Here is a 57,016-nt window from a genome sequence, read left to right as displayed (position 1 = left end):
GGCTCAACATGCTCCAGAATTTCAACCACACATACATCTGAAGGAAGAAGGTCTGCCGCATTTTCAAGCAGCATATTGCGCGGAAAATTAACCAGCAGCCGTTGACCTTCACTTATATCATCCTGAATAAGACCGAAGCCGTCCGCGATTACCTGTGAAGTTGCCGCGTCCTCATTGCCAATTACAGCTACACCGCTGTCTGCGGAATTTCTGAAAAGAAGTTCATATCCCCAGACGGTCCTGCCTACATCAAAAACAGGCTGCCGGGCCACAAAAAAAGAATCTAGAAACAATTCAGATTCATGAGCCATACTATCCGCCACCTTTTAGAACTCTAACTACTTTTTGATAATCAAGATAATCCACCTTAACCCAGCACAGTGACCGTTTCAACGTGAAAATATATCATATCCCCTGATCAAGGCATCATAGGAGATAAAAGTAATCCTTCGTGCTCATCAAATCCCAGCATCAGGTTGGCGTTGGCAACTGCCTGTCCGGAAGCCCCGCGACAAAGGTTGTCGATAGCAGTCAAAACGATCAGCCTTCCTGTTCTGGAGTCGCAGACCAGACCCACATCGCAGAACATCGTTCCCCGGACCCAGCGGGTTTCAGGAAGCTGCCCATCAGGAAGCAGCCGGATCATCTTTTCGCTGCCGTAGGCCTTTTCATAAGCTTTGCGGATCTCCTCTGCTGTTACCCCTTTTTTAATCCTGGCATAAATTGTTGATAAAATCCCTCTGTCGATAGGCAGCAGATGGGTGTTGAAAGAGACAGTGAGATCATTTCCGGCGGCAACAGAAAGCTCCTGTTCTATTTCAGGAGTGTGGCGGTGAGTGGTCAGTCCGTAAGCCCGGAATGAATCGGCAACCTCACAGAACAAAGTGCCTACATTAGCTCCTCTGCCCGCCCCGCTAGCACCGGATTTAGCATCGATAACGATGTCGTCAGTTTCGATGAAACCTTCTCTGAGAGCCGGAGTAAGCCCGACAATGACTGAAGTGGGATAGCAACCGGGGTTTGCCACCAGAGAAGCACCCTTCACCTTTTCACGGTAGAATTCAGGCAGGCCGTAGACAGCTTCAGGAAGCAGATCCTCGCGGGTATGCTCTACTTTATACCATTCTTCATAGGTCTTTCGATCCCTGATCCTGAAATCCGCACTCAAATCAACAACTTTGATACCACGGTCGTAGAGTTCCCCGCCGATATTCATGGCGGTTTTATGAGGTACTGCCAAAAAAACCAGTTCGCAGTTCTTTTCAAGATCATCAATGTCCGGAGTAGTTATTTCCAATTCACCAAGTTCCATTCCATTAAGGAACGGATAGATCTCAGCCAGCTTTTTCCCGGCCTCAGCACGAGAAGTGACCCGGACAAGTTCCATTTTGCCGTGGTTGTTCAGAATTCTGGCAAGCTCCATCCCGGTATATCCGGTTACACCTACAAGACCTACGGGTATCGCACTCATTACATATATCCTTGAAATTTTATTGCGCCCAAGCGCATTTGAAAAGAGGTAAGAAACTCTTGCTTAAACAAAATAGCTGCTCAAAAGACCGCAGGATCCCTAAACCGGTTATCACCCGGATGAATAAAAACCCCGGCCCAACCCACTGTAGGTATCAGGTGTAACGGCAATCACAATTCATAAAAAGACTATTGAATTTCAATGCCGCCCCGGATAAAGTTGCAGTGCGGAGGATTAATCTTTACGGGTTTTCTGCACGTATTTCATACGCAGGTTGTAAAGAAGTTCGCAGAGAAGCTTCTCTTCATCAGCGGTCATACCGTTTCTGATTTTGTCTTCAATTAACGCGAGTACATCAATAGACTGTTTGGCAAGAACAGGTGAATAATCAATCTTTCCGGTCGAAGGGTCCGCGACTTCACCAAGATGAACCATGGCGGAAGAACTCAACGACATTATGAATGTCGAAAAATTAACCTCGGGAATAGGCATTTCTTTGGCGTAATCGCTGCCGCAACCGCATTTCTTAGCATCTGACATAGCATAACTCCTTGGTGCGTGTAATCTTGCGGATTCTAAAAACAATCACTACAAGATTCAAGCACTTTCCTTCCTTGATCCGGTAGTTATCCGCAACCGGAAAATAACGAAGGTCAAATTCTGTTTTTAACTTTCAAGATCCGTTCATAAGATGTCCGGACTCTTTTATGTGAAATTTTACCTTCCCGGACCAGTTCTTTCAAAGTGTTGATAACCCTTATTCCGGGATTCAGTTCATAAGACAGATTATTTCCAACCAGCAGGATGTCCGCGCCGGCTTCCACCGCCAGCAGGACCGCCTCTTTAAAATCGTATTGAGAACTTATAGCCCCCATGGCCATATCATCGGTTATGACGATCGAATCAAAACCCATCCGCTCCCGCAGAAGCCCGTTTATAATTTTTCGTGAGAGGGTCGCCGGATATCTCTCATCAAGCTTCCCATTAAAAATATGTGCGGTCATGACCATGTCAACCCGGCCATCCCTGATTAATTTCTCAAAGGGATAAAGCTCCTGATCATCCCAGGTTGACGTGACATCAGTGAACCCTTTGTGACTGTCTCCTTCGGAACTGCCGTGTCCGGGGAAATGCTTGAGACATGAAATAACCCCCTCCGAATGCAGCCCTTCAATAAAAGCATCGGCAAAACGGGCCACTATGGCGGGATCATCTGAAAAACTACGCTGAAGACCGGCTATGACAGGATTAGCGGCGTTGCGGTTCACATCGACGACCGGTGCAAAATTCATATTGATCCCAACCGACTTCAAGGTCTTACCGATAAGCTTTCCCGACCGGAGTGCCGCTTTTAAATCTCCGCTGTTCCCAAGTTCAGCAGCGGAAGGAGTTGAAGGGAACCCGGTCTCCGGAGTTAGTCTGGCAATTAATCCTCCTTCCTGATCAACAGCCACAAAAAGCGGAATCTGCGCAAGATTCTGCAACTCAGCGGTCAGACGGGTCAACTGCTTCGGACTTGCTATGTTTCTCTGGCTGTTTTCAAGCACACAATCTTTGCTGAACAGCACCACTCCGCCAACTCCGGACCGGATATCATCAGCAACTGGACTTTCGGGGCCGACTTCCAGCCCCCGGAATCCGACCATGACCATCTGACCGATCATTTTTTCCAAATCATCTGAAGATGGAATATTTTCATCAGCAGAACACACCGAAACCGAGACCAGAAAAGCTATCATTAAGGATATCAGTCTATTCACGACTTTGCTCCAATTTATTTTTAGATGCATATTTCAGAAAAAATGTGTTATATTTGCGATCCCGCACTTTAGCAAGGGTATCCAACCATATTGCCACACGGGTTGATTTGCTATAAACGGTTTTTTCCAAACGTTTATAACGCGAAACAACCATAAGGAAATAATAATGTCAGAAGCAGCGCTGCAAAAGGTACTTGATCATGCCCGCTCCGGCCTTGAAGTCCGGGAGGCCTTCTTTGAGCAGTACTCACAACTGGTGGTTGAGGTATCACGTGCTATGGCGGTCCGTCTGGCCCAGGGTTCTAAGATTCTTTTCTGCGGAAACGGTGGAAGTGCAGCCGACTGCCAGCATCTGGCAGCGGAACTGGTCAACAGATTCAAACTTGAAAGGCCTCCCCTGCCCGGAATAGCCCTGACCACCGACTCTTCCATTCTCACCGCGATAGGCAATGACTATTCCTACGACATGGTTTTTGAAAAACAGGTACAGGCCCTTGGAGCTCCCGGTGATGTCCTTGTGGGGATCAGCACATCCGGAACAAGCCCCAATGTCATAAGCGCGCTCAAAGAGGCAAAACGTAAAGGCATGGTTACAATAGGCATGACCGGACTCAGCGCGGGAGAAATGCTGCCCATATGTGACCACATAATTAGTGTCCCAGCCAAGGACACCGCTCTGATTCAGGAAGTTCACATAGCTGTCGGGCATCTTTTCTGTCACCTGATAGATCACTTTTTATTTGAAGCGGTCACTGAACTGGAACCTTATCTGAATGCAGAGTAAACGGACCTAGATAAAAACGGGAGCCGTCAATTATGAGAATACTGGTTGTTGAAGACAGTAACACCAGCAGAATGTACCTCCGGGAAATACTCAAGGACGTTACCGGGGAAGAATCGGAAATAGCCTGTGCAGCCAGCGGCGAAGAGGCTCTTGAAAAGTACGAGAAAAAGAGAAACTCAGGAGAAGCGTATCAGCTGATATTCATGGATATCATCCTGCCGGGCATGGACGGCCTGCAGACCCTTGAAAAAATCAGGGATATAGAACAGAAGGATGAAACTCCCGAAGATGAAAAAACAAAGGCGATCATAACCACCGCGCTTGACGATGATTCCAAGGCTTCCCGGGCCTTTTTCCAGTGCGAAGCCATTTCATATATTACCAAACCTATCACTGAAGAAAAAATTCAGGCTGAAATGAGCAAATTCGGCTTGATCTAAGGAAAACTCATGGACGGTCTTACCCTGGCATTCATCCCTGTCGCAGCGATACTGACCATAACTCCCGGCTCCGACACCATGCTGGTGGTCAACAACACCCTCACCCGCTCCACAGCTGACGGCCTATGCACCGTTGCCGGGATCAACGCGGGACTGCTGATCCACGCTCTGGCCTCGGCACTGGGGCTGTCCATGATCCTCATGAATTCCGCCACCGCCTTCGAAATGGTCAAGATGGCCGGAGCACTGTACATCATTTTTCTGGGCATTCAGTCCCTGCGGTCCAGCCGGGAAGCACCCGAAAACAACTTTACCACGGGAAAATGCAGCAAAGGAATAAGCGCGTCCATTAGAGAAGGTTTCCTAACCAATGTACTGAACCCTAAAGTCGCAGTATTCTATCTGGCACTGCTTCCGCAGTTTATTTCACCTGAAGATAACATTCTGCACAAATCACTGCTCTTGATGGCAATCCATTTCAGCATGGGAATCACCTGGTTCGGATTCATTACTCTGGCTCTCGGAAAAATCAGGCATCTCATTTCAGGCGGTAAATTCAAGAAAAGGCTTGAAGCAATATCCGGAATTGTATTTATCGGCCTGGGGCTGCGAATGGCTCTCGCCAAAAACTGAATCATTCCAAACTGCGCAGGAACAAAAACCTGTCCTGCTGCTGACCAACAAACTGACAGATCCGGTCAAATTTACATATTCCTTTTTGATCGGCAGGCAGAACAAATACCCTTATGAGCTTACTCAAATTCACTTGAGACCTTTATCTCAAGTCCAGTTTGCGCAAGAACGCGTGCAGATTCTTCCGCAGCATCTGCATCCTCACAGACGCTAATTACCAGTAGAGCACACTCGTCCTCATCATAAACCCAGACATTCTCGTCCAGCTTTATACCTGCATCATTAACCTGACGCAGAAGTTTCGCCCGGCAGAGATCACGACCTTCAAATCCTGCTTCTCCGAACGGGTCCCCTTTGGCAAGCACCCACCATTTTCCTGTTTTTTTAAGACTACTCATGGCCCCTCCCCCAAAGCACTATCTACTTTCTGCCAGCTTGCGCCTGATTACTACAAATGATAAACACTGGTTATGGGATTATTATACACCTCATATCTTTCCAAATCCAAAAAGATTGTAACATATCTAGCTGCTCTTTTGTTTTTTTTATCCTTTTTTTTCATTCCCTATGATGAAATTCGAACCGAAAGAATCAGAGCTTTCGGTGAAAAGGCTGCCGTGGGTATAGTAATCGACAAAAACATCCGAAAAGGACAGATATCTCCTTCAGTTGAAGGAAAGAAAAACTATATGATCAAGTATCGCTTTATTGATCCTTCAGGACTTCCGCGAGAGAGATCTGCCAATGTTGATACAAATTTCTGGAGGAAGGTCACAAAGGGGGAAAGTGTGATTGTGCACTTCGCTAAAGCTGAACCCGGAATTTCCCGGATTGAGCATGAAGAGGAAAGTACTGTGGTCAGATTTCTGGCCCGCTTTTCCAGAGCGGATATGCATTGAAAAGTAACATATACTTTTAAGGAGAATCCTGCGGGATTAGATCCTTAGACAAGTATACCAAACCCGGAAAGTCTATGGGAAGGGAACTTCCGGGATAAATCGAACCTAACCTGGATCAGGAGTTGTGTATGTTCAAGAAGTTGCCTTTCCAGACGAAACTGATGCTCGGGGCAGTCAGTATTATCCTTTTGACCATTATCACCATCACGGGAATCAACCTATATAAGATTGGGGGTTCTTTCCATGAACTGGGAAAAACCTCAATGAAGTCGATCGCGGAAAGTGTACATTCCATAATGGAATTGCAGGATAAAATACTGATGGACAAGGTTAGGTCAGATATCGACATCCTTGATAAAAGAATTTTCTCCATGGGATTCCCCAAGCTGAACAAACGCAGCAAGATCAATACGACCATCACCAATCAGGTCACCAAACAAAGTGAATCTGTATCTATTCCTACACTCGAATTCGGTGGAATCCCGATCAATGGTGACAATGATATCGTGGACAAAATGAAAGAGAATGTAGGGGGAACTGCAACCATATTTCAGGTCCTGCCCGACAAACTGCTCAGAGTTTCAACCAATGTTCTGAAAACTGACGGACAAAGAGCGGTAGGGACGTACATTCCCAGCAGCAGCCCGGTCTATAAAGCTGTGATGGCCGGAGAGACATACTTCGGCATGGCTTACGTTGTTAATGCCTGGTACATAACTGCATATAAACCCATCAAAGACCTGCGTGACAGGATTGTCAGTGTTATCTTTGTCGGACGCAAAATAATTACTGACGAATTTAAAAAATCCATCCTTGCCTCCAATGTCGGCGGTAAAGGATATGCTACCATCTTCAATAAAAAAGGCATGACCATGCTTCACCCAACCTTGACAGGGGAAGACATGAGTGAAGCTCCTTTCTGGCATAAATTTGAATCCATTGAGAACGGCGAAGTAGAATATGACTTCGACGGAGAACATAAAGTTGCCTATGTAACCTATTTTAAGCCATGGCAATGGTCATTTGCCTTTATCATGAACAAAGATGATATGGCCCACGGTGTTGACCGCGAAATATTTATTGCTGACGCCATTATAGCCGTTGTGGTGCTTTCACTTGCGGTTATAACAATGCTCATACTTATCAAAGCTACAACTAAACCTCTGCAGCAGTTATCTGAATTCACAGCCCGGGTTTCCGAAGGAAACTATGACAGTGATTTGGAATACGAAGCTGACGATGTGGTTGGAAAAACCATCACTTCTGTCAAGAGTATGGTCTTTGAACTCAAGAACAAGCTTGGGTTCTCAGGGGGGCTGCTGAATGGTCTTCCGCAGCCGTGTGTTGTTGTGGATCTTGACGGGTCCGTAACATTCATCAATCAGCATATTCTTGATGAGTTCGCCTTTCCCGGAAAGCCAGAGGACTATCTCGGTCAAAAGGTGGAGAGTATCATCAAGTACAGTTCCATCACCGACAACATAAATAAATGTATCCTTGAAGGTACCGGAATTTCAGGAATAGAAGTCAGCGGGAACACAGAAAAGGGAGAGACATTCCATGCCATAATAGACGTGGCGCCCCTTCACGATCTTGATAGTGTCCCCACCGGTGCTTTCATGGTTATGAATGATATTACCGCTGTAAAACGAAACGAACAGGCTGTCATGGCCCAGCGTGACAAAATCGCGGAAACAGCCCGCGAAGCCGATGAGATATCAGACCAGCTTTCCTCTGCTGCTGACGAACTTGCGGCCCAGGTGGAGGAATCCCGTCAGGGCGCGGAAACACAGCAGCAGAGAGCCAGCGAGACAGCAGCAGCAATGGAGCAGATGAACTCCACTGTAATGGAGGTCGCGCGCAGTGCCAGTGAAGCTTCTGAAAATGCCAGAGCGACTAAAGAGAAAGCCCTTGAGGGGCAGGATCTGGTCGGCATGGTAGTCAAATCCATCAAGGCTCTGGAGACAAACTCGGAAGAACTCAGAAGCAGCATGGAGGAACTCGGCATCAGGACTGACTCCATCGGAAAAGTGATGAATGTTATTACCGATATTGCAGATCAGACCAACCTACTTGCACTGAACGCCGCAATTGAAGCAGCCCGGGCCGGAGAAGCCGGACGCGGATTCGCTGTTGTTGCCGATGAAGTCCGCAAGCTTGCAGAAAAAACCATGGACGCGACCAAAGAAGTCGGCGAAGCGATTACTTCCATCCAGAACAGCACTAAAACAAACATCACGGCAACAGAGAATGCAGTGGAATCCATTGTCGAATCCACCGACCTTGTAGCCAGATCAGGTGAAGCTCTTGATGAAATCGTCCACATGGTGGAAGTCTCGGCGGATCAGATTCACGGGATAGCTACCGCCGCAGAAGAACAGTCTGCCAGCAGTGAGCAGATCAACAGGGCAACGGAAGAAATCAATGTGATTTCTGCCGAATCAGCGGAAACCACTGTCCAGTCCGCCCAAGCCATCGCCGAGGTGGCTGAGCTTGCGGCCAATATTAAAAAATTGATCAGAAACATGCAGTCCTGAGTTTAATTTTAAATTTAAAATCTGCAGACTGATTATAAAGAACCAGTTAAAGGGCCTATCAAAAGCTGAAACTGACGTATGCCAAGATACGTCAGTTTCAGCTTTTTTACGAAGAACCTCTGCTGTAAGATCCCGCGAAACCATAGAATCACTAAAATCAACTTGCAGAACAGATTGAACTTCATCAGCAGTCTAAGGCGTCTTTGAATCAAAGACGCTTTTTTTATTCCACGACGGATCAAAACAAGAATTCAAATTATAAAAGCTATTAATTATAATACGGCATAAGCTGCCAGATATTTTTGAGTAATACGCCTTACATTAAAACAAAAAAACATCTATGTTATTACAGGCAACTAAATCAACCATGGAGCATGACATGAACAAAACATCCCCGTTAAAATCAATTGCCGTAAAAACAGCAGCTCTGGTAGTCTTGGCACTCGCTATCGAAGGTTTTTTGATTTCCTTTTTCACCAATTATAATCTCGACAAATTTATAGAAGCCCGTTCCCGGGAGTATCGTCTGGAAATTGAAACCGAGGAAAAAAACAAGCTGAGTGATTCGGTTGAACTGGCTTACAGTGTTGTCCAATCATACTATGACCGTTCTAAGGATATTGAATCCCTGAAAAAAAGCGAAGCCGGCAAGCTCCAAAAAATCATCGATACTGTAACTGCCCAGGCTGAGAGTATATATAGTAAATTTAATGGCATACTCCCACCTGAGATAGTTCAGGACCGTATAAAAGCCGTAGTTGAGGGAGCCAGATACGATGACAACAATTATGTATGGATTCATGATCTTGATAACAGGATGATTGTCCATCCAAGTAAATCACTAATAGGCAAGGATCTTTCAGGACTGAAAGACCCCTCCGGTATACATTTCGTTGCTGAGATGAGCAGGCTGGCAGAAAAAAACGGGCAGGGAACGGTTTCCTACCTATGGGCCCGGCAGGGTGAAACCGAACCGAAACTCAAAATATCCTACGTCCGCTTTCTGCCTGAGCTCAAGTGGGTCATCGGAACCGGGTCCTGGGTTGAGGATATTACCGCCAGGATGAAAAAAGAGGCTCTGGAACAAGTAGCCAAAATGCGGCTGGGTGAAGATAAATATTTCTGGATCAATGATGCCACCCCCCGCATGATTATGCATCCGATCAAGCCGGCACTTAACGGAAAGGACATCTCCGGCACAAAGGATAGCAAGGGCAAAAAACTGTTCGTAGAAATGGTTCGGACAGTAAAAGAAAAAGACGGGTCCGGTTTTGTAAAATATTGGTGGGACAACCCCGTAACCGCCAAAGAAGCTCCAAAACTTTCATACGTCAAGGAATTCAAACCCTGGGGCTGGATAATCGGAATGGGTGTCTATATCGACAATATTGACGCTATGGTCCAAAAACAAAAAAATGAATTCAAGACGACTATAACTACCATAGAAACTAAATCACAAATAGCCTCTTTTATATTTATTGTTATCGTAACTGCGATCTGCCTTTTTGTTCTTCGCAGAGGGCTGAACAAACCACTTGCTAAACTTGTCGATTATTCCAGTAAAGTAGCTGCGGGAGACCTGAACTACACCCTGAATGGTTCTTTCAAAAAAAACAGTGAAATGGATATACTTAAAGACTCTCTTGAACAGATGGTCTGCAGTCTCAAGGACAAAATAAACGAAGCGAACGAACTTAACGAGATCAGTGATCTTGAAAGAAAAAAAGCTGATGAAGCGCGAGCTGAGGCTGAAGCTGCAAAAGAAGAAGCTGAGCAGGCTAAGATCAAAGGAATGAATGACGCGGCAGACATGCTTGAAGGTCTGGTCAACGACCTGTCCTCGGCATCTGAGGAACTCTCCGTTCAGGTTGATCAGGTCAACAGCGGAGCAGAGAATCAGCAGCAGCGGATAGCTGAAACAGCAGTGGCGATGGAAGAAATGAACGCCACAGTGATGGAAGTAGCCCGCAACGCGTCCGAAGCTGCCGAAAGTGCCGAACAGACCAGGCAAAACGCTGAGGAAGGATCTGCAATTGTAGATAAATCTGTCGAGGCCATCGTACAGGTTGAGACTCATTCCACTGAACTAAAAACCAATATGGCAGAACTTGGAAATCAGGCCGAGGCCATCGGCGGTGTATTAAGTGTAATCACGGATATTGCCGACCAGACCAACCTGCTGGCACTTAACGCAGCCATTGAAGCGGCCCGTGCAGGAGAAGCAGGGCGTGGATTTGCAGTTGTGGCAGATGAAGTGCGCAAGCTGGCGGAAAAAACCGTGCAGGCCACCAATGAGGTAGGACAGGCAATAAACAACATCCAACAGGGTGCCACGAAAAATATCGACAGTGTCGAAAACGTGACCCGGACAGTTGCAAGAGCAACGGATTTTGCCGACGAATCCAAGGAATCACTAAGCCGCATTCTGGAACATGTGAACTCCACATCTGACCAGATCAGATCAATAGCTACTGCTTCTGAACAACAGTCAAGCTCAAGTGATGAGATCAACCGGGCGGTGGAAGATATCAAGCTGGTTTCAACAGACACAACACAGGGAATGTCTCAGGCAAGAGACGCAATCTCCGAACTGGCAAGGCTTGCATCAGAACTTCAGATGCTGATGAACAAGCTGCGTGAAACATAATAGATATACTTACAAACATCCCGGCCCTGATCAGGGCCGGGATGTCGACTGACGACAAAGTCAAATATTTCTAATCAATCTTGCTGGTACGCCCGAAAAGTTCAGTCATACTTCCAAGTTTTTCGCGGATAAGCGGAGTAAGCTGACCGGGAGTCAGTTTCCAACCCCAGTTGCCTGATGCCTCACCGGGAACATTCATCCTTGCACTTCCGTCAAGATTCAGGAGATCCTGAGCCTGAATAATACACAGGCAACCGACACTGGACATTAAAAGCCGGATCAACTCCCAGGATACTTTTGAATCGTCCATCCAGTCCCGACCAAGATAGGACAGCAGATGCCTCCGGCTGACTTTGTCCGCATCATCGAGAAACCATCCCCGGTTGGTGTTGTTGTCATGTGTCCCGGTGTAGACTACGGAATTGCGTTTATGGTTATGCAAGGCATCACCGCAATAGCCGATATCCTCTCCGAAAGAGAACTGCAGGAGATTCATGCCCGGAAACTGGAACCGGTCTTTCAACCAGATGACATCCGGAGTGATATGCCCGAGATCCTCGGCAATTATGCGCAGGCATCCTTCATCGCAGGACATTTTTTCAAACAATTCATGGCCGGGTGCGGGGACCCAATATCCTTCCATGGCCGTTTCTGCATCTGCAGGAACCTCCCAGTAAGCTGAGAAACCCCGAAAGTGGTCAAGGCGCACCCAGTGATAAAGACCCAGATTATGCTTCATGCGGCTTATCCACCAACCGAAACCATCTTCCTTGATAACGTCCCAGTTATAGACAGGATTACCCCAGAGCTGCCCGGTTTTACTGAAATAATCCGGAGGAACTCCGGCAACACAATAAGGCCAGCCCTGTTCGTCCAGCTTGAAAATATGTCGATTGGCCCAGACGTCAGAGCTGTCGTGTGTAACATAAATTGGCACATCACCGATCAGTTCAACCCCGATTTCTTCGAGATGATCCTTGAGCTGTCCCCACTGCCGGAAAAAGATCCACTGGCAGAATTTAACGAATAGAATCTCCCTATATAATTTCTCACCCCAATGTTGGAGTCCCTCCGGATAACGATCCCTTATATCTTCAGGCCATTCTGTCCAACTGGCATTGTCAAAATGTTTTTTAAGTGCCGCATAAAGGGCAAAGTCATTTACCCAATGCATATTATCCCAGATGAACTGATTGAAAAGCGGCTCATCTGGAAGGGAATCAGCAACACGGGAAAAAGCCCTGCGGAGAAGTTCGTCCTTAATCCTTGCAGCTGATTCGAAGTCGGCATGATCTCTGTCCGGCTGAGTATGTTCAATAATTTCTTCATATTCCAGAAGGCCATAATCAACCATCAATTCGGGACTTATCAGCAATGGGTTGGCCGCGTAGGCCGAAAAACCCGAGTACGGAGAATTACAGAGCTCGGGGCCTGTAGGGGTAATAGGCAGAACCTGCCAGAATCTTTGGCCTGCCTCAGCCAGAAAATCCGCAAAATCGTATGCTGCCGGTCCCAGATCGCCGGCACCGAACCGGGAAGGCAGTGAAGTGAAATGTAAGAGGACCCCGCTTGAACGCTTCATAAAAAAACTCCTTGCTCTGCTGGTATGGATCAGTACGAGGGGACGATTTAAACCATACCATAATGCAGAGCAAGGGGGGAGAAGTAAAGCCGGATTGATTTCTTTCCTGTTAATTTCAAATAAAAGTATCTATTTCAGAATAAAAAAATATGGCGAAGGACTGCGGAGCCATAACTATTGACTCATTTGCGGGGAGAATTCGCGGTAAAGGTTCCGCAGTCCCGCCAAAGACTCTGGATGCGCTGTAGATGTCACGCACCCATACTCCATCAGGAAGAAATCTGTAAAGATCACAATCTGTTTCTTCACGGTTGAAATTAAAAAGAACTGCGGCGTAATCACGTACACTTGAACTGCAGTTTCTCAATAACAAAATAATTCCAGGTGAAATCTCCTGAACCTGACATCTTCCGCGACAGGGTTCACTGACAGCAGGATGCTCCTTACGTATTTCAAGAAGCCTGCGGTAAAGCGAAAGCATTGCCTGTCCCTTATCGGATTCTATATTCTGCCAGTTCAGGCAGCAGTCGGAATATATGGATTCATCAGAGGGAGAAGCCGCCCCAGTTTGCTTTTCCGCAGCACACTCACAGGCATCATTGAAAAAGTGAAAAGGAGAGGACTCTCCATACTCTTCACCCATGAAAATCAGAGGTATATAAGGTGAAAGTATTGTTACTCCGGCAGAGAGTTTAGCCGCCTCAAATCCGGCTTTCTCTATAATACGGCAGCCGTCTCCGCCATCTGGTTCAAGGCTGTGCCCCTGCGAGTATACAACCAGTTCAGAGCCTATAATTTCTGAACGGCTGCGCCCCTGAAGCCTCATGTAATGCGAAGAAAGCTCCCCCCTGTAGGCAAATCCATACTGAAGTGCGCAGACGATGCGCTCAGGGTCTTTGTAGTCATTCAAACGTCCGCTTCTGTCGCCGGTCAGCCTGCAGACCAGTGAATTACGAAAATCATCATTATATAAGGCGTCTGCACCGTAGCCACCTTCATCAAAAGAAAGAACCGGGCGAAGTGAATTACGCTTATCTCCGGTGATGAGGACACAATGCCTTGAATTTTCCGAGGCGAAATCCTTAACTCTGAGTGATAACTCCTCAATAAAATGAAGCGGAGTCTGGTCAATTATGCTGTGCGCATCGCTTATCCGCAATCCGTCCACATGATAATCCCTAAGCCAGGACAAAGCGCACTGAATATAAAATTCCCTTATTCCTATACTGAACCTGTCATCAAAATTGACCGCCCTGCCCTGCTCCAGATTGTATTTTTTGCTCAAAAATGGCGGATAAAATGCCGTCAATTCATTGACAGGCGTAAGAGCTGCGAAATTAACATCCACAATAACGGCCACTTCACGAAGATGACATTGCCTGACCAACTCTTTGAACTCTTCAGGAGTTCCATAAGAATTGTGAACAGCGTAAGGGAAGACAGTATCGTAACCCCATGACCTGCTGCCTGAAAACTGGGAAACCGGCATTAATTGCAAAGTATTTATTCCCAATTCACATAAATAATCTAGGCGTTCCAGAATACCGGAAAAGGTCTTCTGCGGGGAAAACGCCCCTACATGAACTTCATAAATAAGCATTTCGCTCATAGGCAGCCCGGGGAAGGAATCCCCTCTCCAGTCAAAAGAATGATGGTTCACCACCACGGAAGAGCTTTTCGAACCTTCAGGCTGGAACAGAGACGCCGGGTCCGGCACATCGATAAAGTCATCAACAGTAAAAGAGTAAGCAGTACCGGACTCAATTTCGGGAACGATCAAATCGTGAAATCCAGTCCCCGAAGAAATCATTTCAAGCCGCACCACTTCCTTTTTTTTAATCGATATTTCAACTCTTTTAGCATCAGGAGCAAATATTCTGAAAGAGCATTCACCATTGCTGTGAACTCTGGCGCCGAAGTATTTTTTTTCCATTTAAAACTCTTTTAGAAATAATTTTGTTTTTTGCTTACCGATAATGTATACTATTTACAAATGTCGGCTCGTCTTTTGCAGTGGTTTATGTAATTGCATCATGAAAGAACAGTATCAGGAGGCAGACCATGACTACCGATCACAATCCCCGAGCTACTGAGGAACAGGTTAAAATCGCTCAGGCTATGGGCGGAGAACATGCTATCCTGCATGAACTAGATTTTCAGGATATCGCAATCTCCACCAACGCCGTAAAAACCCTGAAAAAAGCAGCTTCCGCAGTTATGCACAGATATCTGCCCGGAAGCCGTCCTGAGAAACTTACTAATTCCCAGGCGATAGCCTTTTTCATAGACCGAGTTTTCTGGGACGAAGAAACCAGAGGGCTTATACTCTGTGCTGATGTCGCCCAAAGAAGCTTCTGTATCCCGATTCCCAGCGAACACTGGCATTTAAAAAACGATCTTGGAACTATTCAGTAGTTATTTTTTATCAGTTTTGCAAGTGCAAATAAATAAAAAGGGAGTTAATACTCCCTTTTTTTTAATTTCATCTATATAGGGAAAGCTATTTAAATACCCACAGACGTACACTTCTACGACAATAATGTAAAGCACATGTAACTGCGGGGTAACACACAGAGTTCGGGCAGAGGTTAATGTGAATAATCAAAATTAAACGCATGGAGTTCTAAATGGTTCATGAAAGTTGCCCGGACCTTTTCCGATTAAGATCGCCTTTTGAAGATCCCTTCAGGGGAGCTTTGTTTTCCATTCTGGAAAAACCTTTATCCAGCCTGCTTTGTCTCCAGCGGCTTAATTCACTTTACAGTATTGCCCAGGATGAAAAGCACTGGGACGGCCAGACTGACTTCGTCAGCAAGGCCCTGAAACTGCTCGGAGTTAACACTGAGATGGATGAATCCCAACTCAAGGCAATACCCAAAAGCGGTCCTTCTGTTGTTGTGGCCAACCATCCTTTCGGTGTTGTGGAGGGATTATTTCTTATCAGAATGCTTAAAATGGTTCGTCCGGACGTCAAAATCATGGCCAACTTCATGCTCGGGCTCATACCTGAAATGAACGAACACCTTATCGCAGTGGACCCTTTCGGCCGAAAAGACTCTCATGCGGGAAACATCTCAGGTCTTAAAGAAGCTGTAAAATGGGTAAAAAGCGGCGGTCTGCTGGCGGTATTTCCGGCGGGGGAAGTGGCAAGTCTGAAAATCAAGGACCGCAAAGTTGAAGATCCGGACTGGAGCCCCACTGTCGCCGGCATCATCAAACGTACGGGAGCCACAGCCACTCCGGTATTTTTCAATGGCCGCAACAGCGCCTTGTTTCAGGCCATGGGCATGGTCCATCCGAGACTGAGAACAGTTCTCCTGCCTCGTGAGAATCTCAAGAAGAAAGACAGCCCGGTTGAATTTGCCGTGGGGAACACCATTTCCAACGGCCGCCTGAGCTCTTTCGATAACAACCGCGAAATGATCGAGTATTTGCGATTCAGAACCTACATGCTGCGTTCAAGGTTCAAGAAAAAAAAGCCCGCCTTACCTGTTTTCAAAAAGAAAGAACAGCCTCTCAGTGAAAAGATCAGTCAGGACAGAATCATAACTGAACTTGAAGCACTGGGGCCGGACTGTCTACTGGCTCAAAACAATGAATTCTCTGTATACGAAGTACATTCTTCCAAATGCCCTTTCACTCTCAGGGAAATTGGCAGACTGCGGGAAAAGACTTTCCGCAAGGTAGGCGAAGGAACTGGCAAGGCCGTGGATGTAGACCGCTATGACAATACTTTTATTCACCTTGTTCTCTGGAGCAGGGAAAATAATGAGATAGCCGGGGCCTACCGCTTTGCTAGAACAGACGACCTTATTGAAAGGTTCGGGCTTAACGGGGTATACAGCCACTCATTTTTTCGTTTCAATCCCGAATTCTTCAATGCGGTAACTCCGGCACTGGAACTCGGACGCTCTTTTATCCGTTCCAGATATCAGAGAAACTACTATTCCCTGATGATGCTCTGGAAGGGTATCGCCGGTTATTTGGTCAGAAACCCCAAATACCGCTACCTCTTCGGATGTGTAAGCATCTCCAATGACTACAAAAAGATCTCGCGCGAATTCATGGCGGAGTCGCTTATGGCCACCAGCTCCCGTGAAGATCTTTCCGGCCTGATATCCCCGGTAAAGCCCCTCAAGCTCAAGAAACTTAAATACTGGAAAAAGTCACTGCCACAGTCCGCGTTTACCGACCCCACCGACCTGGACAGAGTTGTGCAGGATATTGAGGGAGGTAAAGGAATTCCCGTTCTTCTGCGCCATTATCTTAAACTCGGGGGCAAGCTTGCAGGATTCAACGTGGACCCAGATTTCGGCAACGCGCTAGACGGACTGATTGTTGTTGACCTGTTACAGACCTCTGAAAGAAGCCTCAAAAAATTCATGGGCAAAGACGAAGCTGCAGCATATCTAGAGTACCACCGGAAAGTAGCTCCCACGCCTTTTGACAAAAGTGGTGGTGATGGTGAAAAGGTTGCCGTGTAGTCAGCAGGGCCTTTCATAAAGCAACTCAACAATCCATAACATACCTTAACAGCAAAACAGAGCCCCGTAATATCCGATCGGATATTACGGGGCTTATTCATGTCAAATTCAAGCGTACTTGAGTCAGCAGACGTTTTAAATTAAAGCATCAGCTTTTCAAGCTCACTGCAAAAACCTTCAAGATCATCTTCGGTTGTCGCCCATGATGTCATCCAGCGCACTTCGTTGGTAGACGGCTCCCATACATAAAAAGGAAACTTTTCCTGCAGCGGACCGGTAACTTCTTCAGGAATTACGGCGAACACTCCGTTAGCTTTCACCGGACGGGTTATCGTAACACCTTTTATTCTTCCTGCTCTCTCAGCGAGCCTTGAGGCCATTGTATTGGAATGCTCGGCATTGCGTTTCCAGAGATCGTTACTCAGAAGAGCCTTGAACTGGGCGCCGACATATCTCATTTTGGAGACAAGCTGCATCCCCTGTTTACGCACATATTCGAAATCCTTTCCAAGATCCGGATTGATAAACACGGCAGCTTCGGCACACATACATCCATTCTTTGTTCCTCCGAAGGAGACCACATCAACTCCGCAATCAACTGTCATTTCCCTGAGACCTACCCCGAGAGCGACAGCTGCGTTGGCAATCCGTGCCCCGTCCATATGCACAACCAGACCGCGTTCATGGGCAAAATCACAGATGGCTCTTATTTCGCTGAGGGAATAAAGAGTTCCCAGCTCTGTGTTCTGGGTAATTGAGATAACCGAAGGCTGTGTGCGGTGAACATCTCCCAGATCACCCAGAAGTGAATGGAGAGATTCAACACTGATTTTGCCATTTACGGTTTGTGCATGGACAAGCTTCAGTCCCGCAACAGCCTCACAGGAACCGCACTCGTCCACAGTGATATGTGCGCAGTCCGAACAGATAACGCTGTTCCAGCTGCGTGTAAGATGTTTAAGAATAAGGGTATTGGTGGCAGTTCCGGTGGCGAGAAAAAACACTTCAGCCTGATCACCGAAATGCTCCCGGAAAAGCTCTACAGCTTCAGCGGAGACAGGGTCAGCACCGTAGGAAGACATGTGATCGGAGTTGGCTTGAAGTATGGCATCCATTATCTCTGGATGCACACCGGAATAGTTATCACTGGCAAATGAACGCATGAAAATTCTCCATAATAAGAAAGGCCTGTGTCCGGAACGGCACAGGCATGAGTTTGATAACAAAGTCAAAATCATCAGACTGTTGAGGAAGTATCAGATGCAAGGCGCAAGGAAAAGACTGGAACGAAGCGTATTTAAGCATACGTGAGTTTCAGTATTTTCCGCAGCAACGACGCAGGTGGTACTTTATCAGCGGTCTGAGGCCCGTGCCCGGAAAGGCACAGGCTTATCGTGTTCCGAGAAAAAATTGATCAGTCAAGATGCGGAGTAACTAAGGGATTCAGAAAGTCGTAAATAAGGTCGGCCATAATCCGGTAACCTGATTCTCCGGGATGTACACCATCGCCCCTGCCGATATCGTCAAGATAGGCTTCGCTCTGCCGCAGGCTGAGATTAATATCAAGGCATGGAATGTCAAGCTCGGCGCACAGCTTCACTAAAGAATCAGAAAGCATTTTAGTGCTTTCATCCCGCTCCTGGTCGCTCATGGGCGGCGGACAGATGAAACAGGTTCTTTGCTCAGCAGCTGCCGGTCCAAGTATATTGAGGGCGTTTGAAACACTCTGCTCAAGACTGATTCCTTTGGCAAAATCAGGAGCCCCGAAACTGGCGACAAGCAGACTTGCTGAACCACGGGCTATCCTGCTGTATACTTCCTGTTTCCAGCGATCTTTGATGTGCTCGGTGCTGGAGGCACGCACACCCAGATTATATGCTGTAATTCTATCGCCCTGCGGGTCGAATTTGCGGCAGACACGTCCGGTCCAGCCAAGCCATTTCGGATCATTCACCCCAAGTGTCAGGGAATCTCCCAGAAAAAAGAGTTGCATTTCCATTTTCCTTTAAAGTTGTTATGTTATAGAGAATTATGCAATCTGAACTGTTTTCATATTCAGGATACACAATTACGCTGCAGGAGTTAAGATTTACAATGGCACAGAGGAAAAAAGCTCCATGCAAATGATTATCATGTTGATTATCAAATAAAAAGAAAGTACTCAAAATTTCGAATATCGATGGTGGGGGATCAGATTAAATGAATTCAGAAAAAGTAATAAGCTTCCGGGATGTAAACTTCGGTTACGGAAAGCATCAGGTGCTTAGCAGTGTTAACTTCGATATATACAAGGGAGACTACCTTGCCGTCATAGGTCCTAACGGCGGAGGCAAAACCACGCTGCTGAAACTTCTGCTGGGCCTGCTTCAGCCCCGCAAAGGTCATATAGACATATTGGGGCTTCCACCGGGTAAACATGCCGGACAGGTCGGCTACATGCCTCAATACACCACAGTCTCCGAGAGTTTTCCAATCACTGTTCGCGATGCTGTCCTGATGGGCAAAGTTTCACCCGGCCTTAAAGGAGTATTCGGCCTTAAATTCAAAACGGGCTCGGACAACGCCGTTGAAACCGCCCTTGACCGGGTCGGAATGCTAAAACATATCAACCGCAGGATATCCGATCTTTCAGGAGGCCAGAAACAAAGGGTTTTTATAGCAAGGGCAATTGTTGACCAGCCTAAACTGCTGCTCCTGGACGAACCAGCCGCCAGTGTGGACCAGGCCGGAAAAAGCGGACTCTACTGCCTTCTACGCGAACTCAACAATGATATGACCGTGGTCATGGTCAGCCATGATATCTCCGTTCTCGGACAGGGAGTCAAATCCGTGGCCTGCGTGAACCGCAAAGTGCACCTGCATGATCAGCCGAAAATAACGCGCGAACTTCTTGATGAAACTTATGGGCAGACCGAAAAAGGATACTGCCCCATTGAACTCATTACTCACGGAGAACTACCTCACCGGGTACTGGAATATCATAATGATTCCGGCGAAAAGAATGGAGGAGACTGGAATGCTTGAAGCACTGAGCTTTGAATTCATGCAGAACGCACTGATTGCCGGGGTGCTTGCATCCATAATCTGCGGGGTGATAGGGGCTCTCGTAGTCGTGAACCGAGTAGTGCTGCTCTCCGGCGGTATAGCCCACGCTTCATATGGAGGAGTCGGTCTGGCCTTCTTTCTGGGACTGCCCATGCTCCCTGTAACAGCGGCCTTTGCTGTATGCTCCGCCCTGCTCATGGCCCTTGTGACCATGCGCGTGAAAGAACGTGCGGATACGTTTATCGGCGTTATGTGGGCAGCAGGCATGGCTCTGGGGATCATTCTGCTGGACATCACCCCCGGATACAATGTGGACCTTATGAGTTATCTTTTCGGAGGGATTCTCGCCACACCCCAGTCAGACCTCATACTGATGGGCTGGCTTGCCGGAATCGTTCTCATTGTGGTTTTCAGTTGCTACAAGGGATTCTGGGCCATGTCATTTGACGAAGAATTCGCGCGGGCCAGAGGAGTTCCGGTCACTGCACTGTACTTCATAATGCTGGCGCTTATCGCCCTCAGTGTTGTAATGGTCATCAGGGTTGTCGGGCTGATTCTGGTCATCGCGCTGCTCACAATACCACCCCAAATAGCGGAAAACAGGACTTCATCGCTGCATACCATGATGCTCCTTTCCGCGATACTGAGTATGTTTTTCTGTGTAAGCGGCCTGCTGCTTTCCTACGAGTTGAATCTCTCTTCAGGGGCAACAATCATTGCTGTGAGTGTGGCCGGGTTCGCACTGTCGGCACTTATGACAAAATTAGGCTCCGGACGAGAATAATATCATCCAGATGAAGGCTATTTCCGACCTATATAATAAAATCCGTTGGAAGTATTCCCGTTCATTGTAGTATAAACAACCTTCTCATATTCGAGCGAATCAAAACGGTTTAGCAACAGCTTTATTCTTTCATCGGAAAAATGACGCAGGACCGCTCCTCCTTCAAGCTCGAAAACTCCATAGCAACCATGTTTTGACTCATACCTGCCATACCGGTCAAGATTACGCTGATCGGTATTGAGCAGGAAATCATTGATATAAATAATCCCTCCGGGCTTCAGAACCCGGTAGATTTCATCAAGCAGAGATTCCTGTTCCGAATCCAGAGGAATGCAGGTAAGCACCGCCACCAGCAACACAGCATCACAGGAATTGTCTTCAAATGGGATAAGCCCGTTTTCAAGAGGTCTTATCAAAAGGCTGCCATCCATCGCGGCAGCTCTGTCCCTTAGCGCTCCGGATGGTTCCACTCCCATTACATTTGTGAATCCCGCAGCACGCAACTCACTCATGACACGACCGTACCCGCAACCGACATCCAGAACAGCTTCGGATTTATCTACATATCTGCTGAATACACTCAATTGAAAAGGTGTGGAGTATTTTTTTTCAGCTCCTTTGCCTTCCCAATATTTCATATGCTCATTTTTACCACTGCTCATTTCAGCACCACTTAATTAATTTCTTATAAATCACGCATTGCGCAAAGATGCAAAATTGTATCTCGACCGTCACAACACTGAGACGAAATTCATTACGCCCAGTCGTATAAGCCCCATAGTCAAAAAATAAATTACTGCTTTCAACAACACATTTGGAGGTTAGTCATGAATTCTGCTGAAAGGACTCTCATTAAAAAACATCTCGAAAACCAGCTTGCCGAACTTCACGAGCGCATCAGCTCCAGAGACACAGCGGTTGAAAACTGCGCCGATGACAATGAATACGCATCCCGCATCAGTGAACAGAAAATCAACCTGGCCCTGCATGTCCGTGAGACCCAGCTGATCACAGAAATGGAAGACACCCTGAGCCGCGTTGAACACTGGGACTTCGGAATCTGCGAAGAGTGCGGTGAAGAGATCGGTATCGCCCGAATCAAAGCTAAGCCGACCACCCGCTTCTGTGTCTCCTGCCAGAGCCGCATGGAAGAAGAAGGCCAGCTTGGTCGCGTAGGTTAAGACTTCATCACCGCTTGAACAAGCGGTTTTTTTATATCCGCGGCACAGCTTCGCGGCTTTTATTCCCTCTGCCGGAATGATCTTTCGGTTGCTGAAGAACTGTGCGCCTTTTCACTCAAGGCGCACAGAGGGATATATCCATCCTTTTCCTTTATTACCGGACATAAAAAAGGTAATGGGTAGCTATGACTTCAGCTTCGGAAATATCAATCATCATTCCGGTCTATAAAGAGCAGGAAGGGATCAGCCGCTGTATTCTAAACGCCAGATCTGCCTGCGGGACTGATGCCGAAATAATTGTGGTAGACGGCTCTCCTGACGGTTCAACGTTAAAGGAAATAGCCGACGATACCATTGTGACCCTGAAATCCACTCCCGGACGGGGCACACAAATGAATGCCGGAGCCAAGGTCGCTGCCGGGGACATACTGCTGTTCCTACATGCAGACACGATACTACCCGCTAAATCTTCAGAACTGATAAGGGAAGCTCTTGCCGCACCAGCGGTGACGGCAGGTGCATTCAAACTTTCCTTCGATTCATCTTCAAAATCGCTAAGATTAATAGCTTTCATTGCTAATCTACGGTCCCGTATTGAGAGGGTTCCTTACGGCGATCAGGCGGTTTTCATCAGAAAACAAACATTCTTTAAGCTCGGATGTTTCCCGCAGATATCACTTATGGAAGACGTTGAATTCTTCCGTAATATCAAAAAAAAGCGCCGTGAAATAATAATCCTTCAGGAAGCTGTCAAAACTTCCCCGCGGAAATATGGGACAACACCTTTTCGCCGCAGCTTTCACAACACTTTACTCCGGCTGTTGCACTTCTGCGGCACTAAACCGGAAACTCTGGCCCGACTCTACCGCTGAAAGGATTAAGATATTGCAGAGCGTCTTATTATTTTTCATAAAATACCCACATCCCGGAAAGGTCAAAACCCGACTTGGAAAAGATCTAGGAGATGATCAGGCCGCCCTTCTATACAAATCATTTGTAGAGGATATGCTGGAAAGTTTTGATCTATCAGAAATTAACTTAGTGGTTTTCTTCGATGAATCTGTGCCTCTGCACGATTACCGGAACTGGCTTGGGGATAGAATTTTCAGCCCGCAGAAGGGAACGGATTTGGGAGAAAGAATGGCAAACGCGTTTGCTTCCGCCTTTAAGCAAGGCTACGAAAAGGCCGTGTTAACCGGAAGCGACCTCCCGGGTTTGAATCCTCAAATTATCCGGGAAGGTTTTGAGCATCTGGAAAATTCCCCCGCCTGCATTGGACCCGCAAAAGACGGGGGATACTATTCGATAGGCTTTCGTAAAAAGAACTTCACAGCTGAGATATTCGAAAATATTGAATGGAGCACATCGGCTGTATACAACCAGACAATGGAAAGATTCAGAGAAAACAGAATTAATGCAGCAGTCCTGCCCTGCTTTTCCGATGTGGATAACCTTGAAGAACTTGAATCACTCCTGCAGAATCAGGAAGCCACAGAACTTTGCCACAGAACAGTAGCAGTGGCAGAATCAACCTTAATGCAAAGGCAGAAATAACCCAAATTCTGCAAATCCAGAAGAGAATATATCCCGTCCAGATTCTGTTTAGAGTCATCATTTTTAAAGTCAGGAATAGAACAGATCAGATAGGCTACAGCCCAAACTCAGACTGACCTGAACAATAAAATTATCTCAGAGATCCGCGAGCCGCGCTTAATACTCCACAATATTAAGAAGGTCTTCATTCTGGGGTTTGACGCGGGTAAAGCGCAGCCGGTCACAACCTAAATCATCAAGGACCTCTATCCGCCAGTTCCCTCCTGAGCCGAATCCGCTGAGGATTTCCTCACGTATCCCCAGCCTGATTTGGAATTCAACAACGGGGTTAGAGGTCGAGTCCAGATGATTGACAATCATCGGCACGAGGCCGCAAGTAACCGCTTTAAGATCAACAAGTTTGCTATCCATTTTATTTTCCGACACAAAAATTTTCAAAAATTGAGTTGAGAACTTCCTGAGGAGTGATCTCCCCGGTGATTTCCGATAAAGCACTGGTCGCAGCCTCAAGCCTCACACCGAGAAGGTCATAAGGGATCTGCATATCTATATCATGAACAAGCTCTTCAAGCTCAGCCAGAGCCCTTTTTAAAGTGACGGCCTGACGGGAGTTGGGGACCAGTTCATCGGGGTCGGGCTCTCCCGAACCTTTAAGAATTCGTTCCCTTATGATTACTGCAAGTTCGTCGATACCCTGTCCCTTTTTAGCCGAAATTTCAAGGACCTCGTATCCAGCCTCACGCATAACCTGTGCCGGAGACGGGTAAGCCTGTTCAAGATCGGCTTTGTTGATTACAGCGAGACACTTCCCGCTTTCAACAGAAAACTGCGGATCTATATCTGTAAGTGAAAAAGGCTGTGATCCATCAATGATCAGCAGAACCATATCAGCCTGCGAAGCGAGATCACGTCCCATGTCAAGCCCTGCCTGTTCTACTGCATCATCAGTTTCACGTAACCCGGCCGTATCAACCAATCGGACCTGCAATCCGTCAAGATTCAGCGTCTCTTCGATAAAGTCACGGGTAGTGCCGGGAATATCAGTTACAATAGCCCGGTTGCGCCCGAGAAGTGCATTCAGGAGGCTGGATTTGCCGGCATTAACCTTACCGGAAAGTACGGCAAGAGCACCCTCGCGCCAGGCTTTGGTTCTTTCTACTCCTGAAAGAAGACCGGATATCTTATCTGCAGCACTTGCTACCTCGGATTTCATCTCATCCAGAGGCAGGCATTCGAGTTCATCTTCAGGAAAATCAACAGCCACGCAGAGCTGTGCCCGCAGATGTTCAAGACGTTTGCGCAAAACCTCAATCCGCTCCCCAAGGACACCTGAAAGCTTAACCCGGGCCAGTTGCGCAGCACCTTTCGACGGAGCATGAATCATTTCCGCTACCGCTTCAGCCTGTGTAAGATCCATACGCCCGTTAAGAAACGCGCGTAGTGTGAACTCACCGGGATTGGCAAGCCGCGCGCCGCGGGAGAGTATTTCCTCAAGCACTGCCCGCAGAATAGCCCGTCCGCCATGACAGTTAATTTCAACAGTATCCTCGCCGGAATAAGATCTCGGACCGGGCATGAAAACAGTCAAAACATCGTCTATTTCAGTTCCTGAGCTGTCTACAATACAACCGTAGTGCATTTTATATGGCTGAAATTCGGTAAAAGATTTTATGGCCGGTTTGAATATATCAGCGGCAATGCTGTGAGCATCTTTACCGCTTATGCGGATGATCCCAACGCCTCCATCTCCGGGAGGGGTCGCAATAGCTGCAATGGTTCCTGTGGAAGTTAATGACATTTCATGTCCTCAAAATAAATAAACCCCGCAGACAAGGTCCACGGGGTTCATGCATGTAATAATCAACCGCTCGTGAACGGAACGGTTAGCGGTTGTAACGTTCGCTGTTGAAACCGTCCGGTCCGCCTTCTTTATAACGGTCATTGCGGCGGTTGTTCTGACGTGGCTGGCGGTTGCCGTAGCTGTCGTCATATCGGTTGCCGTAATTATTGTTGTAAGGGCGGTTTCCGAAGTTTTCGTCACGACGGTTTCCGTAATTCTCATTACGGCGGTTCGCTGTATTCTCATCACGGCGGCTGCCGTAGTTTTCATTACGGCGATTCGCAGTATTCTCATTACGGCGGCCACCGTAACTTTCGTTGCGACGATTACCGTAGCTTTCATTACGACGGTTCCCGTAGCTGTCGTTACGGTTGTTGCCGTAGCCTTCGGGACGGCGGTTACCGTAGCCTTCATTACGGCGGTTGCCGGTACTCTCGGTACGCTCGTAACCTTCATTGCGATCCCGACGACCGCGACTGCGATCATTACGGTCATTACGGTCATTTCCGCGGGCATTGTAACGATCATTTTTTTGATAATTATCGTTACGGCGTCCCCCGCCTCCGCCACGTCCGCGACGGGGAAGAATCAGGACCCTTTTCATGGGGCCGTCACCCTTGCTGCGGGTATTGACGTATTTATCTTCCTGCAAAGCCATATGTACCACCCGGCGGTGATAGGAACTAAGAGGCTTGGTGGACTGAACGCGCCCGGTATGCATGGCCTTGTCGGCAAGGTGCCATGCCAACTGGCGCAACTTCTCGTCCTGACGCTCACGGTAATCACCAGTATCAATCTGAACTCTCACGGAGGTCTGCAGCTTTTTGGAGACCATTCTATTGCAGAGATACTGCAGTGAAGAAAGAGTCTGCCCTTCACGCCCGATAATCAGCCCAGAGTTCTCCTCATCATTGACAAGAACATTTACCCGGTCTTCACCAACCTCAATTTCAAGATTGGGTTTGTCTTGGATAATAGGCTCAATCATAACCTCAAGAGCTTCACGTACTGCGGCAGCGATTTCTTCGGGATCACCTTCCATAATGCTGCGGCGCTCGGTATATTCTTCATCTTCAGGCTCGTCGGAAGCACTTTCGGAAGTGTCTTCTTCGTCCCTGCTTTCCGACACAGCCGGAGCAGGGGCTTCTTCCCTGACTGCCACTTCAGCTTCAGGCTTTACAGCCATTTCACTTTCAGACTTCAGTGCGAGCTCTGAATCCTCTTTAACTGCAATTTCTGTTTCATCCTTAACAGCCACTTCGGACTCAGGCTTTGAAGCAGGAACTTCAGGCTCGGTGTCTTGTGTTGAAACATGTTCCTTTGCCGCAGCAGATTCGGATTCTTCTCTGGCTGCCGGTGCTTCCTCACGCTGTTCAGGTGCTCGGGGAGCACGCTGTTCGGGTCTTTCGTTTCCACGCTGGCGAGATCTGCTTTTTCTGGAATCTTCCCTTGCAGAATTCTGTTTCTCGCCTCCTCGTGGGCGGGCTTTTACTTTAGCATTCTTTTTTCCAACCAGTCCGAAAACACCGGTGGACCCCCCACTTAGAATTTCAATTTCCAGTTTGTCGCGATTCAGACTGAAGTGATCACAGGCATTGCTGATCGCTTCATCCAAATTTTTCCCCTGGAATTCCATGAATTCACTCATTCTATCTCCTGGTTATGTTCTTCACTCCAATAATCCGGCCAGCTTTGTGCCCTAATTTTGTACCTTGCGAGTCATCATCCACTGCTGGGCAATTGAGAGAACGTTGTTCACCATCCAATATACAACCAACCCTGAAGGGAAGCTGAGGAACATAAAGGTGAACACAAGGGGCAGGAACATCATAATTTTCTGCTGAGTCGGATCGCCCGCCGAGGGAGTCATTTTCTGCTGCAGGAACATGGTCGCACCCATCACAATCGGAGTGATGTAAAGCGGGTCTTTAGCCGAAAGGTCGGCAAGCCATACAATATCAGTAAAAGGCAGGTAGTGAATGAAATCGGCATGCCTTAAAGCAACCGTTCCCATCAGGGCCTTGTACAGTCCAAAGAAAACCGGGATCTGAAGCACCATAGGCAGACATCCGCCTGCGGGGTTGACATTATATGTCTTATAGAGCTGCATCATCTCCTTGTTAAGAGCTTCGCGGTCATCACCGTGCTTTTCACGAAGTTTGGCCATCATGGGCTGCAGACGCTTCATCTGTTCCATGGATTTGTAACTCTTGTGAGAGAGAGGCCAGAAAAGGATCTTGATGACGATAGTCAGCAGTATAATGGAGATTCCGTAGTTGTGGGTAAACTGGTTGAACCATTCCAGAGCCAGAACCAGAGGCTTGGCGATAATATCGAACCAGCCGAAATCAACGGCTTTATCAAGGTTGCCGGGCACTTTGGCCATCAACTCGGCATCCATGGGTCCGAAGTAGTAGGAACACTTCAGTTTACGCTCGATGTCCTTGTCAAAAGAGACATTTTTTTCAGCGGCCACCCGGAAAATATCATCCTGCAGCTTGCCTTTCACGGTCACGTCACCGGAACCGGGGACCAGAGCAAGGATGAAGTAGTTGGAATCAATAGCTGTCCAGTCAATATTGCCGGTCGCACTTACACCGGTTTCGCGAAGATCATCACGGTCATTTTCTTCAGAGAGCCCTTCAGGACCGAACCAGGCGATCCGTGTGGGGTTGTAGCGGTTGTCCTCTGCGGTAAGGCTTTTGGTGGCGGTGGTAAATGCCAGGCGGCCCATGCCACTGGGGTTTGACGTGTTGATGATTCTTACATCTTCGTCAATGAGGTAGTTGTCGGCATGGAAAGTGAGACGGCGCTCGATCCTGAAACCTTCAACATCGCCACGGAAAATAAGCGTGCCGACTTTATCACCTTCAAGATTGAGGTTTCCACCTTCAAATCCCCACACACCATTGGCCCAGGTGGCTATTCCGTTAAGAATAAGTCCCATCGGAGCCTTGTTGAGGGCATTAGTTCCGACCATATCCACTACCGGAGAGCCGGCATTAATGGTCTGTTTGAAATTTTTAAGCTTGAAACTTTCAAGAAGCCCACCCTGGGAGTTGATCACGGCAGTGTAGAGAGGAGTATCAACTTTAAGCTTGGTTCCCTTGGCGGAAACAATGGCAGAGGTGGACGCAGGATCGGGAAGCTGGTCGGAAACCGGACCGGAAACATTGGAATCAGCGGTCTGGCTTTGCGTTGCGGTTTGTTCCTGCTGCTGAGCAGGAGTGGTCTGCGGCTGTACGGGAGGAAAAAGATACTGCCAGCCGAGAAGGACTACCATAGAAAGGGCCACTGCCAGAATAACGCGTTTATTATCCATGTCTTTGTTTTCTCACTGTATTTGTCCCATTAAATCAGGTCGGGACTGCGCGGTGGTATTTTTTTTCGTGGGGCGGGAACAGAGTCGAAGCCGCCCTTGCATAGCGGATTACAACGCATCAGACGCCACAAAGCAAACATCCCCCCCTTGAGCACTCCATGAAGGGACACAGCTTCTATGGCATACTGCGAGCAGGTAGGATGAAAGCGGCAGCACCCCGGAAAAAGCGGGGAGATGAATTTCTGATAAAAACGTATAGGGTAAAGAAACAGAGTCCGCATTCCCTGATTTCTCATTTTTCTTCACACTTGGCGGCAAGCCCGTTAATCTTTCCGATGAGTGGAAGTATTTCTTTTTCGGCCAGAGCGAGATTTATCCGCCTGCCGTCCAAATTACGCTTGGGAACAAAAATTATGTCCGCACGCACTTTGAAATTTTCCTGATAGAGCCTGAAAAACTCTCTCATCACCCTTTTTATCCGGTTCCTGACAACGGCAGGTCCCTTTTTCCTGCTCACGGTAAGGCCCAAACGGACCCCGCTGGGGCCGCTACCATGACACAGCACGAAGAATATAAAACTCCTCGTGAAGAGCTTTCTCCCCTGCTCATAGCAGAGGTCAAATTCAGGCTTTCTAAGAAGCTTATGCTCCTTACTCCAACTTAAACGGCTAATCTTTTACGTCCTTTAGCACGGCGTCTTGCGATTACTGCGCGACCGTTTTTGCTGCGGGAACGAACGAGAAAACCGTGAGTTCTTTTTCTTCTACATTTACTTGGCTGGTAAGTTCTTTTCATGTCTATTTCTCCAAAAATTTTAATAACGTTATTAAGCCGGAAGAAAAATTCCGGCTACGAGGAACGGGAACATATATCCCCTAGTTCAAATATCGTCAAGAAATGTTTTCATGCGTGCCCTGAAGCTAAGTGCTTTTAATCTAACTCTGAATAATCTATGCTGCTTCAAAATGAAAACAAGTTCGCATACCCCGATGCACTCGTAGTGTCAAAGTCTATATCATAGTTTAAGATGATGTAAAGTCGTGCTGAACTGGTATAAACACCCATATCACGCGGATATTTTTTTTTCATCGCTTTTTTCAAATAAATTTACCCTGACGGTCAATATTCAGACCTCCAAATCAGGGAAGCCAAATCAAAGGAGAACTGAATGCAGCCTGTACAGTCTTTCTGGGACATTAAGCTGGGTGAGATTAAAGAAACATTTGAAGACAACGGATATACCACTTATGTGGCGAAAAACCAGAAGGCCGCAGCTTCACTTGTCGTTGACAAAATAATTTCCAAACTCAAGCCCAAATCCATCAGTTTCGGAGGCTCAGCCACAGTGGTTGAATCCGGAGTTTTCGATCAGGTCAAGAAACTGAAAAATGTCAAAGTAATTGACACCTACGATGTTGCCCCGCCCATGAATGAAAGGATAGAGCGGCGCAGACAGTCTCTGCTTACCGATGTATTCATCACCAGCGCCAATGCTTTCACCGAAGAAGGTGAACTGGTCAACCTTGACGGAACCGGAAACCGTGTGGCAGCCATGGCCTTCGGCCCCAGAAATGTCATCGTTCTAGTGGGCCGCAACAAGCTTTGCGTAGACCTTGACGCAGCGGTCAGCAGAGTCAAAGAATATGCGGCCCCTGTAAATGCAATGCGCCTCAAGAGAAAAACACCCTGTGCGGTTACCGGCAAGTGTCAGGACTGTAATTCCAAAGAGCGTATCTGTAATGTCTGGGCCATCACCGAGAAATCTTCTCCCGCCGGAAGAATTCATGTTGTCTTCATCAATGAAGACTTAGGCTTCTAAATAAGATTTAAACTTCCGGGGCGGTAATCAACTGACTAAGTTGGCCGCTCCGGACTTTTTTTAATAGTCTTTCCAGCGACATTTTTCACGGTAATATTTCATTTAATATTCTCCGGCGGCACATTAGGACGATTGCTATCTTTTTACTAATACTGTGAGCAACTGCAGACCAGCGGATCATATTTTGAGCAGAAAAATTCATACCGACCATACCCGCGGCTATCGCGACAGCGTAACTCCTTCTTCCTCGGAAACATCTTTTCAGGTTGTGGTTGAGCAGACTGATCTTTTCATTGTAGCGGAGAAGGATTTAAGCTCTGAAGTGCTTGATGCTGTGCATGAGATACGGGGAATCCTTAAAGGGCATATGGTTCTGAATCCAAATTTTGCCACAAGTCTTGTTCCTCTCGATAGCCCTGCCGGAGTTCACCCTGTCATCCGCGCCATGTATGAAGCCGCCCGGTTTTGCAATGTAGGACCGATGGCCGCTGTAGCAGGCGCTGTTTCCCAGTTCGTTACCGAAGCGATCATGCCTTATTCCGACAATGTTATCGTTGAAAACGGTGGTGATATCTACATGCATTCCACCCGCAGCAGAAAAGTAGCTCTGCTGCCAGAACCGGATTCAGGGGCAAAGATCGGAATCGCTATCGGCAAAAAAGATTTTCCGGTAGCAGTCTGCTCATCTTCGGGGACCATCGGGCACTCCCTGAGTCTTGGAAGCGGCGATCTTGTCACCGTGCTTGCCAAAGATGCCCGCTTTGCCGATGCCGCAGCAACATCCCTTGCCAACCTTCTTAAATCTCCTGCAGATGTTCCGCTGGTGATTGAAAAAGCCCGCATTCTGGGAGAAAACGGGCTTTCAGGGGTATTTGTCCAGTACGATGACAAAATAGGCGCGTGGGGCAGCATAGAACTTGTAAGTCTGTAGTCTACTCGCTCACAGCTCTTTCAATCGCCATGAAAGGCGGTCCACTGTTATCGTCTTTAGAACGGTACAGAGCCATACGGTACCCGAATGATATGGAGAGAGGTCCGGCATCAAGGGTTTCCGGTTTCAATTCAAAATCAAAAGGAATTCCCTTTCCGGCTTCAAGTTTTTCAGGAGAAAAGACCTGGAGTCCCTGAGCGAGCACAACTCCGTCGTTATCACTGAGATATCCCTGAATCCACAGTTCTCCTATCCATTCAGCCCATACCGGTACACTGGATTTCTTGACATAGGCCATGCCACGAACACCGAAACTGTCTTTGCGTGGAACTATTTCATAATCAAAGCGCATGAACTGCATATCCATAGTCCGCATGGTTTCGAGTTTCCAGGGCTGGCTGCTGAGATGTGATACATCCATATGGGCACAGCCGCCCAGAATTATCGCCACAAACAGCAACAGGATAAACCTGACCTTAATCATACCTGAATGCCTCTCTTCAAGCCTTTTGAAATTCTACAGTTTTTCTTCTACAGACCGGACCTTTCCGCTGAGACGGTCCTCAGCACCCTTTCGGCAGTCAGCCTTGAGAGTCATGTAAATACGGTCACAGTCTTTTTCAAGTTCCCGATAGCACTTTGTAACAACGGACATCACTTCATCCCACTCGCCTTCAATACATGTTCCCATCGGTCCCAGTTGACATGAAAGACCGCTTTCGCGGATAATCCTGACAACTCTGGCCACGTATGAACTTACACTTCCGGTTTTATCAATCGGAAAAATAGCTAATTCCACAAGAGCACTCATAGTTAATCTCCGTTAAAGTTGACACTGAATCAGTTATTATTTTATTTCTTGGCCGCCAAATAAAAACATTTCAAAAATATAATACAGATATCTAAAAGGAGCCTGTACATGGGCGAATACTATATGCCTGCCGAAAATGAGGGAAAAGTAAAACAACTTCTCACCTGGATCAAAGACAAAAAGCGTCCCCGTCCGTCTTTCCCTCGCGCCCTGCAGATTCAAACCACAAGCTATTGTAATGCCATGTGTTTGTTCTGCGGCTGGAAACACACCCATAATACACAGCCTCAGGGTTATATGGAAGATGATCTTTTCAAAAAAATCATCGATGAAACCAGCAGGCATTTCATCGGAAGAATCAGTCCCTATCTCATGAACGAACCGCTCATGGACAAAAAGCTTCCCGAGCGCATCGCCTATATTGAAAAAAACAAAAAGCCTTTCACCAAGACCAAAATCAACACAAACGGCGCACTGCTCACCGCGGATATGAGCGAAAGGCTCATTGACTCCGGACTCAGGCATTTGTGGGTTTCCGTACAGGGTTACTCCGAGGAAACCTACACCAAAAGCATGGGGATTAAAAAATTCAACATACTTGACAATATAGACCATTTTCTGGACATCAGGGATAAAAAAGGGGCCAAGCGTCCCAAGTTGTCCATAACAACACTCGACACCACCATCGTACATGATGAACTGGAGTACGCGAAAAAACACTGGGCCAAGCGTGACGTAACCTTCAAGATCCACAGCGTTGACAACCGCGCCGGGGACGACATCAGTGAACTCTCCGCTAAAAAACCGAAACTGCGCCGGAACTGCGACCTTTTTCTCAAACAGGCTTACGTCCTCTACAACGGGGATGTAATAATCTGCTGTCACGACTGGAAAAGAACTGTAGTTCTCGGCAACCTCAAAGAGCAGTCGCTTGAAGAAATCTGGAACTCTGATCATTTCATTAAACTTATCCGCGAATACCAGTCCGGAGATTTCAGCAATCTCAAAATATGTAAGACCTGCACTGGCTGATTAAATACCGTAGACAATCATATCTTAATTTAAATAAAACAGGCCGTAATATCGATTCTATTACGGCCTGTCATTTTTGTTTCTGCCACAAGACCGGACTTTATTCCTTAATTTTAAAACTCATGGAATAAAGTTACTTCACAGGGCCGATTCCCCAGATATCACTCGCGTATTCCCGCATGGTGCGGTCAGTGGAAAACTTACCCATTCTGGCTGTATTGAGTACCGCTTTTCGTGCCCACATTTCCGGTCGGGCATAATCCCTGTCCACAAGTTTCTGGGTATCAATATAGGATTGAAAATCAGCCAGATGCATATACTGCTCGTTGTCACTAAGCAGTTTATCAACAATCCAGCGAAACAAGTCATAATCATGCGGAGAAAATCTGTTCTCAAGTATTGCCCCGAGCACCTGCCTTATCTCAAATGAACTGTTATAAAGATCGCGGGGACGGTAAGCCTTGTCGGTCAGCATTTTCTCAACCTCTTCCTGCCTCATGCCGAATAGATAGAAGTTTTCCTCTCCCACCTCTTCAATCATTTCAATATTGGCCCCGTCGTAAGTACCGATGGTCAGGGCTCCGTTCATGGCAAACTTCATATTGCCGGTTCCCGAAGCCTCAGTACCAGCAGTTGAAATCTGTTCGCTAAGATCGCAGGCCGGTATAATCTTTTCCGCCAGAGAAACACGGTAATCCGCCATAAAAACGACCTTTATCAATCCGCGTACCCTTGGGTCCTTATTGACTACGGCGGCAACACTGTGAATAAGTTTGATGATCTGCTTGGCCTCCCAATAGCCTGGAGCGGCCTTGCCCGCAAAAACAAATGTTCTCGGACAAAAAGGCTCCACTCCATGATCTACTATCTGGAGATACAGATAAATAATATGTAGAACATTAAGCAGTTGACGCTTGTATTCATGAATTCTCTTGGCCTGAATATCAAAGAGGGAATCCGGCGAAGCCAGAATGCCCAATGACGAATGAATCATATTGGAAAGACGTATCTTGTTTTCACGCTTGGCGGTCATAAAGCTAGCCTGAAAATCAGGACTCAAGGCATAATTCTCCAATTCCTTTAATCTTGAAAGATCGGTAATCCATTCTTTACCCACAGTATCGGTCAACAGACTCGCGAGGAGTGGATTTGCCTTGAGCAGCCAGCGGCGTGGAGTGACTCCGTTTGTTTTGTTGTTGAATTTCCCGGGCTCAAACTCATAAAAATCAGGAAACAGACGGGTCTTGACAAGCCCTGAATGCAGCTCGGAAACTCCGTTAACCGAGTGGGAACCGATTACCGCCAGATTCGCCATTCGAACTTTCTTGCCGCTCTCTTCTGAAACAAGAGACATTCGTTGGATTTTAGACTCATCTCCCGGATACCTGTTTTCCACCTGCTCCAGAAAACGGCGGTTGATCTCATAGATTATCTGCAGGTGTCTGGGAAGAACCTTTTCCAGAAGGCTTACAGACCATTGCTCAAGGGCCTCAGGCAGTAGAGTATGGTTGGTATAAGCACATGTAGCTCTGGTTATTTCCCACGCTTTTTCCCAAGCCATCCTTTTCTCATCCACCAGATAGCGCATGAGTTCAACTACAGTCAGAGCCGGGTGTGTATCATTTAACTGGATCGCCACATAATCAGGAAACTGTTCAAAATCCTTATTCTGAGCCAGAAAACGGCGAGTGATATCGCGAAGTCCGCAGGCCACCAGAAAATACTCCTGAACCAACCGCAATTCCTTTCCAAAAGAGACGGACTCAGTGGGATATAGAACCTTTGAAACCATCTCGGATTCAACCTTTCGCTGGACAGCACGGATGTAATCCCCGTGATTAAAGATATCCATATCAAAGGTCTGCGAAGCCTTGGCCGCGAACAGCCGCAGGTAATTCACGGTTTTTCCGCCGTAACCGACCACAGGTATGTCGTAAGGAACGCCGATTATGTCATCCCAGTCCATCCACATGGGTAGATATTCGCCGTCCGGCCCTAGTGATGTTTCCACCCTTCCGTAAAGAGGAATTATTACGGCCTGATCAGGCCGTGCTATCTGCACAGGCATACCAGCCATCATCCAGTAGTCGGCAAGCTCTTTCTGGTAACCGTTATGAATGACCTGCCGGAACAATCCGTATTCATAATGAATACCGTATCCGCAACCGGGCATATCAAGTGTGGCGAGCGAATCTAGAAAACAGGCAGCCAGACGGCCCAACCCTCCGTTGCCAAGAGCAGGGTCGCGCTCACTTGCCCTTACTTCGTCCAGATCAAATCCCATTTCTTTAAAAATATCTTCACACAGATCGAGCAATTCCATGTTGCAGAGTGAGTTACCCAGGCAGCGCCCAAGCAGATACTCTATAGAGAAATAATACATCCTCTTGGCCCCTGCTTCCCTGTACCTGTCACGGGTCTGAATCATCCGTTCGACAAGCCGATCCCGCAATGCCAGAGCAAGGGCTTTGCCCATATCCCATTCATCAGCTCCACGGACTTCTTTACTTAGAGAATAAACAACATGATCCCTGATGTCCCTGTTAAGGCTTTCACGGTCATTTTTCTTTCTTATTTTAAAACTGTTTTTACTCATAAAGCCCCCTGTGCGGTTCACTGAGATGATTAAAACAACAGTAGCAGGTTGGATGAGCTTTATCCAGATTAAATAAAAAACGGCGAAGCATTACTGCTCCGCCGTTCAAAAAGAAATATACAGATAACAATCAATATTCCATCTTTCCGGAAGCGAATTTGAAAATGGTATCAGAAACATCCTCAAGCCAGAGATGGTCATGACTCACAATAACCAGCGTTGTACCATGCTTTTCTCTTACTTTAACAGCCGCTTCATGAATCAGCAGTGTGCTTTCACGGTCGAGACTTGCTGTCGGCTCATCAAGCAGAAGAACACGCGGTTTTATGGCAAGCCTTGCGGCAAGGGCCACCCGTTGGGCTTCACCGCCGGAAAGCTCGTACCACTGGCGGTTCACGAAGCTGTCCGGATCAAGACCGACCTGAATCAATGATTCGGAGACCGAAGATTCAATCTCCTCCCTCCCGGCCCCACGCAGCTCGAGACCGTATGAAACATTGCGGAAAACCGACCTCTTAAGCAGATAAGGTTCCTGAGTGAGCATGGTAACTTCACGGCGAAGGCCGGAACCGTTGCCGCCCACCGGGCTGCCGTTGTAAAAGATCTGCCCGGAAGCAGGCTCCTCAAGGAAGGCCAGCATACGCATGAGTGTGCTTTTCCCACTTCCATTATGTCCGGAAAGTCCCACAATACTTCCTTCATGTATCACGAAGGAGTCTAGCTCCAGAGCTGTACGCCCATTATACTGCTGTACCACCCGGGAAAGTCTGTATAATTCTCCCATTACTGTCCTGCTCTTCTTCTTATTCCAGCCATGGAAAAATTAACCGCAAAAGCTATAATCATTAGCACGAGGCCGAGGGCTATGCCCATGGCAAACTCCCCCTTACCCGTTTCAAGGGCAATCGCGGTGGTTATAGTCCGGGTGTGCCATTTAATATTCCCCCCCACCATCATGGATATACCGATTTCAGAGACAATACGACCATAGGCAGCGGCAGCAGCCAGAATCAGGCTGTAACGGGCTTCCCACAGGGTTGTCAGCAGAATCTGGCGATGGGCGGCCCCCAGAGTCAGCAGAGTATTCTTTAAACGCCGGTCCAGGCTTTCAACGGCGGTAGCCATCATCGCAACAACTATAGGGAGTCCCAGTAGAGTCTGGCCCACAGCAATTCCCGGTATGGTAAAAAGCAGTCCGAACTCACCCATGGGTCCTTTTCTGGACAAAAAGGCATAAACCAGCAGGCCGATAACCACTGTCGGAAACGAAAGCAGGCTATCCACGACAGTTCGCAAGGTCTTTTTCCCGTAAAAATCATGATATCCGAGAAGAAACCCCATAGGCGCACCTATTACAAGACTGGCTGTAATAGATATGGTCGACACACATAAAGTGGTGCTTATAGCTGAATATGTTTCCGGATCACCTGAAAACAGCAGCACAAAGGCATGAAGAAAACCATTGAGAATAAAATCCATATATTAACTTAATCAGATTTGTTGTTGAATATTAACAGCAGGTACGCTGCAGCCATTTCAGGAGTATAAATTGAGCAGCTTCAAAAGGCAAAAGATAAGAACGGAGAATTTGTTCCGTCCCGCCTTTTTTGGATGAACTACCAAGGATAAACATCAGGAGTTATTTTCAGCAGGGAGTAAAATATACCGACCCGATTACAGGCCCGAAAATTATCCGGCTTTAATTCAGTGAGGCATGGATATCGGGGGGCCCCGAAGGGCCCCAGATATAATTATTTTGCGTTGGGGATGAACAGCTTTTTGCCGAGCAGTTTGAAGTTGGCAATCTCTTTCTGAGTATTGGGGGTAGCCATCCACTCGGAGAATTTGGTTGCCAGATCATATTTTACATTCTTGCAGTTGGCAGGATCCACAGCCAGAACGCTGTACTGGTTGAACAGGGTTTTGTCGCCTTCCACCAGAACCTTCAGTTCGGGGTCACCGTTCTTGTTAGCGCTGTATTTAATGTAAGTACCACGGTCGGTCATGATATAACCGTCACGCTCTTCGGCAACGGTGATACTTTTGATCATGCCCTGACCGGTCTGGATGTACCAGCTTTCCTTATCAGGTACGGACATACCGGAAATCTTCCACAGTGAAATTTCCTTTTTATTGGTACCGGAGTTGTCACCACGGCTTACAAAGGGAGTCTTGGCTGATGCAATGGCTTTCATTGCCTGAACAACGGGCAGACCTTTAACTCCAGCGGGGTCAGACTCAGGTCCGATGATAACAAAGTCATTATACATAACTTCGCGGCGGTCTTTCAGCGCGCCGGAATCAACATATTTTTTCTCAGCGGCAGGAGCGTGCACCATCAGAACATCAACATCGCAGTTCGCGCCCATTTTCAGTGCCTTACCTGTACCTACGGCAGTCCAGCGAAGTTCAACGCCGGTATCTTTCTTGAATTTCGGTGCAAGGTAATCCAGAAGTCCGGTATTATCGGTACTGGTGGTAGTAGCCATCATGAGCACCTGCTCGGCCTTTACCAGTCCCGGAGCAACGAGGAGCGAGGCAAGGGCAAAGGTAACAAACAACAGTTTCAATTTTTTCATCATTCCTCCAAAAAACATTTACGATTTATGAATGTTAATGACATCCGCATTATCAAGGCACCGCACAAACGGAACGGAACCATAGTCCAGTGATAAAGCAGATAGTTACGCCTATGTCAACACAAGCATAATAGTATGTACGGTCTGACCCTCAATAATGCGGACAGTGCTGAACCCGCAGCAGAAAAGATATACTTGCCCACCAAGGGCGCTTGCGCCTATCCTGTAAAAAATGCACAAGGGTGGAAACATGAAAGACAGTTTGGACTTTACAGTTAAAGAATACTCAGGCGGATCATTCCAGGACAGGGACATCAAGAGCATCCTTGAAGTACCTTTGACAATCAATTTGAACGGCCGCGAGGTTGTTACTCTGCTGACTACCGCCAAGTTCCCGGACTATCTTGCAATAGGATTCCTCAAATCCGATGCTTATATCTCCACGCGTGATCAGGTGACAGATCTGCATATAACCGAGCATCCTGACCGCATCATTGCTGACGTTACGGTTACGCATGACCCATGGAAAAACCGCGTTCTGGAATATTCCATTACGTCCGGCTGCGGAAAGGGAACGAACTTCGGCCGAAATGTTTCGACAATCTCAAAACGCTCCATCACTTCCGAATTGACTGTAACTCCCGAACAGATCCTTACTCATGCCAATGAACTGCATGCCCGCTCCACATTGTACGGTAAAACCAGAGGCTGCCACAACTCTTCACTCTGCACACCCAAGGGAATGCTTTATTTCCGGGAAGATATCGGAAGACACAATGCCATAGACATGATTGTTGGACAATGCTTTCTTGAAGATGTCCCCACTGACGGCAAAATGATTGTCTCCACAGGCCGTGTTGCCTCAGAAATTTTACTCAAAGCGGTGCGTATAGGGGTTCCCATTCTCGCTTCTACTGCCGTAGCCACTAGCTTCTCGGTGGAACTCGCCAGAAAAATAGGAATCACCCTGATCGGAAACATTTCAAGTGAAGGCTTCTGGGTCTATAATGACGAAGGCCGTATTTCAGGACTTTAAACAATATTTAAAAGCCCGCAATACTATTGCACGCCCAAAGACATAATAACCATTCGTTTTTTCTACTGATAAACTTCCGACCGATAAATAATACTTATTTATCGCCAAATTAAGAAGCTCAAGTGACACACACTTAACATGCCGAAACAACTTGATTTTATATCAACAGAACAGAACCTGACTCTAAGCAGCCGCAACAATGTGTCGCAACGACACACGGACTATACCTTCCTAACCGCTTGAGAACAGTATAAAAATACAAACTGCAATATCCTAATCAGGGCTTTTCTGCCCATTTGTGTCAAAACGACATCAATTGACACTAGCATGCAGCAAGTGCCAAGAAGACATATGCGTAAATTTAAGTGTTAAAATTAACTTAAATAACGCAGATGCAGAACTGACAACTGCATGTTGAACATCAGCAATAACTATTCCGGGCACTTTCAAGGAGAAGAGAATGAGCTACGATTATGACGCGGCAAGAACACAGCTTGAAAAAAAGATCAACGACCTCAACGATAAAACTTTTCTTCCTGAAGAGTTGGTGGATCTGATCTCCACCGTTGCCCGGCTCCAGCTTGATGCCCAGCAGAAAGCCGAACCTGAGCTTCCGGACTTATCATCCCTTGCCTCTGCTGATGAAAATCTGCAGGGAAAACCTCTGCTCCTGAGGGAAGAGTTCCCGTATGACCATGAACAGGCTTGTGAACTGTTTGAACATCTGACAGAGGTTCTGGAAAAATCTGACGGTGTAATTTCCGAAGCCTGCATAATGATCAGGAAAAATATAGATTCAGGTGAACTTGATCTCAAAGAAGCCTTCAGCGCGTACCTTAAAACCGATGAGAATTTTTTTATGGGCTGGTCAGAAAAGACTCCTGAAGCTCCCCGCACCCTCAATTTTCTGATTCAATCGGCCATAACCCCATCAATCAAAGCAGCGGCCCTTAAACTTGCTGAACATCTCCCCAGGCAGGAGAAGGAAGCTCAAGACAGTTCCGCCAGTGCTGAACTGGAATTCGAGATCGACATGCCTCCGGCAAGAACTCACTCCCACTGTCCCGTGTGTGGAAGCGTTGCTTTTATGCACACTCTTCACCACAAACAGGGATTCCGTTTTGCCAACTGTTCTTTCTGCCACACAGAGTACCGGGTCCGCAGACTGGCCTGCGGTTATTGTGATGAATCCAATCCTGAAAAACTTAAATTCTTTACCGTAGAAGATTCACCCGGGTACAGGGTGGATGTTTGTGAAAGCTGTAAAAGCTACATGAAAACCACAGACTTCCGGGAAATGGATAAAATCTCTATTCCGGCACTGGATGACCTTGAGTCACTTCCGCTGGACTTTGTGGCCGTGGAAGAAGGTTATCAGCGGGGAACACTGTCGGTCTGGGGGTTTTAAATGGTATTGCAAGACAAGCTCGGCCGCAGTGTAAGCTACCTGCGACTTAGTGTTACCGACAGATGCAACCTGCGCTGCATGTACTGTGTCACAAAGGATTTCAAATATATTCCTCACCCGGATATTCTTCGTTACGAGGAAATGCTGCGTCTTATAGACCTGGCTGCGGGAATGAATATCAAGAAGCTTCGCCTCACCGGAGGTGAACCCTTCGCCCGCAAAGGGTTCATGGATTTCGTCAGCAGGATAATGTCAGAACATAATGATATGGACCTGCGTATCACGAGCAATGGAACACTTATAGAACCGCTTGTTCCGGAGTTGAAAAAGCTTGGCGTAAACCGCCTCAATATCTCTCTTGACACACTCGACCGGGAAACTTTCGAGCAGGTGACCGGAAAAGATCACCTAAAAGATGTCCTCGGCACAATTGAATCCTGTATTTCCAATGGAATCAGAGTGAAAATCAACGCTGTCGCCATGAAAGGCATAAATGACAGTGAACTGGGTTCCTTTATTGATTTTGCCCGCCGGAATCCGGTAGACCTGCGCTTTATCGAATTTATGCCTATGGGTGATGACACGAAATCGGACAGCCGCTTCTGGTCTGCTGAGGACATACTCACTCAGGCCGCGGAATTCGCCAATCTGGTACCGGTTAAACGCACAGCTGAAAACCGCGGCCCGGCCCGGATGTACAGTATTGATAAAGGAGAGGGACGCCTCGGGCTTATATCGCCGGTGAGTTCCCATTTCTGCGGAACCTGCAACAGGCTGCGGATAACATCCGATGGATGCCTGAGAACCTGCCTGTTTTCAGACCGCACCTACAAGCTGCGCAATATCCTGCGTAATCCTGCACTTGGTGATGATACGCTCAGAAAAGTAATTGCGGCGGCAACCCTTGATAAACCACTCGGATACCATCTGCTAGAATCAAGAACCGGCTGCGAGGGAGTATGCGAAACACAGATGTCCGCCATAGGCGGATGAGCACTTACGGATCAAACGAACACATGAAAAATAACGAACAGATGATTGAAAGACTGACCTCATCCGAAGAGGAGGCCCGCAACTATCTTATTCATAAGTGTTTCGGAAACCGTAAGATATTCTGTCCTCGCTGCAGGGAGCATAAACTATACAGTCTGAATGGCAACCGCTACCGCTGTTCGTCATGCAAATACACTTTTCAGGAACTGAGCGGACGCTGGGTAAATAACGGCGGTCTTTCCTCGCGTGAGTGGATTCGACTTATCCAGATGTTTGCTGAAGACAATACCGCTCACGCCATATCACAGGACCTCGGCCTTTCCTACAACGCGACCTATAAAGCCATAACCGCCCTTCGATTCGCTATTTTATCGCAGGCTATAGACGCCCGGCAATTACTAAGCAACGAAACAGGGCTGCATACCCACCTTAAAGGAAAAAAACTTACCGGAGTTCCTGCCAAGTCTGTCAGCAGTGCGATACCTGTTTTCGGCATTATGGAAAAAAACGGATGGGTATTCATAGACCTGATGCAGAATATTACCGCGGAATCGGTATTCCATTTCAATCACAACTTCCATCTGAAACTTGTAAGACACGGTTCCATAATCCACACGGACCGCTATCAGAAATACGATGCGCTCATACTTTGCGGCGATGACTCCCTGCCTCTGGACTATATCCGCAAATATCCGGGAGTTACCCCTCATATAGAAATATCCGAGGGAGAATTCTGGGATTTCGCACGGGAAAGATTCAAGCGTTACAAGGGAATCTCTCCGCACCGCTTCCCACTCTATCTAAAAGAACTGGAATTCAGATTCAATAACAGGAACAAAAATATTTTCGACCTGCTGGTCACCTACATCTGCAAAATTGTACCTGACGTGGACTGATAAAAATCCAACAATTTTATCCGGTAATACCAGTTAACCTCTGGCAACTCTGTTTCTGCCACTTTCCTTGGCATTGTACATTGCCCTGTCAGCCCTCATGGTCAGTGAATCAAGTGAATCACCTTCAAGATACTGGGCCACACCGCTGCTGATGGTTACTTTCATTTCAGAATCGTTTACTACCGTTTCTGCGACAGCAGAACGTATGCGTTCGGCAATATCCGCTGCCATGGCATCATCCCCATCAACCAGCAGTATAAACTCATCACCGCCCCAGCGGGCGCAAAAATCTGACTTACGGATGGATGAATTTATTACCGATGAGATCACCCGCAGAATCCGGTCCCCTTCCACATGCCCGTAAAGGTCGTTAACCTGCTTGAACCCGTCCAGATCTATCAGAACAACCGAAAAAGGACGGCGTTCGTGGTTGTTAAGGTTGATAGCGGAATTCACTTTCTGCTCAAATGCCCTTCTGTTGGCTATCCCGGTAAGTTCATCTGTCTCGGCCTGTTTTTCGAGTCGCAATTGAAAATGATTAATAACCAGAACACTCATACAGACAATAACCAGAGTTGCCAGACCACCGACAACAAGAGTCCGTATAAAGTTATCCCGAGCAGAATCAAGCAGGGCCTCTTCGCTCTGCTCAACTATCAGTATCCACTCAAGTTCAGGAATATAGCGAGCTGTAACGTAGATCCTATCTCCTCCGTGCTTAAAATTATACATGGAAGGAACTGCGGAGGTGTTAAGGACCTGAGTTGCTATATCCTTATGGCCGGGCATATGTCTTATATTGATATTTTCTACGAAACCGACCTTATGGTGAACCTGTACCAGACCGTTACCGTCCACCAGAAATATGGTTTTACCGTATTTTTCAGAAAAACTTTTAAGCAGCTTTGAAACATTATCCATCTTGAGCCCAACCCCCGTAACACCGAGGAGGTCCCCGTTGTTGTCCTCAAGACGATGGTTGATGAAAATGGTCAGAATATTTTCAGCAGCCTCGTTGGTGTCCACATCAAAATCGTGATGGTTCCCACTCCTTATGAAGTCGTAAAACCACACATCATGGCTGTCATCTTCTGATATGGCTTTGAGGACTCCGCCGGGAAAATAGTATTTGCCTGTTTTGGCTGAAACAAAAAAAGAGCTGAAAAATCCGTACTCATTCTGAATTTCGGCTAGATATCTTTTAATCTTGGAAACATCACCCTCACCACCGAGAGCCCAATCCTTAAGAAAAGTATCATTGGCCATAAGTGATGAAACAAACATGGGTCGCATGAGGCCGGCCTGAATTTCGGAATAAATATTATCGCGGGTAAGTGGCAGAGATGAATTTATAATCTCGCTGCGCACCTGTTTACGTGATTCATTGTAGTTGAAAAGACTCAGAAAAATAAACGCCCCGACGAGGATCATTGTCAAAACGGTCATCAACTTCAACCTGACGGACATATCCCCCCTCCTGCAAAAATATAAGCTCCACCGATCTCACACCTCCACGACATGAAATCTGGCATAATAGTATTAAATTTAAGATGTTAATTTTATTAGAAAAGACTTCCGGGGCCACCAAGTTTTTTCTGCATATGCTGGTAAGCCCTAGCTGTGGCCACCCGGCCTCTTGGCGTGCGCTTCATGAAACCGCACTGGATCAGATAAGGCTCGTAGATTTCTTCGATGGTACGGACTTCTTCAGAACAGGCCACGGCAATAGTCTTGACCCCTACCGGACCTCCACCGAACTGATCGATCAGGATCGAGAGAATTTTACGGTCCATATAGTCAAGGCCTAGCGGGTCAACATCCAGCTTATCCAGAGCCATATCCGCCAGATCCTCGGTGACGGTCCCGTCACCATGCACGGTGGCAAAGTCACGGACTCTGCGCAGCAGACGGTTGGCTATGCGGGGCGTGCCACGGGAGCGTCTGCCTATAATCAAAGCTCCCTCTTCGGTAACCTTTAAATTGAAGATACGGGCCGCCCGGATGACAATTTTAGCCAGCTCTTCAGGCGAGTAGAATTCCAGACGAAAAATACACCCGAACCTGTCACGCAGGGGGGAAGTCAGAAGTCCCAATCTCGTTGTAGCTCCCACCAAAGTGAAAGGCTCAAGATCAATTTTAACGGTTCGGGCGGCAGGTCCCTGCCCGATGATCAGATCAATATTGAAATCCTCCATGGCCGGATACAGCACTTCTTCAACAGTGGCCGGTACACGGTGGATTTCATCGATAAAAAGAATATCGTTACGGGAGAGGTTGGTTAAAATGGCAGCAAGATCGCCGCTCCTTTCCAGAACAGGACCGGAAGTGGACACAAGATTAACACCGAGTTCGGAGGAGATAATCCTTGCAAGCGTGGTCTTTCCCAGACCGGGGTTCCCGTAAAAGAGAGCGTGGTCCATGGCTGTGCCGCGACCTCGGGCAGCCTGAATGAATACATCCAGGTTGTCTCTGAGGTCATCCTGGCCGATGAAATCGGCCAGTCTTTGCGGTCTGATATGATCGTCTGAAATACTGCTGTCACTCATTATCTGGCACTGCCTGCTGTGAGATTATTTGTTGGCCTGAGAAATTTTCTTCAGTGCTACACGGATGGCACCGCCTGCGTCCAGATCCGGCTCTTCTTCGAAAATATCCTTGAGAAATTCACGAACCTCATCATCGCTGTAACCGAGATTACGTAAACCGGAAAGCGCATCGACAAATTCGTTGCGGTCTCCTTCAACAGGACAGGCTCCACTGCGGACCGTAGCAGACTTGAGACTTTCCATCTTATCCTTAAGGGACCACAGTATCTGGCGCGCGGACTTTGGACCTATACCGGGGACGATGGATAGACTTTTAACATCCTCACGAAAAACTATATCCTGAAGTTCTTTCGGGCCGAACTGTGAAAGGATGGCTAAAGCTTTTTTGGGCCCAAGCCGGTCGATGGAGATAAGGGTCCTGAAAACCTCACGGTCGTCAAAGCAGGTAAATCCGTACAGATCAAAAGCATCTTCACGAATAACAGAATGAACGTAGTAACTGACATCAGACCCGGACTCCGGCAGGGTGGAAATAGCGGTAAGGGTCAAAAAGAGTTCATACCCAACCCCACCCGGGGTTAGCACAATACATGACTTATCCGTGGCTTCAAGAAGCTTTCCATTAATATAGGCGATCATTTTCCAGCCACCTTCGCAAACCTGCGTTCGTTGAGATGACAGATCGCAATGCCGAGCGCGTCAGTTGTGTCATTGGCCCACTTGGTATTTTTAACGCCAAGGATACGCTCGACCATGAACGCGACCTGAGACTTGTCAGCCCTCCCGCTCCCAACAAGATTCTGCTTAACCTTGGTGGGCTCATACCCGGAAACAACAAGCCCGGAGACTGCACAGGCGGCCATAGCGGCTCCCCTTGCCTGACCAAGCTTGAGAGCTGAAGCCGGATTGGAGGCGACAAAAGCATTTTCAATTGCCGCCTCATCCGGGGAATGGTCGTTTATCAGCCCGGCAATACGGGAATAGATAGTTCCCAGTCTTGCGCACATGGGCTTTTTGGTATCAGTTCGTATTGTCCCGGCATCAATCAGGGTAACTTTACCGGAAAGTTCGCGAACAATTCCGTAGCCGGTTACTCGCGTCCCGGGATCAATGCCGATGATTACAATACCGGATTCTCCCATTTAATCTTCCAGCTCAGACATAAGCTCATCGGGAAAATCAGCGTTGACATGCACTTTCTGCACATCTTCGTTATCTTCGAGCTTTTCCATCAGGCTGAGAAGTTTCTTGGCGTTGGGCACATCCAGTTCAACCAGGTTCTTGGGAACAAAAGAAAGTTCAGTACTTGCAGCGGGAACTTCAGCTTCTTCAAAAGCTTTCTGAACAGTCGAGAAATCTTCAGGGGCACAGTGAACTTCAAGGGAATCATCATCAGAAATGACATCCTCGGCACCGGCATCAAGTCCTACTTCCAGAAGCTGGTCTTCGTTGTACTTTTCAGGGTCAAAAGACATGACGCCCTTTTTGTCGAACATCCATGCAACACAGCCTGCTTCACCCATGGAACCGCCGCCTTTTCCGAGAATGTGACGAACTTCGGCAACAGTGCGGTTTTTGTTATCGGTAGCAGCTTCAATCAGAACCGCGACACCGCCGGGACCGTATCCCTCGTACATCACTTCGTTAATATCGCCACCCGCGAGCTCGCCGGTACCTTTTTTAATCGCGGTATCAATCTTGTCGTTGGGCATATTCACTGCTTTCGCTTTGGAGATTGCGAGGCGCAGAGACGGGTTCATGGTAGGGTCACCACCGTTTTTAGCAGCAATAATGATGTCCTTGGCCATCTTGGTGAAAATTTTGCCGCGTTTGGCGTCCTGTCTGCCTTTTCTGTGCTGAATGTTAGCCCATTTACTATGTCCGGCCATTTATTCCTCCTGAGAATATATAAGTCCTGCCGGGAATTTTCCGGGGACTGTCGTAATTTAATCTTCCTCCGATGAACCTACCGGCGGTCAATTCGGAGGCCAGAAAACTTTCAATGAAAGTTTCACTGGATTCTTCAAAAAATATTTATATCAACTCTGCCCGATCAAGAAGTATGAAGATTCTGACAAAAAAGGACCTCAGCGGATGAAATCCCTTTTCCCAAGCTAATGCTGGCCCGGGAATAATCTTTTTTCAGATACTTCAATAAAATATTCGACTCCCGGTAACCGAAAAAACCAAGGAAAAAATAAATAATCTGATCGGAAAAAGAAACTGCTCCAAATCGGCATCCCGCCGGAAGCGCAGCGAAGAACGAATCTTCTTACCCTTCTACGCCACGAAAGCCAAGCCCCACAATAAAGATCTCTTTGCTCTCCTGCCGTGAGCTTTTCGGTTTAAATGATTTTACCTTTGAAAACATCTTGCGGAGTGAATCGGTATACTCTTTAACATCCGGTCCTTCGAAGATTTTAACCACGAAATGTCCACCTTTCTTGAGTCTGCTGGGAACTATGTCCCGGGCTCTTTCACAAAGCTCAAGAGAATTGGCCTGATCCGTAAATTTTATACCGGTTGTCTTGGGGGCCATGTCACTGATTATCAGGTCATACGGAAGCTGCTTATCCATTGCAGCAAGGAGTTCCGGTGAATCTTCAAATACATCGGCCTGTAAGAATGTGGCGTTATCAGGAAAGACAGTGTCGGTTGACTGGATATCCACCCCGAGTACACGACCCGTTTCACCTACTTTCTTGGCGGCAAACAAGGTCCATGATCCGGGAGCTGCCCCGAGATCCATGACGTTCTGGCCCTTTGCCAGAATTTTGAACCTCTTGTCCAGTTCCTGAAGCTTGTATACAGAACGGGCAGGATAGTTATCCTTCTTAGCCCTTTTGAAATAATGATCTCTATATTGTTTCATAACTTAAAAATTGTTTTCCAGAGCGGGCGAAAAAGACATTTATGCCCGACTGCTGTATAGATAAAGGGAAATTAACTTATTACGGCCCGCAAGCCAAGTATCACGATCCATGCAACGCCCGAACAGAATACAGATCAAAAATGAATCAGGACAGCTGAAAACCCTGCCTGAGGGTAGACGGCATTTTCAGGACCTCGACGGTTCCGGCCCCCTGCTCATGCTCGGTCTGGGCCCAGCCCCTTTGCAGGCAGCCGAATATTTCCCCGATGAAGGAACTATCTATTACATAGAATGTCCTGAAGCTGAAAGACAGATAGCTGCATTGAAATCGCTTCCGGAAAAATTTGTTCAAATATCTCCGAAAGAACTGAACAGCAGAAACTTCCACACCGTTTTTTATTCACCGGGCAAAAAAATGTTCCCCTCTTTCTGGGGTCCACTTCTGGCCGAACTAGTTCTGCGCAAAAGCGGAACATGCAAAAAGACACGCAACAGAACGGTTTGGCTTCCGGGAGACGAAAACTCACTTCTCCTGCCGGAGCTATCTGGAGCTCTTGCGGACGCGGGTTTCTCATACAGGGTTATTGCCCCGGACGCAATGCGCAAGGATCTGCTCAGCCTGCTGAACCGGGAACTGCCGGAACTACTCATTTCAGTGAACTTCAATGGACTGGACAGTTACGGAGAGACATACTTCATGCTCCGGGAAGCCGGAGTTAAGGTTGTGGTCTGGATGGTAGACAATCCTTTTCACATCCTTTCAGGCATACGCTCGGAGTACTGGAAAAAAGTTCCACTGATGATGACCGACCACTGGTTCATCCCCCGGCTGAAACAATTAGGGGCAGCAAAAACAGCACACCTGCCACTTGCCACTGATACCGGAATATTCAATCCGCAAGTAGTAAAATTCCCGGGGCTGGCAGAAAGGGTTGTTTTTGTGGGCCGTTCAAAGTTTCCGGGCAAGGATACTTTTTTTTCTGGCTGTTCCTTCACTCAGGAAGATCTGGAAAAAGCCCAGGCGGCAATTGAATCGGGAACTAAGCCGGATTTCGGGTGGTGGGCAGATCAATACGGGGAATCCGAACTGATACCGGACAGACAGATAAGACAGACGGGATTCCGCGCAGAACAGTCCGGCCTGCTCTGGCGGACAACAATGCTCAAGAAGATATCTGAAAGGCTGACCATATTCGGAGACGACGGCTGGAATGACTTTTTCGACAACGCGGACCTGCGCCCACCAGTTGACTATTACACTGCACTGCCCTCAATCTACGCCGGAGCAGGTATATCAATAAACCTCACCAGCCCGCTGCTGCCCTGCGGACTGACACAGCGGAATTTCGATGTCTGGGCGGCCGGGGGATTTTTGCTCAGTGACAGAACCGGCGGTATGTCCATTTTCCCGGATGATCTGCTTGACGAGTGCACATTTACCCACCCCGCCGAAATACCCGCTCTTTGCGATAAATTCCTAACACAGCCGAACTTGCGAAAAACACTATCAAAAATTTGGCATCAGGTTATTATCAAGGAACACACATACAGCGATAGAATCACTAAGCTGCTGAACTTTATTACATAAACAACACATCAACAACTAAGGCACGCCTTTTGCTTCTCTGTAGCCGAACCATCTAATCAAGGATTATACGGAGATGCGCAATACACTGGTCATACTTTTCGTGATGTTCACCGCCAGCCTCTTAAGCGGCTGCTCTGCAAGCGTGCTGATCCCCCCGCTGCCCGGGCCGATGATGATACCTTCGGCTGCTGGCAGCGTAATGACAGCATACGCCATCAGTACCGATGAAAGAGGTTTCCAGACAATCGTTGAAGATGAGATGATAGAGACCAATATTCAAACGGCAATAATGGGCGAAAAAGAACTCAACATACTTGAACTGAGCACTTATTCATACAACGGACATGTGTATGTAATTGGCGAATACGATGACAAGGATGATTTTCAGCGCATCCGCAATATAGTGAAGAGAACAAGAAAAGTTAATTCCCTGACAACTTATATGTTTGCCGAAAAAGAAAACCCGCAATGCAGTTCAGCTGATGACTACATGCTGCAGATGGCAGTAAAAACAGCTCTGCTGGATGACTCTTCGGTATGGGGAACAAACTTTGCTGTAAAGTCAGTACATTGCAACATAGTGCTCATGGGACGTGTGGGAACACTGACCGAAGCAGTTTCGGCCCGCCAGATTGCTGCAAGAGTCAGCGGAGTAAAATCAGTTAAGTCATTCATACGGTCAAGCAGAGAAAACCGCTACTCAACCAGAAGCAGAAAAGTGGCATCCGCAATCAGGTAAATGCAGGGCATGCCCGCCAGCCAGTTGCCGGCGAAGAACTCCTTAATTGGATATGTCATAATCAAAATGACTATGTATCCTTGACTTTACCAGCTCCAAATCACCTGACTTTATCGCATCCACAATGAGTCTGTGTTCTTGTGCGTGGTTCGAAATATCTCCGTTTTTACCGAATTCCCTTTTGGCTATTGTGTAAATCCAGTAATCGTTGGCAAGAGCTTCCCACGACCTGATAAGAGAATTGTTTCCTGAGAAATGAACCAGACTGCGGTGAAACTGCAGATCGGACTTGCGGATAGTATCGAGATCACGGCATTTGACCCCTTCACTCATGGTATCCACGATGGAATCGAGTTCCTGAAGGCCAATCGACTTTATCTTCATCCCCCAGATGACTGCTATCGGCTCAAGTTCTCTTCGAACGGCCAGATAATCCGCCATATCATCCTCGGAAAGAGTCCTCACTCTGGAACCTTTGTATGGCTCAGTTTCGACAAACCCCCGGGCTGTGAGATCCCGGATAGCTTCACGAACAGCACCCTGACTGACGTTGAGCTCCCGTGAAATCCTTGTTTCAACGATCTTGTCGCCGGGCTTTAAAGTTTCATTTAAAATACTGTCGACAATGTGTTCAACCACATCATCACGCAACACACGTCGCTTGATACCCTCGTTCATTGTCATAGGTCTAACCCCTTAGAGACGGCAAATCAGTAACGAGATTATGCATCTCCCCCCAGCAAATGCATTAAATCCGATGGCGAAACACTAGCAGGTTCCGTAATAATATCAAGCACGGTGTGCCCGCATCGACAATATATTATTCTTAACAGTCGGCAATCTTTATTATCATCCATTTTAAGCTCAAAATATCATTTATCTTATGCAACAAAGATAACAATACAGGATGTTATTATATATATAACAAAATACACCTAAACCCTAACTGAAGCTTTTCTTCCCACCAACCTATTAATACCGACAATCTATTGTTACTTTTTTCACGTTATATCAAAACCAAGCTTTATTAATAAATATTCTAGACATAACGCAAAAAAGGCCGCCCGCGGACTGCGAAACGGCCTATACTAAAAAACGGCAGGTCTTATCTAGACTTTTTTCAAATCATCAATAACAGACTGCAACTCTTCCGAAAGCCGGGAAAGCTCGTGAACAGCCTGTGAGGATTCTTCCATTGCCTGTGATGTTTCAGATGCAATACGATTTACTTCATCAGTATTTCGGTTGATTTCCTCTGATGCAGCAGACTGCTCTTCTGAGGCTGTAGCTATTGACCTCACCTGATCTGCAGTTTCCTCTACAATTCTGACAATGGAGGAAAGGGATTCCCCGGCGTCTGAAGCATAGGTAGTGCTGATTTCAACTATCCCCGAGGCGTTTTTCATATCATTCATACTGTTACGGGTACCTGACTGTATTGCGGAAACTGCCTCGCCCACCTCTTTAGTTGCATCCATTGTCTTCTCGGCAAGCTTACGAACCTCATCGGCCACAACTGCAAACCCTCTCCCGGCCTCACCTGCCCGTGCGGCCTCGATAGCAGCGTTGAGAGCAAGAAGATTGGTCTGGTCTGCAATGTCGGTAATTACGTTCATGACTTTACCGATTCCCTCAGCCTGACTGCCCAGCTTTTCAAGCCCTGAAGACATCTGGTCGGCAGCAGAGTGAACCTCGCCTATACTTGAAATTACATTCTGAACGATCCGTCCACCTTCTTCGGCCTGATTTTTTGCACTGTCAGCACTTTCAGCAGCGCGAGATGCATTTTGAGCAACCTCAAACACTGAGGCATTCATTTCTTCCATTGCCGTTGCAGCTTCAGAAGTCCTTTCGCGCTGGGAATCAGCTCCCGCGCGGGACTGCTCAATCTGCGCGGAAAGCTCCTGTGAAGCACTGGTCACCTGAGAGACCAGTTTCTCAAGATGTCCGGCTGCCTGCAATATTCCTTCGCGTTTGGCTTTTTCCGCCTCTGCTCTTGCTTCTTCTGTTTCCGCAAGCGCCTTCTTTGCAAGACGGGTCTGCTCTTCGGCCTCAAGACCTTTCTCTTCAGTGGTTTTGAGAAGCTCCACAAGATTCTCAACCATGTTCTCCAGAGCAAGCTGCAAGGTGCGCAACTCGCCGCTGAACATAGAGTCATCCATTTCAATATCATACCTGCCCGCTGAAACCTCCTGAGCCGTCCCGACCAGAATCTGAATAGGGTTGGCAATTGAGCGGGCAACGATCCAGCCGAATACACAGAGCACAACGGCTATCCCGAGTCCTATGAGAAAAGTATCCTTCAAAGTGGAATAAGCTCCGGCCATTATTTCGGACTTATCTATCATCAAGGCAAGTTTCCACCCGAGATCCGGAGAAGTATAAACCCTGACAAACTTTTCTGTACCTTCTACAAATACGGTTGCAAGCTCATTCTCAAGAGAACCTATGCGCTGAATTCCAGCATCATCCACCTCTCCGGCTTTTTTAAACAGGAAATCAGGATGAACAGGGTCGGAAAGAATTGTTCCATCCCCTTCCATCAGCATTATATATCCTGTTTTACCAATTTTGATATCCGAAACCACATTAGTGAGGGTAGATAGATTGATATCGATTCCAACAACACCGATAATTTCCCCATCCTTACGTACTTTCCCCATGACACTGCTTACCGCCAGTCCGGTCGTGGATTTGTATGCCTTACTGATGGCAGTATCTCCGGGAGCGGCAAGCGCTTCTTTGTACCATGGCCTCTCACGGGGATCATACCCTTTGGGCATGGAGTCGGCAGGATACATATTGAATCCGCCATCCTTCATACCCGCAAAAACAAAGTCGTAGGAATCATGGCTATCGGCAATACGACCATACAGATCATAAACAGCCTTCCCCTTCTCATTCATGCGGACACGGTCAACCCTGTCCAGGCTCTTATCCTGAACAAAATTAGGGTTATTACCGAACGAATCAAGAACAACCGGCTCAAGTGAAACATATTTAACATTCTGCCTGGCCTGATGCATGAAATCAGAAATGAAGTTGTCTACCTGCTTCAATTCATTGAGAGAAGATTCGGAAAAAAAAGACTCAGCCATTCCTGTCATTTTAAAGTAAGCAGTCGACGAAAGCCCCGCAACAGACAGCAAGACTGCAATCAAAACCATGAAGATAAGTTTGTTTTTAATAGTCATAGCACACTCCCTAATAAAAAATTACGCCCCAGCACACACAGGTAACAGCAAAGTAAACGAGTTTATTTAACTACACTGTCAATTTATATTAAGTTTTTTTAAAATTTTTACCAAACATTTAGCGAAATATTTTCAAAACAATAATAATACAACCGTCAAAACAACTAACTGTAAAAACAAAGGCCCCATTCTGCCATAAAAGCAAAAAGGGACCTTCCATTTTTTAGAAACCCGATCAGAGCTTAGCGCTGATGACAAAGTCTAAATCACAAATCTGCAGGACCAGTTTTTTTCTTAACAGCCGGAAGCCTTATTATGAACTTTGAACCTTTACCCATCTCCGATTCCACAAAGAATTCACCTTCGTGGTTTCTGGTGATTATAAAATAGGATACTGACAACCCAAGCCCGGTTCCCAGACCTACACGCTTGGTAGTATAGAATGGCTCGAAAACCCTTTTCCTCACATCCTCAGGCATTCCCGGACCATTGTCTTCAACCTCAATCAAAACATAATCACCGTCTTTGCGGGTCCGCAAAGTTATATTGGGACGCTCGTCAATGTAATCCTTATCAGCCATTGCCTGGGCCGCATTCTTGAACAGATTCAGAAAAACCTGCTCAATTTCCGTTTCCGTCATGCTTACGGGAGGCAGACCCTGCTCATAATCACGCCGTACTTCGATGGTTTTGAAATCATATTTCTTTTTAAGATCATAATCATTTTCTGCAAGGCTGAGAGCTTTTTCAAGAATTCCACGAACATTAATCTCGGTTCTCGAAGACTCACTTTTGCGACTGAATTCGAGCATATTACGAACAATTCTGGCTGCTCTTCGTCCAGCATCACTTATCCCGCGCAGGTATCCGAGAATACCTCTTTTATCCATGTATTCATGGACCTTGTTCAGATCAAGCCCAAGCTCAGAAGCCACTTCGATATTCTTATTGAGAGAAGGGGAGAGTCTTCTCTCGGTCCCCTGGACACCTGAAAGAACCGCCCCCAGAGGATTGTTAATCTCATGGGCCATACCCGCAGCCAGACCGCCGACAGACATCATCTTTTCCGTCTGGATCATCATGTCTTCGAGACGGGACTTCATAGTCACATCATCAATCAGCAAGACAGCTCCACGGCCGTCTTCACTTTCCAGCAGGGGATAAATCTTGATATTCTTGTAATGGACCTCACCTTCAAAATTGAAGGGGATCTTGTTTTTTTCCTTGACTTCAAGCTCTGTAACAGCCTCAATTATCAGGCCCATCTCATTCTCAAGCTGGGGGAATATATCCAGAAGATGATTACCGCGAACTTCCTCAAAACTCTTACCGGTTTCTTCCTCGGCGGACCTGTTCCACTGGTTGATACGGATTTGTTCGTCCACACCGACTAAAGCCGTAGGCATGGAATCAATGGTGTTCTTGAGCAAATTACGCAATCTGGCCAGTTCGTTTTCCGCCATCACCCTTTCCGTGGCATCTGAAGCAATACCCAGATACGAAATGACCTGCCCCTCTGAATCCCGGACGATAACCGTACTGTCCTCAAGCCAGTAAACCCTGCCCGAAGGATCGATAATCCTGTATTTCTGCATGAAATGGTCTACACCATGCTCAGTATAGTGGGCAATTTCCGCCCCCACTCTCTCAACATCTTCCGGATGAATAATTTCCACGTATTTTATTCTGCCGGAAAGAAAATCATCCGCCTGAATCCCGAGCTGGGAAACATTCTGTGAGACAAGTTCAACAGGCCAGCCGTCCTCATTGCGCCATTTGAACAGAACGACCGGACTTTTTTCAACAATCATATTAGCTTCTTTCAAAGCTTCTTCGGCTTTCTTTCTTTCCGCGATATCCCTTATAAGGTTAAGCCGCATTTCATTGAAAGCCTGAGCCACACGGTCTATTTCATCAGGTTTTCTGTGTTTACCGCGCCTGTTGAGCACCAGTTTACGATCAAGCTTGTTGATATCCATTTCCTGGGCATACTCAGCCATGGCCTGCAGATGGCGGGTCACCATATAATGAATGATCATCAGAATAAACAGGGCCACAAGAAAAGTTTTAATGCCCTGTGTCAGCAGAACAACAAAAACACGCAACCTCAATCTTTTAAAAACATTATCAAGACCAGCAATGGCCCTGAGCTGGCCGACTTCAACATTCTTGCCGTCAACCACATGAATCAGGGGAAAAGTTCTTTCTATTACATTGGTTCCTTCGGGCACACTACCCATGGAAGCCACCGGATCGAGAGATCCGAACGACATTTCCACAACTTCCAGATAGCGCATGCCCGGAAGCTTCAACGCACCTTCAAGCTGAATTTTAACATGATCAATGTTTATGTCCCAAAGGCTTGCTGCAATAGTATTCAGATAACTCTGCTCTATCTGCTCCATACCTTTCTGGATTTCACCCACATCACTGCGGTACTCCATATAAAGCTGCAGGCTTGTTCCTATAATAGTAAAAAAGGAACTGCAGATCAGTATGTAGACTAGAAGCCTGTAAGGCAGCACCTGCCCCTTGCGTATTCGGAAAAATTTAACCATAAACTCCACCGGGAAAAAGAATCTCTGGTCAGAAAGTAAATCAAATCGTGATTCAGTATAGCACACATCAATTGAAATTGCTAAGCCATAAACTTTACATTCTGAATAAATAACTAATATATTTCTTTATTCATTAACATACTTATTAAAAATCCCCAAAATCAGGTATAACTTAAAAATACACCTTATATTACAGGCCGATAGTATCATTTTTGTAAGTTATCGGATATAGTAGGAATATGAATAGCAATCTTCCGTCCAAAACAGCCGGGTACACTATGACGGCAATACTAGTAATCCTCACCACCGCGGGATTATGCCTGGGCGCGATTCAGCCTATGCCCGAACAGAAGAATTCGACACTTATTAGAAACTCAGAAGGAAAGTTCAGCAAGGAGACGACAGGAAAAGGACTGGCCTCACCATCATTAAGGACCATACCTCCCCGTGAAGAA

At 47.1% G+C, this 57,016-nt stretch carries 55 protein-coding genes (2 of these 55 cut by a window edge); 23 read left to right on the top strand and 32 right to left on the bottom strand.

Annotated features, from left to right (window positions below):
• The 4 genes from ACZ5PW_RS08015 to ACZ5PW_RS08000 form a co-directional block, all read right to left on the bottom strand.
• On the bottom strand, positions 1–311 hold the start of the coding sequence (locus ACZ5PW_RS08015) for an EAL and HDOD domain-containing protein (protein WP_464559669.1). Its footprint begins 943 nt before the window's first position; only the first 311 of its 1,254 coding nucleotides appear in the window; the start codon lies at positions 309–311; the stop codon falls past the left edge of the window.
• A gap of 107 nt (positions 312–418) precedes the next feature.
• Positions 419–1,471, bottom strand: a complete 1,053-nt coding sequence (gene argC / locus ACZ5PW_RS08010) for an N-acetyl-gamma-glutamyl-phosphate reductase (protein ID WP_464559667.1) — start codon at positions 1,469–1,471, stop codon at positions 419–421.
• 234 nt (positions 1,472–1,705) lie between these two features.
• Positions 1,706–2,011: a DUF1844 domain-containing protein gene (locus ACZ5PW_RS08005; RefSeq protein WP_464559665.1), complete on the bottom strand. Its 306-nt coding sequence runs from the start codon at positions 2,009–2,011 to the stop codon at positions 1,706–1,708.
• A gap of 113 nt (positions 2,012–2,124) precedes the next feature.
• Positions 2,125–3,231: a glycoside hydrolase family 3 protein gene (locus ACZ5PW_RS08000; RefSeq protein WP_464559663.1), complete on the bottom strand. Its 1,107-nt coding sequence runs from the start codon at positions 3,229–3,231 to the stop codon at positions 2,125–2,127.
• 166 nt (positions 3,232–3,397) lie between these two features.
• On the opposite strand from ACZ5PW_RS08000, the gene ACZ5PW_RS07995 reads away from it, so the two are divergent.
• Genes ACZ5PW_RS07995 through ACZ5PW_RS07985 form a run of 3 tightly spaced genes read left to right on the top strand, consistent with a single transcriptional unit; the run spans position 3,398 to position 5,088 of the window.
• The gene (locus ACZ5PW_RS07995; RefSeq protein ID WP_464559661.1) at positions 3,398–4,015 is read left to right on the top strand and encodes a D-sedoheptulose 7-phosphate isomerase; all 618 of its coding nucleotides are present in this window, start codon (positions 3,398–3,400) and stop codon (positions 4,013–4,015) included.
• Positions 4,016–4,047: 32 nt separating this feature from the next.
• Complete coding sequence (locus tag ACZ5PW_RS07990) at positions 4,048–4,455, top strand: response regulator (RefSeq protein WP_464559659.1); 408 nt, start codon at positions 4,048–4,050, stop codon at positions 4,453–4,455.
• Positions 4,456–4,464: 9 nt separating this feature from the next.
• On the top strand, positions 4,465–5,088 hold the full coding sequence (locus ACZ5PW_RS07985) for a LysE family translocator (RefSeq protein ID WP_464559657.1): 624 nt from the start codon (positions 4,465–4,467) through the stop codon (positions 5,086–5,088).
• 119 nt (positions 5,089–5,207) lie between these two features.
• Here the strand turns inward: ACZ5PW_RS07985 and ACZ5PW_RS07980 are convergent, their stop codons facing one another.
• On the bottom strand, positions 5,208–5,486 hold the full coding sequence (locus tag ACZ5PW_RS07980) for a hypothetical protein (protein ID WP_464559655.1): 279 nt from the start codon (positions 5,484–5,486) through the stop codon (positions 5,208–5,210).
• Positions 5,487–5,558: 72 nt separating this feature from the next.
• Here ACZ5PW_RS07980 and ACZ5PW_RS07975 point away from each other — a divergent pair, with 72 nt between their 5' ends.
• From ACZ5PW_RS07975 to ACZ5PW_RS07965, 3 genes are all read left to right on the top strand, one after another.
• Entirely contained in the window at positions 5,559–5,987 is a 429-nt protein-coding gene (locus ACZ5PW_RS07975; RefSeq protein WP_464559653.1) for a hypothetical protein, read from the top strand.
• Between the two features lie 128 nt (positions 5,988–6,115).
• Positions 6,116–8,524, top strand: a complete 2,409-nt coding sequence (locus ACZ5PW_RS07970; RefSeq protein ID WP_464559651.1) for a methyl-accepting chemotaxis protein — start codon at positions 6,116–6,118, stop codon at positions 8,522–8,524.
• A 379-nt stretch (positions 8,525–8,903) separates the two neighbouring features.
• On the top strand, positions 8,904–11,171 hold the full coding sequence (locus tag ACZ5PW_RS07965) for a methyl-accepting chemotaxis protein (RefSeq protein WP_464559649.1): 2,268 nt from the start codon (positions 8,904–8,906) through the stop codon (positions 11,169–11,171).
• A gap of 70 nt (positions 11,172–11,241) precedes the next feature.
• On the opposite strand, the gene malQ is transcribed toward ACZ5PW_RS07965, so the two are convergent.
• Positions 11,242–12,753 carry a 4-alpha-glucanotransferase gene (malQ, locus tag ACZ5PW_RS07960; RefSeq protein ID WP_464559647.1) on the bottom strand — a complete coding sequence of 504 codons (1,512 nt, stop codon included), beginning with the start codon at positions 12,751–12,753 and terminating at the stop codon, positions 11,242–11,244.
• 115 nt (positions 12,754–12,868) lie between these two features.
• A complete protein-coding gene (locus tag ACZ5PW_RS07955; protein ID WP_464559645.1) occupies positions 12,869–14,686 on the bottom strand; it encodes an alpha-amylase family glycosyl hydrolase in 1,818 nt (605 codons plus the stop codon).
• A gap of 128 nt (positions 14,687–14,814) precedes the next feature.
• Here ACZ5PW_RS07955 and ACZ5PW_RS07950 point away from each other — a divergent pair, with 128 nt between their 5' ends.
• Together ACZ5PW_RS07950 and ACZ5PW_RS07945 are read left to right on the top strand one after the other, a co-directional pair.
• Positions 14,815–15,168: a hypothetical protein gene (locus ACZ5PW_RS07950; RefSeq protein WP_464559643.1), complete on the top strand. Its 354-nt coding sequence runs from the start codon at positions 14,815–14,817 to the stop codon at positions 15,166–15,168.
• Positions 15,169–15,380: 212 nt separating this feature from the next.
• On the top strand, positions 15,381–17,237 hold the full coding sequence (locus ACZ5PW_RS07945; protein WP_464559641.1) for a lysophospholipid acyltransferase family protein: 1,857 nt from the start codon (positions 15,381–15,383) through the stop codon (positions 17,235–17,237).
• 140 nt (positions 17,238–17,377) lie between these two features.
• On the opposite strand, the gene ACZ5PW_RS07940 is transcribed toward ACZ5PW_RS07945, so the two are convergent.
• Both ACZ5PW_RS07940 and ACZ5PW_RS07935 read right to left on the bottom strand, forming a co-directional pair.
• Positions 17,378–18,400: a threonine aldolase family protein gene (locus ACZ5PW_RS07940; RefSeq protein ID WP_464559639.1), complete on the bottom strand. Its 1,023-nt coding sequence runs from the start codon at positions 18,398–18,400 to the stop codon at positions 17,378–17,380.
• 251 nt (positions 18,401–18,651) lie between these two features.
• On the bottom strand, positions 18,652–19,230 hold the full coding sequence (locus tag ACZ5PW_RS07935) for a GDSL-type esterase/lipase family protein (protein ID WP_464559637.1): 579 nt from the start codon (positions 19,228–19,230) through the stop codon (positions 18,652–18,654).
• A gap of 206 nt (positions 19,231–19,436) precedes the next feature.
• Here ACZ5PW_RS07935 and ACZ5PW_RS07930 point away from each other — a divergent pair, with 206 nt between their 5' ends.
• Together ACZ5PW_RS07930 and ACZ5PW_RS07925 are read left to right on the top strand one after the other, a co-directional pair.
• The gene (locus tag ACZ5PW_RS07930) at positions 19,437–20,261 is read left to right on the top strand and encodes a metal ABC transporter ATP-binding protein (protein ID WP_464559635.1); all 825 of its coding nucleotides are present in this window, start codon (positions 19,437–19,439) and stop codon (positions 20,259–20,261) included.
• Entirely contained in the window at positions 20,254–21,066 is an 813-nt protein-coding gene (locus ACZ5PW_RS07925; RefSeq protein ID WP_464559633.1) for a metal ABC transporter permease, read from the top strand. The genes ACZ5PW_RS07930 and ACZ5PW_RS07925 overlap by 8 nt, the downstream gene beginning before the upstream one ends.
• A 17-nt stretch (positions 21,067–21,083) precedes the next feature.
• Here ACZ5PW_RS07925 and ACZ5PW_RS07920 read toward each other — a convergent pair whose 3' ends face one another.
• On the bottom strand, positions 21,084–21,728 hold the full coding sequence (locus tag ACZ5PW_RS07920; protein WP_464559631.1) for a class I SAM-dependent methyltransferase: 645 nt from the start codon (positions 21,726–21,728) through the stop codon (positions 21,084–21,086).
• Between the two features lie 165 nt (positions 21,729–21,893).
• On the opposite strand from ACZ5PW_RS07920, the gene ACZ5PW_RS07915 reads away from it, so the two are divergent.
• From ACZ5PW_RS07915 to ACZ5PW_RS07905, 3 genes are all read left to right on the top strand, one after another.
• Positions 21,894–22,247, top strand: coding sequence for a TraR/DksA family transcriptional regulator (locus ACZ5PW_RS07915; protein WP_464559628.1), 354 nt, complete (start codon positions 21,894–21,896; stop codon positions 22,245–22,247).
• A 185-nt stretch (positions 22,248–22,432) separates the two neighbouring features.
• A complete protein-coding gene (locus ACZ5PW_RS07910) occupies positions 22,433–23,119 on the top strand; it encodes a TIGR04283 family arsenosugar biosynthesis glycosyltransferase (RefSeq protein WP_464559626.1) in 687 nt (228 codons plus the stop codon).
• Complete coding sequence (locus ACZ5PW_RS07905) at positions 23,019–23,801, top strand: TIGR04282 family arsenosugar biosynthesis glycosyltransferase (protein WP_464559624.1); 783 nt, start codon at positions 23,019–23,021, stop codon at positions 23,799–23,801. The genes ACZ5PW_RS07910 and ACZ5PW_RS07905 overlap by 101 nt, the downstream gene beginning before the upstream one ends.
• Before the next feature lie 156 nt (positions 23,802–23,957).
• Here ACZ5PW_RS07905 and ACZ5PW_RS07900 read toward each other — a convergent pair whose 3' ends face one another.
• From ACZ5PW_RS07900 to rpmH, 7 genes are all read right to left on the bottom strand, one after another.
• The gene (locus ACZ5PW_RS07900) at positions 23,958–24,212 is read right to left on the bottom strand and encodes a hypothetical protein (protein ID WP_464559622.1); all 255 of its coding nucleotides are present in this window, start codon (positions 24,210–24,212) and stop codon (positions 23,958–23,960) included.
• Position 24,213: 1 nt separating this feature from the next.
• Positions 24,214–25,599 (bottom strand): tRNA uridine-5-carboxymethylaminomethyl(34) synthesis GTPase MnmE, encoded by a 1,386-nt coding sequence (mnmE, locus tag ACZ5PW_RS07895; protein WP_464559620.1) that lies wholly within the window; start codon positions 25,597–25,599, stop codon positions 24,214–24,216.
• 85 nt (positions 25,600–25,684) lie between these two features.
• Positions 25,685–27,289, bottom strand: a complete 1,605-nt coding sequence (locus tag ACZ5PW_RS07890) for a Jag family protein (protein WP_464559618.1) — start codon at positions 27,287–27,289, stop codon at positions 25,685–25,687.
• 51 nt (positions 27,290–27,340) lie between these two features.
• A complete protein-coding gene (gene yidC, locus ACZ5PW_RS07885) occupies positions 27,341–28,963 on the bottom strand; it encodes a membrane protein insertase YidC (RefSeq protein ID WP_464559617.1) in 1,623 nt (540 codons plus the stop codon).
• A gap of 29 nt (positions 28,964–28,992) precedes the next feature.
• Positions 28,993–29,244, bottom strand: a complete 252-nt coding sequence (yidD, locus tag ACZ5PW_RS07880; RefSeq protein ID WP_464559615.1) for a membrane protein insertion efficiency factor YidD — start codon at positions 29,242–29,244, stop codon at positions 28,993–28,995.
• Between the two features lie 11 nt (positions 29,245–29,255).
• Complete coding sequence (rnpA, locus tag ACZ5PW_RS07875) at positions 29,256–29,636, bottom strand: ribonuclease P protein component (protein ID WP_464560377.1); 381 nt, start codon at positions 29,634–29,636, stop codon at positions 29,256–29,258.
• Positions 29,624–29,758, bottom strand: coding sequence for a 50S ribosomal protein L34 (rpmH, locus tag ACZ5PW_RS07870; protein ID WP_136674522.1), 135 nt, complete (start codon positions 29,756–29,758; stop codon positions 29,624–29,626). Before rpmH ends, rnpA begins: the two co-directional genes overlap by 13 nt.
• A gap of 373 nt (positions 29,759–30,131) precedes the next feature.
• Between rpmH and ACZ5PW_RS07865 the strand changes: the two genes are divergently transcribed.
• The gene (locus ACZ5PW_RS07865) at positions 30,132–30,782 is read left to right on the top strand and encodes a lactate utilization protein (RefSeq protein WP_464559612.1); all 651 of its coding nucleotides are present in this window, start codon (positions 30,132–30,134) and stop codon (positions 30,780–30,782) included.
• 184 nt (positions 30,783–30,966) lie between these two features.
• On the top strand, positions 30,967–31,713 hold the full coding sequence (locus ACZ5PW_RS07860) for a UPF0280 family protein (RefSeq protein WP_464559610.1): 747 nt from the start codon (positions 30,967–30,969) through the stop codon (positions 31,711–31,713).
• Position 31,714: 1 nt separating this feature from the next.
• Here the strand turns inward: ACZ5PW_RS07860 and ACZ5PW_RS07855 are convergent, their stop codons facing one another.
• Positions 31,715–32,197, bottom strand: coding sequence for a hypothetical protein (locus tag ACZ5PW_RS07855; protein WP_464559608.1), 483 nt, complete (start codon positions 32,195–32,197; stop codon positions 31,715–31,717).
• 33 nt (positions 32,198–32,230) lie between these two features.
• On the bottom strand, positions 32,231–32,524 hold the full coding sequence (locus ACZ5PW_RS07850) for an MTH1187 family thiamine-binding protein (RefSeq protein ID WP_464559606.1): 294 nt from the start codon (positions 32,522–32,524) through the stop codon (positions 32,231–32,233).
• 108 nt (positions 32,525–32,632) lie between these two features.
• On the opposite strand from ACZ5PW_RS07850, the gene ACZ5PW_RS07845 reads away from it, so the two are divergent.
• Complete coding sequence (locus ACZ5PW_RS07845; protein WP_464559604.1) at positions 32,633–33,556, top strand: radical SAM/SPASM domain-containing protein; 924 nt, start codon at positions 32,633–32,635, stop codon at positions 33,554–33,556.
• 133 nt (positions 33,557–33,689) lie between these two features.
• Here the strand turns inward: ACZ5PW_RS07845 and ACZ5PW_RS07840 are convergent, their stop codons facing one another.
• The 4 genes from ACZ5PW_RS07840 to ACZ5PW_RS07825 all read right to left on the bottom strand — a co-directional run bounded on the left by ACZ5PW_RS07840 (position 33,690) and on the right by ACZ5PW_RS07825 (position 38,731).
• Complete coding sequence (locus tag ACZ5PW_RS07840) at positions 33,690–36,152, bottom strand: glycogen/starch/alpha-glucan phosphorylase (protein ID WP_464559602.1); 2,463 nt, start codon at positions 36,150–36,152, stop codon at positions 33,690–33,692.
• A 130-nt stretch (positions 36,153–36,282) separates the two neighbouring features.
• A complete protein-coding gene (locus ACZ5PW_RS07835; RefSeq protein ID WP_464559600.1) occupies positions 36,283–36,936 on the bottom strand; it encodes an ABC transporter ATP-binding protein in 654 nt (217 codons plus the stop codon).
• The gene (locus tag ACZ5PW_RS07830) at positions 36,936–37,631 is read right to left on the bottom strand and encodes an ABC transporter permease (protein ID WP_464559598.1); all 696 of its coding nucleotides are present in this window, start codon (positions 37,629–37,631) and stop codon (positions 36,936–36,938) included. The genes ACZ5PW_RS07835 and ACZ5PW_RS07830 overlap by 1 nt, the downstream gene beginning before the upstream one ends.
• A 272-nt stretch (positions 37,632–37,903) precedes the next feature.
• Positions 37,904–38,731 carry an ABC transporter substrate-binding protein gene (locus tag ACZ5PW_RS07825; RefSeq protein ID WP_464559596.1) on the bottom strand — a complete coding sequence of 276 codons (828 nt, stop codon included), beginning with the start codon at positions 38,729–38,731 and terminating at the stop codon, positions 37,904–37,906.
• Between the two features lie 250 nt (positions 38,732–38,981).
• On the opposite strand from ACZ5PW_RS07825, the gene fdhD reads away from it, so the two are divergent.
• From fdhD to ACZ5PW_RS07805, 4 genes are all read left to right on the top strand, one after another.
• A complete protein-coding gene (gene fdhD, locus ACZ5PW_RS07820; RefSeq protein WP_464559594.1) occupies positions 38,982–39,767 on the top strand; it encodes a formate dehydrogenase accessory sulfurtransferase FdhD in 786 nt (261 codons plus the stop codon).
• A 460-nt stretch (positions 39,768–40,227) separates the two neighbouring features.
• Complete coding sequence (locus ACZ5PW_RS07815) at positions 40,228–41,175, top strand: formate dehydrogenase accessory protein FdhE (RefSeq protein ID WP_464559592.1); 948 nt, start codon at positions 40,228–40,230, stop codon at positions 41,173–41,175.
• A complete protein-coding gene (gene moaA / locus ACZ5PW_RS07810; protein WP_464559590.1) occupies positions 41,176–42,168 on the top strand; it encodes a GTP 3',8-cyclase MoaA in 993 nt (330 codons plus the stop codon).
• A 23-nt stretch (positions 42,169–42,191) separates the two neighbouring features.
• Positions 42,192–43,064 carry a transposase gene (locus ACZ5PW_RS07805; protein WP_464559588.1) on the top strand — a complete coding sequence of 291 codons (873 nt, stop codon included), beginning with the start codon at positions 42,192–42,194 and terminating at the stop codon, positions 43,062–43,064.
• Between the two features lie 33 nt (positions 43,065–43,097).
• Here ACZ5PW_RS07805 and ACZ5PW_RS07800 read toward each other — a convergent pair whose 3' ends face one another.
• The 6 genes from ACZ5PW_RS07800 to ACZ5PW_RS07775 form a co-directional block, all read right to left on the bottom strand.
• Positions 43,098–44,531 carry a sensor domain-containing diguanylate cyclase gene (locus ACZ5PW_RS07800; RefSeq protein ID WP_464559586.1) on the bottom strand — a complete coding sequence of 478 codons (1,434 nt, stop codon included), beginning with the start codon at positions 44,529–44,531 and terminating at the stop codon, positions 43,098–43,100.
• 95 nt (positions 44,532–44,626) lie between these two features.
• Positions 44,627–45,610 (bottom strand): Holliday junction branch migration DNA helicase RuvB, encoded by a 984-nt coding sequence (ruvB, locus tag ACZ5PW_RS07795; protein WP_464559584.1) that lies wholly within the window; start codon positions 45,608–45,610, stop codon positions 44,627–44,629.
• A 24-nt stretch (positions 45,611–45,634) separates the two neighbouring features.
• Positions 45,635–46,249 carry a Holliday junction branch migration protein RuvA gene (gene ruvA, locus ACZ5PW_RS07790; RefSeq protein WP_464559582.1) on the bottom strand — a complete coding sequence of 205 codons (615 nt, stop codon included), beginning with the start codon at positions 46,247–46,249 and terminating at the stop codon, positions 45,635–45,637.
• The gene (gene ruvC, locus ACZ5PW_RS07785; protein ID WP_464559580.1) at positions 46,246–46,752 is read right to left on the bottom strand and encodes a crossover junction endodeoxyribonuclease RuvC; all 507 of its coding nucleotides are present in this window, start codon (positions 46,750–46,752) and stop codon (positions 46,246–46,248) included. The genes ruvA and ruvC overlap by 4 nt, the downstream gene beginning before the upstream one ends.
• Positions 46,753–47,499, bottom strand: a complete 747-nt coding sequence (locus ACZ5PW_RS07780) for a YebC/PmpR family DNA-binding transcriptional regulator (protein WP_464559578.1) — start codon at positions 47,497–47,499, stop codon at positions 46,753–46,755.
• 383 nt (positions 47,500–47,882) lie between these two features.
• Positions 47,883–48,482, bottom strand: coding sequence for an RlmE family RNA methyltransferase (locus ACZ5PW_RS07775; protein ID WP_464559576.1), 600 nt, complete (start codon positions 48,480–48,482; stop codon positions 47,883–47,885).
• A 109-nt stretch (positions 48,483–48,591) separates the two neighbouring features.
• Here ACZ5PW_RS07775 and ACZ5PW_RS07770 point away from each other — a divergent pair, with 109 nt between their 5' ends.
• Complete coding sequence (locus ACZ5PW_RS07770; RefSeq protein ID WP_464559574.1) at positions 48,592–50,070, top strand: glycosyltransferase family protein; 1,479 nt, start codon at positions 48,592–48,594, stop codon at positions 50,068–50,070.
• 73 nt (positions 50,071–50,143) lie between these two features.
• Entirely contained in the window at positions 50,144–50,809 is a 666-nt protein-coding gene (locus ACZ5PW_RS07765) for a BON domain-containing protein (protein ID WP_464559572.1), read from the top strand.
• A gap of 42 nt (positions 50,810–50,851) precedes the next feature.
• Here ACZ5PW_RS07765 and ACZ5PW_RS07760 read toward each other — a convergent pair whose 3' ends face one another.
• The 3 genes from ACZ5PW_RS07760 to ACZ5PW_RS07750 all read right to left on the bottom strand — a co-directional run bounded on the left by ACZ5PW_RS07760 (position 50,852) and on the right by ACZ5PW_RS07750 (position 56,561).
• The gene (locus ACZ5PW_RS07760; RefSeq protein ID WP_464559570.1) at positions 50,852–51,493 is read right to left on the bottom strand and encodes a GntR family transcriptional regulator; all 642 of its coding nucleotides are present in this window, start codon (positions 51,491–51,493) and stop codon (positions 50,852–50,854) included.
• Between the two features lie 425 nt (positions 51,494–51,918).
• Positions 51,919–54,003 carry a methyl-accepting chemotaxis protein gene (locus tag ACZ5PW_RS07755; RefSeq protein WP_464559568.1) on the bottom strand — a complete coding sequence of 695 codons (2,085 nt, stop codon included), beginning with the start codon at positions 54,001–54,003 and terminating at the stop codon, positions 51,919–51,921.
• Between the two features lie 266 nt (positions 54,004–54,269).
• Positions 54,270–56,561, bottom strand: a complete 2,292-nt coding sequence (locus ACZ5PW_RS07750) for an ATP-binding protein (RefSeq protein ID WP_464559566.1) — start codon at positions 56,559–56,561, stop codon at positions 54,270–54,272.
• 239 nt (positions 56,562–56,800) lie between these two features.
• Between ACZ5PW_RS07750 and ACZ5PW_RS07745 the strand changes: the two genes are divergently transcribed.
• Positions 56,801–57,016: the 5' portion of a hypothetical protein gene (locus tag ACZ5PW_RS07745; RefSeq protein ID WP_464559564.1), read on the top strand. It continues 846 nt past the right edge of the window; 216 of the gene's 1,062 nt are visible here — the first part of the coding sequence; its start codon is at positions 56,801–56,803; the stop codon falls past the right edge of the window.

It is taken from the genome of Maridesulfovibrio salinus (assembly GCF_055394525.1).
Note: the sequence above shows the minus strand (reverse complement) of the source record. Positions and strands in the feature narration are given on the sequence as shown.

Excerpts from the sequence above, each read along its gene's own strand:
- argC (WP_464559667.1), bottom strand. The coding sequence starts at position 1,471 with ATGAGTGCGATACCCGTAGGTCTTGTAGGTGTAACCGGATATACCGGG.
- ACZ5PW_RS08005 (WP_464559665.1), bottom strand. The coding sequence starts at position 2,011 with ATGTCAGATGCTAAGAAATGCGGTTGCGGCAGCGATTACGCCAAAGAA.
- ACZ5PW_RS07995 (WP_464559661.1), top strand. The coding sequence starts at position 3,398 with ATGTCAGAAGCAGCGCTGCAAAAGGTACTTGATCATGCCCGCTCCGGC.
- ACZ5PW_RS07990 (WP_464559659.1), top strand. The coding sequence starts at position 4,048 with ATGAGAATACTGGTTGTTGAAGACAGTAACACCAGCAGAATGTACCTC.
- ACZ5PW_RS07985 (WP_464559657.1), top strand. The coding sequence starts at position 4,465 with ATGGACGGTCTTACCCTGGCATTCATCCCTGTCGCAGCGATACTGACC.
- ACZ5PW_RS07980 (WP_464559655.1), bottom strand. The coding sequence starts at position 5,486 with ATGAGTAGTCTTAAAAAAACAGGAAAATGGTGGGTGCTTGCCAAAGGG.
- ACZ5PW_RS07975 (WP_464559653.1), top strand. The coding sequence starts at position 5,559 with ATGGGATTATTATACACCTCATATCTTTCCAAATCCAAAAAGATTGTA.
- ACZ5PW_RS07970 (WP_464559651.1), top strand. The coding sequence starts at position 6,116 with ATGTTCAAGAAGTTGCCTTTCCAGACGAAACTGATGCTCGGGGCAGTC.
- ACZ5PW_RS07965 (WP_464559649.1), top strand. The coding sequence starts at position 8,904 with ATGAACAAAACATCCCCGTTAAAATCAATTGCCGTAAAAACAGCAGCT.
- malQ (WP_464559647.1), bottom strand. The coding sequence starts at position 12,753 with ATGAAGCGTTCAAGCGGGGTCCTCTTACATTTCACTTCACTGCCTTCC.
- ACZ5PW_RS07955 (WP_464559645.1), bottom strand. The coding sequence starts at position 14,686 with ATGGAAAAAAAATACTTCGGCGCCAGAGTTCACAGCAATGGTGAATGC.
- ACZ5PW_RS07950 (WP_464559643.1), top strand. The coding sequence starts at position 14,815 with ATGACTACCGATCACAATCCCCGAGCTACTGAGGAACAGGTTAAAATC.
- ACZ5PW_RS07945 (WP_464559641.1), top strand. The coding sequence starts at position 15,381 with ATGGTTCATGAAAGTTGCCCGGACCTTTTCCGATTAAGATCGCCTTTT.
- ACZ5PW_RS07940 (WP_464559639.1), bottom strand. The coding sequence starts at position 18,400 with ATGCGTTCATTTGCCAGTGATAACTATTCCGGTGTGCATCCAGAGATA.
- ACZ5PW_RS07935 (WP_464559637.1), bottom strand. The coding sequence starts at position 19,230 with ATGCAACTCTTTTTTCTGGGAGATTCCCTGACACTTGGGGTGAATGAT.
- ACZ5PW_RS07930 (WP_464559635.1), top strand. The coding sequence starts at position 19,437 with ATGAATTCAGAAAAAGTAATAAGCTTCCGGGATGTAAACTTCGGTTAC.
- ACZ5PW_RS07925 (WP_464559633.1), top strand. The coding sequence starts at position 20,254 with ATGCTTGAAGCACTGAGCTTTGAATTCATGCAGAACGCACTGATTGCC.
- ACZ5PW_RS07920 (WP_464559631.1), bottom strand. The coding sequence starts at position 21,728 with ATGAGCAGTGGTAAAAATGAGCATATGAAATATTGGGAAGGCAAAGGA.
- ACZ5PW_RS07915 (WP_464559628.1), top strand. The coding sequence starts at position 21,894 with ATGAATTCTGCTGAAAGGACTCTCATTAAAAAACATCTCGAAAACCAG.
- ACZ5PW_RS07910 (WP_464559626.1), top strand. The coding sequence starts at position 22,433 with ATGACTTCAGCTTCGGAAATATCAATCATCATTCCGGTCTATAAAGAG.
- ACZ5PW_RS07905 (WP_464559624.1), top strand. The coding sequence starts at position 23,019 with ATGGGACAACACCTTTTCGCCGCAGCTTTCACAACACTTTACTCCGGC.
- ACZ5PW_RS07900 (WP_464559622.1), bottom strand. The coding sequence starts at position 24,212 with ATGGATAGCAAACTTGTTGATCTTAAAGCGGTTACTTGCGGCCTCGTG.
- mnmE (WP_464559620.1), bottom strand. The coding sequence starts at position 25,599 with ATGTCATTAACTTCCACAGGAACCATTGCAGCTATTGCGACCCCTCCC.
- ACZ5PW_RS07890 (WP_464559618.1), bottom strand. The coding sequence starts at position 27,289 with ATGAGTGAATTCATGGAATTCCAGGGGAAAAATTTGGATGAAGCGATC.
- yidC (WP_464559617.1), bottom strand. The coding sequence starts at position 28,963 with ATGGATAATAAACGCGTTATTCTGGCAGTGGCCCTTTCTATGGTAGTC.
- yidD (WP_464559615.1), bottom strand. The coding sequence starts at position 29,244 with ATGCGGACTCTGTTTCTTTACCCTATACGTTTTTATCAGAAATTCATC.
- rpmH (WP_136674522.1), bottom strand. The coding sequence starts at position 29,758 with ATGAAAAGAACTTACCAGCCAAGTAAATGTAGAAGAAAAAGAACTCAC.
- ACZ5PW_RS07865 (WP_464559612.1), top strand. The coding sequence starts at position 30,132 with ATGCAGCCTGTACAGTCTTTCTGGGACATTAAGCTGGGTGAGATTAAA.
- ACZ5PW_RS07855 (WP_464559608.1), bottom strand. The coding sequence starts at position 32,197 with ATGATTAAGGTCAGGTTTATCCTGTTGCTGTTTGTGGCGATAATTCTG.
- ACZ5PW_RS07850 (WP_464559606.1), bottom strand. The coding sequence starts at position 32,524 with ATGAGTGCTCTTGTGGAATTAGCTATTTTTCCGATTGATAAAACCGGA.
- ACZ5PW_RS07845 (WP_464559604.1), top strand. The coding sequence starts at position 32,633 with ATGGGCGAATACTATATGCCTGCCGAAAATGAGGGAAAAGTAAAACAA.
- ACZ5PW_RS07840 (WP_464559602.1), bottom strand. The coding sequence starts at position 36,152 with ATGAGTAAAAACAGTTTTAAAATAAGAAAGAAAAATGACCGTGAAAGC.
- ACZ5PW_RS07835 (WP_464559600.1), bottom strand. The coding sequence starts at position 36,936 with ATGGGAGAATTATACAGACTTTCCCGGGTGGTACAGCAGTATAATGGG.
- ACZ5PW_RS07830 (WP_464559598.1), bottom strand. The coding sequence starts at position 37,631 with ATGGATTTTATTCTCAATGGTTTTCTTCATGCCTTTGTGCTGCTGTTT.
- ACZ5PW_RS07825 (WP_464559596.1), bottom strand. The coding sequence starts at position 38,731 with ATGAAAAAATTGAAACTGTTGTTTGTTACCTTTGCCCTTGCCTCGCTC.
- fdhD (WP_464559594.1), top strand. The coding sequence starts at position 38,982 with ATGAAAGACAGTTTGGACTTTACAGTTAAAGAATACTCAGGCGGATCA.
- ACZ5PW_RS07815 (WP_464559592.1), top strand. The coding sequence starts at position 40,228 with ATGAGCTACGATTATGACGCGGCAAGAACACAGCTTGAAAAAAAGATC.
- moaA (WP_464559590.1), top strand. The coding sequence starts at position 41,176 with ATGGTATTGCAAGACAAGCTCGGCCGCAGTGTAAGCTACCTGCGACTT.
- ACZ5PW_RS07805 (WP_464559588.1), top strand. The coding sequence starts at position 42,192 with ATGAAAAATAACGAACAGATGATTGAAAGACTGACCTCATCCGAAGAG.
- ACZ5PW_RS07800 (WP_464559586.1), bottom strand. The coding sequence starts at position 44,531 with ATGTCCGTCAGGTTGAAGTTGATGACCGTTTTGACAATGATCCTCGTC.
- ruvB (WP_464559584.1), bottom strand. The coding sequence starts at position 45,610 with ATGAGTGACAGCAGTATTTCAGACGATCATATCAGACCGCAAAGACTG.
- ruvA (WP_464559582.1), bottom strand. The coding sequence starts at position 46,249 with ATGATCGCCTATATTAATGGAAAGCTTCTTGAAGCCACGGATAAGTCA.
- ruvC (WP_464559580.1), bottom strand. The coding sequence starts at position 46,752 with ATGGGAGAATCCGGTATTGTAATCATCGGCATTGATCCCGGGACGCGA.
- ACZ5PW_RS07780 (WP_464559578.1), bottom strand. The coding sequence starts at position 47,499 with ATGGCCGGACATAGTAAATGGGCTAACATTCAGCACAGAAAAGGCAGA.
- ACZ5PW_RS07775 (WP_464559576.1), bottom strand. The coding sequence starts at position 48,482 with ATGAAACAATATAGAGATCATTATTTCAAAAGGGCTAAGAAGGATAAC.
- ACZ5PW_RS07770 (WP_464559574.1), top strand. The coding sequence starts at position 48,592 with ATGCAACGCCCGAACAGAATACAGATCAAAAATGAATCAGGACAGCTG.
- ACZ5PW_RS07765 (WP_464559572.1), top strand. The coding sequence starts at position 50,144 with ATGCGCAATACACTGGTCATACTTTTCGTGATGTTCACCGCCAGCCTC.
- ACZ5PW_RS07760 (WP_464559570.1), bottom strand. The coding sequence starts at position 51,493 with ATGACAATGAACGAGGGTATCAAGCGACGTGTGTTGCGTGATGATGTG.
- ACZ5PW_RS07755 (WP_464559568.1), bottom strand. The coding sequence starts at position 54,003 with ATGACTATTAAAAACAAACTTATCTTCATGGTTTTGATTGCAGTCTTG.
- ACZ5PW_RS07750 (WP_464559566.1), bottom strand. The coding sequence starts at position 56,561 with ATGGTTAAATTTTTCCGAATACGCAAGGGGCAGGTGCTGCCTTACAGG.